Annotated in this window: 40 protein-coding genes (2 of these 40 running past the window's edge); 16 read left to right on the top strand and 24 right to left on the bottom strand. The window is 62.2% G+C overall.

Going from position 1 to position 57,671, the window contains the following annotated elements; all coding sequences use genetic code 11:
• Nucleotides 1-88, bottom strand: the beginning of a protein-coding gene (locus ACZ6YA_RS18405; protein WP_465898519.1) for a TraR/DksA family transcriptional regulator. It extends 317 nt beyond the left edge of the window; only the first 88 of its 405 coding nucleotides appear in the window; it begins with the start codon at nt 86-88; its stop codon lies beyond the left edge, outside the window.
• 541 nt (nt 89-629) lie between these two features.
• On the opposite strand from ACZ6YA_RS18405, the gene ACZ6YA_RS18400 reads away from it, so the two are divergent.
• Nucleotides 630-4,955, top strand: a complete 4,326-nt coding sequence (locus ACZ6YA_RS18400) for a hypothetical protein (RefSeq protein ID WP_465898518.1) — start codon at nt 630-632, stop codon at nt 4,953-4,955.
• Nucleotides 4,956-4,990: 35 nt separating this feature from the next.
• Here the strand turns inward: ACZ6YA_RS18400 and ACZ6YA_RS18395 are convergent, their stop codons facing one another.
• The 9 genes from ACZ6YA_RS18395 to ACZ6YA_RS18355 all read right to left on the bottom strand — a co-directional run bounded on the left by ACZ6YA_RS18395 (nt 4,991) and on the right by ACZ6YA_RS18355 (nt 21,625).
• Nucleotides 4,991-5,764: an enoyl-CoA hydratase gene (locus ACZ6YA_RS18395; RefSeq protein WP_465898517.1), complete on the bottom strand. Its 774-nt coding sequence runs from the start codon at nt 5,762-5,764 to the stop codon at nt 4,991-4,993.
• 13 nt (nt 5,765-5,777) lie between these two features.
• Complete coding sequence (locus ACZ6YA_RS18390; RefSeq protein WP_465898516.1) at nt 5,778-6,905, bottom strand: acyl-CoA dehydrogenase; 1,128 nt, start codon at nt 6,903-6,905, stop codon at nt 5,778-5,780.
• A gap of 8 nt (nt 6,906-6,913) precedes the next feature.
• Nucleotides 6,914-8,107, bottom strand: coding sequence for an acetyl-CoA C-acyltransferase (locus ACZ6YA_RS18385; protein ID WP_465898515.1), 1,194 nt, complete (start codon nt 8,105-8,107; stop codon nt 6,914-6,916).
• Between the two features lie 12 nt (nt 8,108-8,119).
• Nucleotides 8,120-8,887: an SDR family NAD(P)-dependent oxidoreductase gene (locus tag ACZ6YA_RS18380; RefSeq protein WP_465898514.1), complete on the bottom strand. Its 768-nt coding sequence runs from the start codon at nt 8,885-8,887 to the stop codon at nt 8,120-8,122.
• Between the two features lie 14 nt (nt 8,888-8,901).
• Complete coding sequence (locus ACZ6YA_RS18375; protein ID WP_465898513.1) at nt 8,902-10,548, bottom strand: AMP-binding protein; 1,647 nt, start codon at nt 10,546-10,548, stop codon at nt 8,902-8,904.
• 126 nt (nt 10,549-10,674) lie between these two features.
• On the bottom strand, nt 10,675-14,799 hold the full coding sequence (locus tag ACZ6YA_RS18370; protein ID WP_465898512.1) for a dermonecrotic toxin domain-containing protein: 4,125 nt from the start codon (nt 14,797-14,799) through the stop codon (nt 10,675-10,677).
• Nucleotides 14,800-15,061: 262 nt separating this feature from the next.
• Nucleotides 15,062-19,594: an NEL-type E3 ubiquitin ligase domain-containing protein gene (locus ACZ6YA_RS18365; RefSeq protein ID WP_465898511.1), complete on the bottom strand. Its 4,533-nt coding sequence runs from the start codon at nt 19,592-19,594 to the stop codon at nt 15,062-15,064.
• Nucleotides 19,595-19,659: 65 nt separating this feature from the next.
• Entirely contained in the window at nt 19,660-20,697 is a 1,038-nt protein-coding gene (locus ACZ6YA_RS18360) for an AraC family transcriptional regulator (protein WP_465898510.1), read from the bottom strand.
• A gap of 64 nt (nt 20,698-20,761) precedes the next feature.
• Nucleotides 20,762-21,625: a LysR substrate-binding domain-containing protein gene (locus ACZ6YA_RS18355; protein ID WP_465898509.1), complete on the bottom strand. Its 864-nt coding sequence runs from the start codon at nt 21,623-21,625 to the stop codon at nt 20,762-20,764.
• Nucleotides 21,626-21,737: 112 nt separating this feature from the next.
• On the opposite strand from ACZ6YA_RS18355, the gene ACZ6YA_RS18350 reads away from it, so the two are divergent.
• Together ACZ6YA_RS18350 and phnX are read left to right on the top strand one after the other, a co-directional pair.
• Complete coding sequence (locus ACZ6YA_RS18350; protein ID WP_465898508.1) at nt 21,738-22,844, top strand: 2-aminoethylphosphonate--pyruvate transaminase; 1,107 nt, start codon at nt 21,738-21,740, stop codon at nt 22,842-22,844.
• Between the two features lie 35 nt (nt 22,845-22,879).
• Nucleotides 22,880-23,707 (top strand): phosphonoacetaldehyde hydrolase, encoded by an 828-nt coding sequence (gene phnX, locus ACZ6YA_RS18345; RefSeq protein WP_465898507.1) that lies wholly within the window; start codon nt 22,880-22,882, stop codon nt 23,705-23,707.
• Nucleotides 23,708-23,754: 47 nt separating this feature from the next.
• On the opposite strand, the gene ACZ6YA_RS18340 is transcribed toward phnX, so the two are convergent.
• Entirely contained in the window at nt 23,755-24,315 is a 561-nt protein-coding gene (locus ACZ6YA_RS18340; RefSeq protein ID WP_465898506.1) for an NADPH-dependent FMN reductase, read from the bottom strand.
• Between the two features lie 157 nt (nt 24,316-24,472).
• On the opposite strand from ACZ6YA_RS18340, the gene ACZ6YA_RS18335 reads away from it, so the two are divergent.
• Nucleotides 24,473-24,691, top strand: a complete 219-nt coding sequence (locus tag ACZ6YA_RS18335; RefSeq protein WP_465898505.1) for a hypothetical protein — start codon at nt 24,473-24,475, stop codon at nt 24,689-24,691.
• On the opposite strand, the gene ACZ6YA_RS18330 is transcribed toward ACZ6YA_RS18335, so the two are convergent.
• Genes ACZ6YA_RS18330 through ACZ6YA_RS18315 form a run of 4 tightly spaced genes read right to left on the bottom strand, consistent with a single transcriptional unit; the run spans nt 24,675 to nt 29,027 of the window.
• Complete coding sequence (locus tag ACZ6YA_RS18330) at nt 24,675-26,924, bottom strand: Orn/Lys/Arg family decarboxylase (protein ID WP_465898504.1); 2,250 nt, start codon at nt 26,922-26,924, stop codon at nt 24,675-24,677. The genes ACZ6YA_RS18335 and ACZ6YA_RS18330 overlap by 17 nt on opposite strands.
• 59 nt (nt 26,925-26,983) lie before the next feature.
• Nucleotides 26,984-27,742 (bottom strand): DNA polymerase III subunit epsilon, encoded by a 759-nt coding sequence (dnaQ, locus tag ACZ6YA_RS18325; protein WP_465898503.1) that lies wholly within the window; start codon nt 27,740-27,742, stop codon nt 26,984-26,986.
• Nucleotides 27,743-27,793: 51 nt separating this feature from the next.
• The gene (gene rnhA, locus ACZ6YA_RS18320) at nt 27,794-28,240 is read right to left on the bottom strand and encodes a ribonuclease HI (protein WP_012315304.1); all 447 of its coding nucleotides are present in this window, start codon (nt 28,238-28,240) and stop codon (nt 27,794-27,796) included.
• A gap of 13 nt (nt 28,241-28,253) precedes the next feature.
• Nucleotides 28,254-29,027 (bottom strand): class I SAM-dependent methyltransferase, encoded by a 774-nt coding sequence (locus ACZ6YA_RS18315; RefSeq protein ID WP_465898502.1) that lies wholly within the window; start codon nt 29,025-29,027, stop codon nt 28,254-28,256.
• A gap of 85 nt (nt 29,028-29,112) precedes the next feature.
• Between ACZ6YA_RS18315 and gloB the strand changes: the two genes are divergently transcribed.
• From gloB to ACZ6YA_RS18270, 9 genes are all read left to right on the top strand, one after another.
• The gene (gloB, locus tag ACZ6YA_RS18310) at nt 29,113-29,892 is read left to right on the top strand and encodes a hydroxyacylglutathione hydrolase (protein WP_465898501.1); all 780 of its coding nucleotides are present in this window, start codon (nt 29,113-29,115) and stop codon (nt 29,890-29,892) included.
• A 100-nt stretch (nt 29,893-29,992) separates the two neighbouring features.
• Nucleotides 29,993-31,423 (top strand): lytic transglycosylase domain-containing protein, encoded by a 1,431-nt coding sequence (locus ACZ6YA_RS18305; RefSeq protein ID WP_465898500.1) that lies wholly within the window; start codon nt 29,993-29,995, stop codon nt 31,421-31,423.
• A 224-nt stretch (nt 31,424-31,647) separates the two neighbouring features.
• Nucleotides 31,648-33,477 (top strand): extracellular solute-binding protein, encoded by a 1,830-nt coding sequence (locus ACZ6YA_RS18300; protein ID WP_465898499.1) that lies wholly within the window; start codon nt 31,648-31,650, stop codon nt 33,475-33,477.
• Entirely contained in the window at nt 33,474-35,309 is a 1,836-nt protein-coding gene (locus tag ACZ6YA_RS18295) for an extracellular solute-binding protein (RefSeq protein ID WP_465898498.1), read from the top strand. Before ACZ6YA_RS18300 ends, ACZ6YA_RS18295 begins: the two co-directional genes overlap by 4 nt.
• A gap of 1 nt (nt 35,310) precedes the next feature.
• The gene (locus ACZ6YA_RS18290) at nt 35,311-36,384 is read left to right on the top strand and encodes a microcin C ABC transporter permease YejB (RefSeq protein ID WP_465898497.1); all 1,074 of its coding nucleotides are present in this window, start codon (nt 35,311-35,313) and stop codon (nt 36,382-36,384) included.
• A 1-nt stretch (nt 36,385) separates the two neighbouring features.
• Nucleotides 36,386-37,405: an ABC transporter permease gene (locus ACZ6YA_RS18285; protein ID WP_465898496.1), complete on the top strand. Its 1,020-nt coding sequence runs from the start codon at nt 36,386-36,388 to the stop codon at nt 37,403-37,405.
• Between the two features lies 1 nt (nt 37,406).
• The gene (locus ACZ6YA_RS18280) at nt 37,407-39,014 is read left to right on the top strand and encodes an ABC transporter ATP-binding protein (RefSeq protein ID WP_465898495.1); all 1,608 of its coding nucleotides are present in this window, start codon (nt 37,407-37,409) and stop codon (nt 39,012-39,014) included.
• Between the two features lie 363 nt (nt 39,015-39,377).
• A complete protein-coding gene (locus tag ACZ6YA_RS18275) occupies nt 39,378-39,620 on the top strand; it encodes a hypothetical protein (RefSeq protein WP_465898494.1) in 243 nt (80 codons plus the stop codon).
• Nucleotides 39,621-39,775: 155 nt separating this feature from the next.
• Nucleotides 39,776-40,042 (top strand): DUF3077 domain-containing protein, encoded by a 267-nt coding sequence (locus ACZ6YA_RS18270; RefSeq protein WP_465898493.1) that lies wholly within the window; start codon nt 39,776-39,778, stop codon nt 40,040-40,042.
• A gap of 39 nt (nt 40,043-40,081) precedes the next feature.
• Here the strand turns inward: ACZ6YA_RS18270 and ACZ6YA_RS18265 are convergent, their stop codons facing one another.
• From ACZ6YA_RS18265 to ACZ6YA_RS18255, 3 genes are all read right to left on the bottom strand, one after another.
• Complete coding sequence (locus ACZ6YA_RS18265) at nt 40,082-40,798, bottom strand: SDR family NAD(P)-dependent oxidoreductase (RefSeq protein WP_465898492.1); 717 nt, start codon at nt 40,796-40,798, stop codon at nt 40,082-40,084.
• A 69-nt stretch (nt 40,799-40,867) separates the two neighbouring features.
• A complete protein-coding gene (locus tag ACZ6YA_RS18260) occupies nt 40,868-43,081 on the bottom strand; it encodes a TonB-dependent receptor (protein ID WP_465898491.1) in 2,214 nt (737 codons plus the stop codon).
• A gap of 214 nt (nt 43,082-43,295) precedes the next feature.
• Entirely contained in the window at nt 43,296-44,648 is a 1,353-nt protein-coding gene (locus ACZ6YA_RS18255) for a spinster family MFS transporter (protein ID WP_465898490.1), read from the bottom strand.
• Nucleotides 44,649-45,015: 367 nt separating this feature from the next.
• Here ACZ6YA_RS18255 and ACZ6YA_RS18250 point away from each other — a divergent pair, with 367 nt between their 5' ends.
• The 3 genes from ACZ6YA_RS18250 to ACZ6YA_RS18240 are packed head-to-tail and all read left to right on the top strand — an operon-like array spanning nt 45,016 to nt 49,924.
• Nucleotides 45,016-45,975, top strand: a complete 960-nt coding sequence (locus ACZ6YA_RS18250) for a hypothetical protein (RefSeq protein WP_465898489.1) — start codon at nt 45,016-45,018, stop codon at nt 45,973-45,975.
• Nucleotides 45,972-49,160 carry a T6SS effector BTH_I2691 family protein gene (locus tag ACZ6YA_RS18245; RefSeq protein WP_465898488.1) on the top strand — a complete coding sequence of 1,063 codons (3,189 nt, stop codon included), beginning with the start codon at nt 45,972-45,974 and terminating at the stop codon, nt 49,158-49,160. The genes ACZ6YA_RS18250 and ACZ6YA_RS18245 overlap by 4 nt, the downstream gene beginning before the upstream one ends.
• Nucleotides 49,157-49,924 (top strand): DUF6708 domain-containing protein, encoded by a 768-nt coding sequence (locus ACZ6YA_RS18240; RefSeq protein ID WP_465898487.1) that lies wholly within the window; start codon nt 49,157-49,159, stop codon nt 49,922-49,924. The genes ACZ6YA_RS18245 and ACZ6YA_RS18240 overlap by 4 nt, the downstream gene beginning before the upstream one ends.
• A gap of 9 nt (nt 49,925-49,933) precedes the next feature.
• On the opposite strand, the gene ACZ6YA_RS18235 is transcribed toward ACZ6YA_RS18240, so the two are convergent.
• The 6 genes in view from ACZ6YA_RS18235 to kdpF are tightly spaced (at most 10 nt apart) and all read right to left on the bottom strand, a layout consistent with a single transcriptional unit that may run on beyond the window.
• Entirely contained in the window at nt 49,934-50,629 is a 696-nt protein-coding gene (locus ACZ6YA_RS18235) for a response regulator (RefSeq protein ID WP_465898486.1), read from the bottom strand.
• Nucleotides 50,626-53,280, bottom strand: coding sequence for a DUF4118 domain-containing protein (locus tag ACZ6YA_RS18230; RefSeq protein WP_465898485.1), 2,655 nt, complete (start codon nt 53,278-53,280; stop codon nt 50,626-50,628). Before ACZ6YA_RS18230 ends, ACZ6YA_RS18235 begins: the two co-directional genes overlap by 4 nt.
• Nucleotides 53,273-53,833, bottom strand: coding sequence for a potassium-transporting ATPase subunit KdpC (gene kdpC / locus ACZ6YA_RS18225; protein WP_465898484.1), 561 nt, complete (start codon nt 53,831-53,833; stop codon nt 53,273-53,275). Before kdpC ends, ACZ6YA_RS18230 begins: the two co-directional genes overlap by 8 nt.
• Nucleotides 53,834-53,843: 10 nt before the next feature.
• A complete protein-coding gene (kdpB, locus tag ACZ6YA_RS18220) occupies nt 53,844-55,898 on the bottom strand; it encodes a potassium-transporting ATPase subunit KdpB (RefSeq protein ID WP_465898483.1) in 2,055 nt (684 codons plus the stop codon).
• Nucleotides 55,899-55,907: 9 nt separating this feature from the next.
• Nucleotides 55,908-57,602, bottom strand: a complete 1,695-nt coding sequence (kdpA, locus tag ACZ6YA_RS18215) for a potassium-transporting ATPase subunit KdpA (RefSeq protein WP_465898482.1) — start codon at nt 57,600-57,602, stop codon at nt 55,908-55,910.
• Between the two features lie 9 nt (nt 57,603-57,611).
• Nucleotides 57,612-57,671, bottom strand: the 3' portion of a protein-coding gene (gene kdpF, locus ACZ6YA_RS18210; protein ID WP_033696222.1) for a K(+)-transporting ATPase subunit F. The gene runs 30 nt beyond the window's last position; the window shows 60 of its 90 coding nt (coding positions 31-90); its start codon lies beyond the right edge, outside the window; its stop codon occupies nt 57,612-57,614.

The raw sequence follows: 57,671 nt of genomic DNA, 5'->3' as shown, positions 1-57,671 counted from the left end.
TCGACTGCAACAGGCCTGTGAAGAAAGCCAGTTGATCAGCGTTCATGTAGTCATCGGCCGACATGGCCAGCAACTGTTCCTTGGTCATCGATTTCTCTATGAAAAAATGTGCATTTTGGGCGATTCGGGTGTCGCCGGCGCCTCGGCACCGGTAACGAAATTTTTCAAGCGCCAATTGGCACTCTTTTACAGGGGGCGGCAGTCTAAGGCGCCGCGCGGCAACGGGCAATACATATGAAGGAGGAATTGCCTGAAAGGATGAGTAATCCGCCCACTGGCGCACTCCATCAATAATTTCGCGCCGCGCGATGTGGCCAGGCATCGGCGCGGTAGCCCGCTAACGCCCATAAACCTGTCACCGGGGGTCTGATGGCCGCTTTCCCAGTGACAAGGTTCAGGTCATGTCTGAAAACGCACACCCTCGTTTTTCCCGCTCCACCACCCTGGAATGTAAGGTTGCGCGACGCTTTACCGATCGGCCCGCACTGCTTGACACAGCTGATGCGATGTTGCTTGAACGATGGCCCAAACACCTTCCGGAGGATGCGCACAACCCGCTCCTACTCTACCTGGCGAGCTACCAGGCCGGTTCCGGGTCGCTCTGGATTCGCCCGCTCTCACAAGTACTTGTGGAACGCTATTGCCAACGCAGTACACTCAATCTCTGCACGGGTGACGACTACCTCACCACCCATGTGGACGCCAATCCCGCCTGGCGGGTCGACATCGACCTGCACGCCGTCGAAACGTTGATCGACGAGGCCGCTCCTTTCCTGGTGGATAGTTACAAGCAGTCGCTCACAGACTACTGGAGCCGCTTCGATACCAGCGGGGCCACACCCTGGGCCTGGTACGGCGATTTTTTGCGCAATCAACTGAAAACGACGCTGGACATCCACCGTAACACTGGCAGCCTGAAGGGCTTCGCCATCGCGGTCGCGGGAGTGGTGCATACCCATCCTGACCTTCACACCCGCAGCGCCTGGAAGAACACGGAAGGGCTCAACGTCTCGCACCTTGCGGTGGATCTTTCGGCGGTAGGGATTCTCGACCCCGACCTGTCCAGCGCCCTGCTGATCGAACACGCAGACGCAGAACCTGCACGCAATATCACGCTTCTCTACACGCTCACAGGCAAGCTGCATTGCTTCGGCTCGCGCCACGAGTTGCTCGAGAGCATCGCTCGCTACTGGCCCAGAAGCGCCGATGTGGCACCCTATACGGTCACCATCACCGCGCTTTACGAAGACGCATTCGAGGCTCAGGCGCTGGGCCTGCTCGACCAGCAACTGCGTGTCATCGAGCACCTGGCCACTCTTTACCAGACCCGGTTGGGGGCACTCAACCTGAACCTGGAGCTGGACCGGCTGACGTCGATGCTCAACCTGTGCAGCGATGCCGAGGCGATTCAGCGGCACACCCTGTCGGAGCAGTTGCCTGACTGGTTGCGCAATGCCGACAGTCGCCCGCTCATGCGCTACGGCGACCTGTTGCTCGATGTCGCACAGGATTACCACGACGCCGAGGGCAAGTTCTGGTTGGATGGGATAGACAACGCCGAGACGTTCAGCAATCGCCAGTTGACCGCCCGCTTCGAAGCAGACCATCAGGGCACTACGCTCGAAGTTGAGCAGGTGCGGGTTATCAATCACCAGACCACCGCCAGCGCCGCCGCTGGCCAAGGCACGATCATCACCTCGGGCGAGGTGATGCCCGTCAGCTTTACCTTGGCCCAACTGGCCATCGGCAACCTCGGCCTGCTCAAGCCAGGCCGTGTGGAAATGCTGTCCACCACTGGCGAGCCGTTGCCGGCATGGCTGGATGAAACCTATCTGCGTAACGTCATCACCGAACTGGACATCGGTGCCGCCTACCCTGCGCTATTAAGACGCGAACTGTTGGCAGACTCGCCCCAACGCAGTACCCGCCAACGCCTGCTGTTCGAGCAACTGCGCAGCCAGCTGCCCGCACTGGCACAGGAGTTGTATCTGCGCGGCAAGCTGCCCGACGGGAACGCCGCCGCGCACATTGCCGAGGTGTTCCGCCCCTTTACCGATGATGATTCACAGCGTTGGGTCATGCGTCCCCTGGGGTTCATCAAGGCACCCGGCTCGACCATCGATCATCCTCGCAATACCTGGCTGATCGAGCCACAGGCGCCCATTGCCGATACTTGTCTGCTGTACCGTCCGTTACATACCGACACGTTGCTGCAGTTCAAGGACCGGATGGCACTGTTCGACGCCATCAGTACGCCTGGCGAACTCCAGGACGACCTACTACAACGCTTGCCTGAAGAAGATCGACGGTTCTATGCCCACGGTGGTTTCCTCGAGCCCCATCTGTTTACGGTCCTGACTGACACCAGCGCCGTCCCATTCAGCGCACCTGCGCCGGTTGAGCTGGCGCAGGTGGCACCTGCCCACGATCCGGGCGAAGCGCTCTATCTGGCCTGTGTCAAAGAATCGATCGGCAACTTCGAAGACAACGCGTCGACCAGCGCTCAAACCCGCTGGGAACGCTGGAAAGAATTGGGATTGCTGCTGTTCAACACGCTGCTACCGTTGGCGGGCGCTACCTTGGGCAAGGTGGCGTGGCTCGCTCAGATGGAGGTCGCGTTGAGCGAGTATGCCGACGCCGATGCCAGCAGCAATCCTACGGGACATCGCTTGGCACTGGTCAACCTGCTGGTCAATATCAGCCTGTTGCTGTTTTCCCATTCGATCTTCCGCCTTCGCGTCGAAGAGGGAGAGCCGCCCACCTTTCCCGGCCCAGTCGTTGCCAGCAAAACTCCACGACTGCCCGCCTCGATGCTTCCCGACGTGGAAACCGCCGCCGCCTGCCAAATCGATTTCAGCTGGTCACGCCCGGGTCGCCTGCTCTCAGCCACCCAGCGCACGGCACTGCAGGCGCTGCGATCGGGCACCTCGCCCACCGCACTGGGCAGCACGATCCCTGCGGGGCCATTGCGCGGGTTGTACTTGCACGGCGTCAAAATGTACGCACAGCTGGACGGCGAAGTGTATGAGGTAGTGGTCGATCTGTCGCGCAACCAGCCGCGCATCGTTGGCCCGGACCTGACGCCTGGGCCCTGGCTACTACGCGATGAGATCGGTCGCTGGCGCGTGGACCTGGGCCTACGGCTGAGGGGCGGTATGCACTTGTCTGAAGGAATCCGCAGGCTTCAGCTGGAAAAGCAAAACGCCCTGGGCGCCGTTAATGAGCTGATTCGGGCAGACAAGGAGGATTTCTCAAGCAAGCTAAAACAACAGGCAACCATCGAAAGCCTGGTGACCGCCGCGCGTGACGACGCCACCCTGAAGACGTGCCAGGAAAAGATCAAGGCCCTTTCCGCTTTCTGGACTACCCATATCGAGCACCTGCAAACCCGCAACAGCCTGCAACCGTTGAAGCACTTCAAAGTCGCCCATGCCCAAGCACTGTATCAGGACAGCTATTGTCAGCGTGTTCTGCGCAAGATCCTGCACATGCGCTACCAGCCTGAGCGCGACCAGCTGCTGCAACTTGCCCGTGAACAGGCATCGGGGCAGGAGCTCACTGACGGCGACGCACGGATCGCCGCCACCCGCCTGGACCGGCTTGCGCCACTGATCGAGGAGATGATTGAGAACAACACACGCCTGAGGCAGTGCCAGGATGGGTTGGCCAAGCTAGCGACCCTGCATCAACCCGAAATACTGAAGTGGCGCGACCTGGCCAATCACATCCCTGCCACACAGGAACGCGACCTGACCCTGCGGTGCCTGCGTATCGAAGGGTTGATCAATCGTCTGACCCTGGTCCACGGGCTATCTGCAGAAGCGGCGCACTGGCGGGACCGCTTCTGGGACACGTTCCAGCTGGCCATCGCGCAACGCACCAAACTGTTGACGCTGGGGGATATCGACCAGGAAGTCACGGCCAGGGTAATGCGCAATATTCTCGAGCAGTTCCAGGCAGCGGCACGTAACTTGAATCACATGATCGAGCAAATCGACGAAGCCGCCGCGCTACAGACCGCTCATACGCTGCAAGCACAGCTGGACTGGATGCTGCCGCGCATCCGTGAGGAGGTGGCCGAGTTGCCGGAGTACCCGCCAGTAAGCACCTTTCAGCAATTGCGCAAAAAAGTGCCTGGGCTGATTGAAACCACCGAGAGTGGGCTGCTGCTGGCCGAACCGCGCGGCGACGACGCCAATACCTTTGACGTTGCAGCCCCCGACAACAAGATGCCTGCCCGCACCTACCGCCTCGCAGAAGGTGAGTACGTCGAGAACAAGCCTGCCAGCGTCCAGCCTCGCCCCACCGCACGCAGCCTCAAACGCCTTCTCAAAGAGAGCGACCAGCTGATGAAGGACGCCCGTGACAAGGTCGGCAAACTACGCGTCGAGGTGGCTAGCTACTGGCCTGGTGACATTGAATACCTGGTGCTGGATCAGCGGACGCGGCTGCTCACCGAGGTCGAAGCTATCGAATCACGCTTGACCGCCGTTAACGAGACAGACGAGGCCGTGGTTGGCAATGATGCCGAGCTGGTGGCGCGCGCCTTGCGACTGCTGGCCAGCGAACTCCAGGGGCAAGCCACGCAGCTGCGTATCGCGGCGGCCATTGCGCAACCGCCACGCATGGGTGACGTCATATTTCTGCTGGAACAGAAGCAAATCCAGATCACCGCAGTGGGCACACGCACGCGGTTGGCCAAGCTCAAAGGCAGGCCTGCAGATTTTCTCGACGAGTACCTAATCACTCACCAGGGCCAAGCCCAGTGGTACGCCCACTTTCACTATCCGGCTATGAACTCGGCCAAGGCCGACTTCACCGCCGGCCACCTCAAGACCGCCGCACAGCGCTTCATGCAGGGTAAACACTACACGGACAGCAATGGACGCACGGTAGAGGTGTACCGCGCACCGATCACCGGGGCAAAAGCTGCCCAGTATTTTTTCTGTCACTGAAGCGAAGGGCGCGGCCCATGCCGCGCCCTTGCCCATCAACGATCCTTGAACTGAGCTTCGCGCTTGGCGATGAAAGCAGCCATGCCTTCTTTCTGGTCCTCGGTCGCAAATGCCGCGTGGAATACCCGGCGCTCGAACCGCACCCCTTCGCTCAATGTCACCTCGAAGGCGCGGTTGACGCACTCCTTCACCATCATGCTCACCGGGATCGATTTGCCGGCGATGGTGGCTGCCACCTTCAAGGCTTCTTCAAGCAATTCTGCCTGTGGTACTACGCGCGCCACCAGGCCAGCTCGCTCCGCCTCTTCGGCGCCCATCAGACGGCCAGTCAGGCACAACTCCATGGCCTTGGCCTTGCCCACCGCACGGGTCAGCCGTTGAGTGCCGCCCATACCCGGCAGTACGCCGAGGTTGATCTCCGGTTGGCCAAACTTGGCGTTGTCGGCGGCGAGGATGAAGTCGCACATCATCGCCAGCTCGCAGCCACCCCCCAAGGCGAAGCCGGAAACCGCTGCGATGATTGGCTTGCGGCGGTTGGCGACACGATCGGCATCGCTGAACAGATCGTCCACGTAAATCTGCGGGTACTGCAGCTCGGCCATCTCCTTGATGTCGGCGCCTGCGGCAAAGGCCTTGGCCGACCCGGTCAGCACCACGCAACCGATGTTCGGGTCACGCTCGAGCTGGTCCAGCGCCTGATTGATTTCGCTGACAATTTGCGCGTTCAACGCATTGAGTGCCTGCGGACGGTTGAGGGTAATCAGGCCGACCTTGCCGTGGATGTCCAACAAGATGGTTTCGAATGCCATGCAGTCTGCTCCTTCAAAGATTGCGCGCAATGACCATGCGCTGAATATCGCTGGTGCCTTCGTAGATCTGGCAAACCCGCACATCACGGTAGATCCGTTCCAGCGGGAAGTCGCTCAGATAGCCATAACCGCCCAGGGTCTGCAAGGCATCCGAACAGACCTTTTCGGCCATTTCCGAGGCAAACAGCTTGGCCATCGACGCCTCCACCAGCGCCGGGCGCCCGGCATCACGCAGCGCAGCTGCATGCAGCACCATCTGCCGGGCCACGGCAATTTTCGTTGCCATGTCTGCCAGGCGGAAGGCCACGGCCTGGTGTTCGATCAGCGCCTTACCGAAACTTTGCCGCTCGTTGGCGTAATCGCGGGCCACTTCAAAGGCAGCACGGGCCATGCCCACGGCCTGCGAGGCGATCCCGATACGGCCGCCTTCAAGATTGGCCAGGGCGATCTTGTAGCCCTCGCCCTCCTCGCCTAGACGGTTGGCCACAGGCACCCGCACGTCATCGAAAACGATCTGGCAAGTGTCGGAGGCATGTTGCCCGAGCTTGTCCTCCACCCGCGCCACCTGATAACCCGGCGAATCGGTCGGTACGATGAACGCGCTGATGCCGCGCTTGCCTGCTTCTGGATCGGTCACGGCAAACACGATAACCACCCCGGCGTTCTGGCCGGAAGTTATGAACTGCTTGCTGCCACTGAGCAGGTAATGGTCGCCATCACGACGCGCACGGGCCTTGAGGCTGCTAGCATCGGAACCGGCTTGGGGTTCGGTCAAGGCAAAAGCGCCGAGCATCTCCCCGCTGGCCAGGGGGGCCAGGAATTGCTGCTTCTGCACTTCGCTGCCGAATTTGAGGATCGGCACGCAGCCTACCGAGTTATGCACGCTCATGATGGTCGAGCAGGCGCCGTCACCCGCAGCGATCTCTTCGAGCGCCATGGCGTAGGCCACATAACCGGTGTCACTGCCGCCGTACTGTTCCGGCACCAGCATGCCGAACAGGCCGAGCTCGGCCATTTCTTCGATGGCCTCTTTAGGGAAGCGATGCGCCTTGTCCCATTGTTCGGCAAAGGGTTTGAGGCGCTCCTGGGCAAAGTTGCGCACCGCGTCGGCGATCTGTTGTTGCTCGTCAGTTACCAGCATGGTTCACCTCAGTACAGGCATTCGACAGCCATGGCCGTGGCTTCGCCACCGCCGATGCAAATGGCCGCCACGCCCCGGCGCAGGTTGTTCTGGCGCAGTGCCGACAGCAGGGTCACCAGGATACGTGCACCGGAAGCGCCGATCGGGTGGCCGAGGGCACAGGCGCCGCCGTGAATATTGACTTTGTCATGGGGCAGATCGAGCTGCTTCATGGCTGCCAGGGTGACCACGGCAAAGGCTTCGTTGATCTCGAACAAGTCGACCTCGGCGAGGTTCCAGCCAGTGCGTTTCATCAGTTTGTCGATCGCACCGATCGGCGCAGTGGGGAACAGTGCGGGGGTGTCAGCGAACGCTGCATGACCATGGATCACTGCCAACGGCTTGAGTCCCCGCTTGTCCGCCTCGGAGCGGCGCATCAGTACCAGTGCGGCGGCGCCGTCGGAAATCGAGCTGGAATTAGCCGCCGTGACCGTACCGCCTTCCCGGAAGGCCGGTTTGAGCTGCGGAATTTTGTCCAGGCGCGCCTTGGGCGGCTGCTCGTCGTCTTTGATGACTCGCGTTTCCTTACCCTCCTTGACCTCCACCGGCACGATCTCGGCGGCGAAGCGACCGCTCTTGATCGCCTCTTGGGCGCGGGTCAGCGAGGTGATAGCGAACTGGTCTTGGGCTTCGCGGCTGAAGGTATTGGCCTGTGCGCAGTCCTCGGCGAAAGTGCCCATCAGGCGGCCTTTGTCGTAGGCGTCTTCCAGGCCGTCCATGAACATATGGTCGATGATTCTGCCGTGGCCCATACGGTAGCCTCCACGGGCTTTGTCCAGGAGGTAAGGGGCGTTGGTCATGCTTTCCATGCCACCGGCCACCACCACCTCTGCACTGCCGGCCAACAGCAGGTCATGGGCCATGATCGCCGCCTGCATCCCCGAGCCGCACATCTTGTTCAGGGTGGTGCAGGTGGTGTGCGTGCCCAGCCCGGCGCCCAGCGCCGCCTGGCGCGCCGGGGCCTGGCCCTGGCCAGCCGGCAGCACGCAACCGAACAGCACCTGCTCGACGCTGGCGACATCAATGCCTGCTCGGTCTACTGCGCCGCGAATGGCCGCGCTACCCAGTTGCGGTGCGGTCAGGCTCTTGAGGTCGCCCTGCAGGCCGCCCATGGGCGTACGCACGGCGCTGACAATGACGATCGGGTCGTTGCTGAGGCTCATGGTTCGATCTCCTTACTTGGCAGCCATGCGCAGTGCGCCGTCGAGGCGGATCACCTCGCCGTTGAGCATGCTGTTCTCGATGATGTGGCGGGCCAGCGCAGCGTACTCCTGCGGGCGCCCCAGGCGCGGCGGGAACGGCACGCCAGCTGACAGCGAAGCACGGACCTCATCGCTCATACCGGCCATCATCGGCGTCTCGAAAATACCGGGGGCGATGGTCATCACACGGATGCCGAAGCGCGCCAACTCGCGAGCAGCCGGCAAGGTCAGGCTGGCGATGGCGCCTTTGGAGGCCGCATAGGCGGCTTGGCCGATCTGGCCGTCATAGGCAGCGATCGACGCGGTGTTGATGATCACGCCGCGCTCGCCACCTTCATCGGCGACACCTTCAGCCATGGCCGCTGCCGCCAGGCGCAGCAGGTTGAAACTGCCGATCAGGTTGACGTTGATGACCTTGGCGAAGCTTGCCAGGCCATGTGGGCCTTGCTTGCCCAGCACTTTCTCGGCACCGACGATCCCGGCGCAGTTGACCAGCCCGTGAAGGCTGCCGAAGGTGCTGACGGTCGCATCGACTGCGGCTTGGGCGGCCTGCTCATCACTGATGTCGGCCACCGCGAAACGGGCGTTGTCACCCAACTCAGCGGCCTTGGCCTCGACAGCCTGGGCATTGAGGTCGACCAGCATGACCTTGGCGCCGGCCTCGATCAGCATCTGCGCAGTGGCGGCGCCCAACCCGGAAGCGGCGCCGCTGACGATGAAGTGTTTGTTGGCTATCTGCATGAGCGGTTTTCCTTTCAGACGCTGGCAGGGGTGGCCTGCTGTGCGAGTTGTTTGGCGACTTCCTGGTTACGCAGGATGAAGCGTTGCAGCTTGCCGCTCGGGGTCTTGGGCAGCTCGCTGACGAATTCGATTTCTCGGGGGTAGGCATGCGCGTACAAGCGTTGGCGTACGTGCTGGCGTAAATCTTCCTCCAGCGTCTCGCTGCCTGGATATCCACTGGCCAACACGACGAAGGCCTTGATCAGTTCGGTGCGCTGCGGATCCGGCTTACCAATCACCGCCGCTTCCACAACGGCCGGATGCTCGATCAGCGCGCTTTCCACGTCGAACGGGCCGACCCGGTAACCGGAGGTCGTGATCACGTCGTCACTGCGGCCAACGAAGCTGATGCTGCCATCTGCGTTCAGCTCGACGGTATCGCCGCTCAGGTAGTACTTGCCGACGAACGCTTTCGTCGGCAAGCGTTGGTAGCCGCCGAACCAGCATAACGGCGACTGCTCGCGGTCGACGGCAAGGATGCCTGGCTGGCCAGCTGGCAGCTCGTGGCCTTGCTCGTCCAGCACAACGATGCGATGGCCGGGGATGGCAAAGCCGGCGGAGCCCAGGTGCACCGGGTGCTCCAGGCCATGGTGGTTGCACAGCACCATGCCCAGTTCAGTCTGGCCATAATGATCGTGAATCCTTACCCCCAGCTCATCGGCAAACCAGCGAATCACCTCTGGATTGAGAGGCTCGCCCGCACTGCTGACCACACGCAGGCGGCCCTTGACTGGGGCTGAGAACGCCTTGCCGGCGGCAATCAGCAAGCGATACGCAGTGGGTGAGCCGGCCAGGTTGGTGATGCCCAGCGTGTCGATGACGCGGGCGCAACTGTCGACGCTGAACGGGCCGTCGTAGAAGGTAGTGGCGTGACCCAGCGACAACGGGCCGGTCACGGCGTAGTACAAGCCATAGGCCCACCCGGGGTCAGCCAGGTTCCAGAAATTATCTTCAGGTCGCAGGTCAATGGCATCACGCATGTAGCCCTGGAAGGCAACGAGGGCGCGCAACGGGACTTCCAGTGGTTTGGCAGGCCCCGTGGTCCCTGAAGTGAACATCAGCAGGAACGGGTCGTCGCCCGTGCGCATCACCGGCTCGCAGGTATCTGCTGCGTGCTCGAGGCACTGCTGGAAGTCCAGCTCCCCGCTGCGAGCGTTGACCGTGATCAGGGTCGGGCAGCCAGGCATGTCGTCCAGCTTGGCGCGATTGTGGCTGTCGGTGACAACGACACGGGCTTGGGATTGTTCCAGACGATGCTCGATGGCCTTGGGCCCGAAGGCCGTGAACAAGGGCTGGTACACCGCCCCGAGGCGCCAGGTGGCGAGGATGGTGATCAACAGTTCGGGTGTGCGCGGCAGCAGACCCGCCACCCGGTCCCCAGCCTTCACGCCTTGGGCCCCAAGCACATTGGCGAAGCGGGCCACAAGCGGCTGCAGTTGATCGAAGCTGTATCGCGCGCTGTGCCCATCGCTATTCAGCTGGAGCAGTGCCAGCGTGCCTTCGCCGACGTGGCGGTCACAACATTCGACACAGGCATTGAGCGCTGCAAGGTCGCCATGCAGTGCCGCCGCAGCAGCCTTGCCATGATCGAACAGACGAACGGCCTCGGCGTAATCACGCATCGTCGGACTCCTGATTTGTTGTTTTTGGAGTTAACCATCGGTACGACGATGTTCGCGCTACCTCGCCCCTGCGACAATGGCCAAAGCTGTCAATCTGGATGACCGGTTTGGCCGCTGCTTGCTTGGCTAGCGACCTGTCCCACGCTCATGGCCTTGCATGTACTGCAGCGTCCGCTGCAGGCGCAGGGCCTGCATATTTCCTTGTTCTGCAGCAGCGAACGGGGCCGGGTCGTAATGCTCAAGGAAGCGCTGCCAAAATGTTCGCCGGCACAGGTCCTGGGCAATAAGGTGTTGATCAAAGGTGGCTTCGACAGATTCCTGGGCTGCGGCCAGTTGCGCGTCATTGAGGCTTGGTGCCGACTGCTCGTCCATGCGCAGTGGCTGAAACGACAGCCTCAACGCAATGCGCAGCTTGAACCGATAGCGCAGGCTCAGCAGGCTCTGTTGAGCGGCATCAAGTTGCCCATCCCGCTGGCGAATAACGGCCTGCACGTACGCCTGAAGCCGGTCCAGTCGATACAGGGCGCGGCCCAGTGATAACAAGACCGAACCTCCTAGGGGAGGTTCGGCGTTCAACGCCGTCGTTTCGGTGAGCAAACGCAACAACTGCGAGAACCTGTCGATGACCTCGTTAGCACTGTCAGAACCGCCGGCCAGCAGGCTACGCACAGCGTCTGCAAATGCTGAGTCGCTGTGAATCAACCTCAGCATGTCCCAGCCACGTCCGATCAAGTAGCGCTCCTGCCAGCTGGAACCTGCTAGTGATTCCAGGCGGTTCAGGAAGAGGAATACATCGACATTTTGCGCATCTGCTGCAAGGGCATCCCAGATGCCACCAAGATCGGCTGCAACCTCACCCGCCCTCACCCACCAGGCTCGCCCTGTCGCCTGCGCGACCTCATCCAGGGTCGGCTCGACGGCAGACAAATTAGAGAGGTCTGCCAAGCTCAAGCGATTGCCCGTCAACACAAAGGCCTCACGGAAACTCTTTGGCATACGCAACACATCGCGTGGCACACCCTTTAATGCATTGTCGCGCAGGTCCGCCAGACGCAAAAAATCACACAGCTCGATGTTCCTTGGCCATGCTTGGAGTCCGCAATTGTTCAGCCTGAGCTCAAGCAATTGCGGCAGGTGGAGGAAGTTGATCTCGAACGTGCCCAGGTTCGGGTTGTTGCTCAAATCCAGATGGGTCAACAATGGCAGGTTACCCAGCGCTTCCACCGACTGGGCGTTCAGGTGGATCTGGTTACGCGCCAGGCGCAAGTTGCTCAGCCTGCTCAGATACCCGAGCCCACCTGGGCACACCAGCAGTCGGTTGCTGCTCAGGTCCAGGCGTTGCAATTCGGTAAACGCTTGAAGAAAGCGCGCATGGACCTGCTCGACAGCCGTTTCCTGAATGGCCAAGGTGCTGACATGGTGGAAGCTGACTTGTGGGGGAAGATCGGGAAGCGTGGAGACCCGCAGTCGGCTGAACATCAATTTGAGACCAACTCTTGCGCCTTGCTCCGTCAATTCGTGCTGCTCCCCCAGGCCGCGCCAGGCCCGCAGCAAACGTTCCGCGACCAGTCGCCGAACATCGTGTTCGCTGGCATTGGAGGCCAAGCGCACCCACGCATCGAATTTAAGGCTAAGCTGGCCCAGGTCGTCCTCAAGTGACCTGAGCACAGCATCGACCGACAGCCCTCGCCGCCATCTGCCATCCAGTTCTTGCGCCAGTTGCGCATCATCGAGCCCGGGAAACATCTGACGCAGCCCATCACGCAAGCGCTCTTTGCGACTGAGGCGCGGTGGCCGCTGGCCGCCAAGCAGGTAACCTACGCGTCCATCCGGCAAACGCTGCCCAGGGTTCCACCAACGCGAAACAGCTGGCCAACCCACCATGCGCTCGATGGTTGACTGAGTTTCGGGCAAGTGCATCAGAAGCTTGTCGCGCAACTGCAGTGCGGCATCCGGGCCTCCGATCTGCAATTGGCCCAGCACACCACGTTCGCCCAGCAGCCCGACAAGTGCCTGATAGATATCATCGAACTGTTGGTGATCCGTCCTGGAGCCATCCTGGTCATAAAAACGGAACACGCCGTCCTCACGAATCAGCTGATGATGCGCGCCTTCATGCCCGTCCGAGACAACCGACGCCAGCGGCTCGTCGCGCCCTACATCACCTGTCAAGGACACGCTGAGCCCCTGCAGCTGCAGCGCGTCGAGCAAATGAAACAACAGCACCCCCGTATCGTCGTTATAGGCACTCGGCAAGTAGCAGCCAGCCATCATTCGGTTAAACCGAGCCAAGCGCGCCAGCGCCTTTGCCTGGGTTGCCAGCGCCGTGATCGGCAACGTGCCGTTGTCGGCAGCAAACCCATCGTCGCTCACGGGGGGGCGGTTCAGATGATCGAACAGAGGGCTGAGCAGGCGCGCCTTGGCCCGCAAGACATTGGCTGCGCCCTCGCCAACATCGAACTGCTGCTCGCACCAGGCAAGCAATGCGGTGTCGCTGAGGTCCGATGGCATTTGTCGTAGTTGCCGAAAGAACGTTTCGATTCGTGCATCGGCGTCAAAATACCCCAGGGTTACTCGCAAATTCACGGGGGCGCGCCGATTCTCGACCACCAGCCCACGCAACTCATTCTGATCCATGCCAGCCACGCGCAGTATCTGAGCGGCGGTGGACTCGTCGAAGCCTGGGTCGTGTGGCCACAACCTTTCAAACATGGCAGCCGAGTCGCTCAATGCCTGTGGACGGCCTTGGAGCAGTTGCCAGCCGCGCTCCCCATTGTGCAGCACCCAAGGCCCATAGGCGGCTGGCCGCCGTGGGTGGCGCAGTCGATAAAGCCCACCCGGTTCGGGCTGATGGAGCTCGAGAAAGCGGCCATCAAGCTTGATCCAGTGTCGCGTCCCGTCGCTGTAACGGCCATCGGCCTGAAGCAAAGCGTCATCAGCATCGGCTGCATAAGGTTCCAGATCGCTGTCCCACAGCCGACTGGTTTTGTCGTCCACGCTGACCATTTCCATCGCGTCGACGAAGGCGCTGCGAACGAACGTGAAGGTAGTTGCCGTAGCAACGGTGGCGGCCACGGTGGCCGCCACCCCCAGCATATGATTCAGCGCTTCATGCTGATGCCCTTGGCTCCAGTCCTGCACCCCTTCGAATACTTCGCCCAGGGTCTGCACGACCAGTCTTCCCAACAGCAGGGCGCCCACTGCGGGGATGAACAAACCGGCAAGGTTCAACAGATCGAACCCTGCGGACTTCCAGGCGCCACGCCTAGCCTGCGCAGCTGCCATATCCACGTTCGCGGTCGGTACAAGGACCAGCCGAGCATCGTCTTTACACCGTTGCACCTGGCGCCTGGCCAGCGCTTCGAAAAGAGAGCCTTGCTGGGTTGCCCCGTCCAGTTGCAGGTCAGGTACATCATCTGCCAGCCGGTTGCCGAGTGTACCGAGGAACTCGGCGCGCTGGCCGAGCGCGATCAGTTGACTGAAGTAGTTGCGGTAATCATCGTCCTGCAACTCATCGGCCAGCACACGGCTCAATTGTGCAACGGAGGTAAAGCGGCGCAGGCTCTGCTTCGGGTCACTGGGCAAATACAGCACGACGCTGACCAACGCACCCTCTAGGTTGCGCAATTGGATCAGAAGCCCATCGGCAACCGGGTATCCCAGGACTTCAAGCAGGCCGGGGTAGCCCCTGAGCGCTTCCTGCACTGGCGCCCTATCGGGGTCAGCCACTTCACGCAAGGCAAGCTGGTCGCGAGCGGTGATCTCACCCTTGAGCGCCGCGACCTCGACCATCAGGCTAAGCGCCGATTGCTTATCGCTGGCCAGCAACATCTGAGTGCTGGCGTCATACACCCGCTCCAGCTCGGCCTGGTATAGCGCGCCGACATCCAGCGTGCGGCATGCCTCCACCACATCACGGGGGGGTTTGGACAATAAGCCTGTGCTTTCCGGCGCCACAAGCCCCGTGCCGTCGTAGTAGTGAACGTCGGCGAAGTTATGCATCAAGCGCAGCAGGCCGTTCTCGCGGCTCAGCGCTGGCGCGTAGCCCCCCAGCGGTTTATCGGGCAGCCTGCTGAAGGACGGTCCTACCTGCAACCATTGCAACTGCTCGAAGCTAATGCCGACAGGCAATGGTTGTGCCAATAAAGGGGCAAACTGGCGCTGGGCGAATACCGGTAGAGGGTGCAGGCCCAGAGCACGGCCAAGCAAACGGGCCTGAGTCGCATGATGGGCGTTGAGCTTTTCGCGCAATGTGGCGATCTGGCTGCTGGAAGCCCGTTTCAGCCAATCAGGCAACCTGGCGCGGATGAAGTCATCGATGGCATCGTCGTCTTGCGATGGACCTGAGTGGGGGCTGTATACGTTAGGCTGGGGCATCCCGAGGTTCCTGTTTGGTATGGGAAGCCGCAATCCTCAGCAGGCGACACTTTGGGCGGAAGGGGGAAGTCTTGCGTGAGCACGTAAGCAGTGGACTAGCCATACGGCGGCACCTCCACTGCTTGCACAGCCAGACTCAGGCCTGGCTTTGCGCCTCGCTTTGCAATGCCTGTTCGGTCAATTGCAATGCCAGCGCATGCTCCTGGGCATCGCGTTCAATGAGTAACGCATCCCAGCGCTCCTGGTAGGTGCCACTTGTCATCGTGTCCGACGCCTCCTCCAGCTCGACACCACGACGGGTAAACGCTGTCTCGATGTCCAAGAATGCCTGAGAATGCTCTACGCGCAGGTAACTCAACCAGAACCCACGCTGGCTGATGTTCTGCGCCAATGCCTGGGTGGCCTCTGCCTCACGAACCCGTTGCGTTACCTCCCGTAATTGCTTACTGGTGACATTGGCCAATCTGCTGAACTGCATATAGCGTGGTTGCAACGGCAGGTCCAACTCCGCGGCCAGGTGCACCCGATAGTAAAGGTCGATCTCGACCTCATCGATACGGTCACGGGTGCCGCTATCGTGAGGAAGGCTCTCGAGCGTCGACTGGGCTCTTCGCTGGGCGATATCACCCCGGGCATAACTGCTCACTGTATCCAGGCGAAACAGCCGGCGCGCCAAACCAAGCATTTCGCTGACACGTCCTTGACCTGCCACCTGCTGGATCAACATCTGTACCTGCAATTCGCTGAACCGACTGGTAACGCTGTCCACGCAGGTGATCGCCCTTCCCGCATGGTCGAAAATCTGCAGACGCAATTCGCTATCAGCATCCATAGCCCGCAATAGTTTCCAGACTTGACCGGTCAGGTGCGCAGGCGACAGCTGATACTCTCGGGTCAGCTCAAGGTCGCTGAGCAAACTGAACAGGCGGGCGCTATTGGGTGACGCCAACAACCTGTCCCAAACCCGTGCACTTGCCTGGCGTGAATCCTGCTCGACAGTTTGCAGTAACCGCTCACGCAGCCCTCCATCCGCGGGTTCAGACACGGGTCGTACGGGCGGTGGCGAGATGGCTGGTGGGTGCTCATGCACGGCACCGGCATAGAGCCGATCCATCTGACCCACGCTTAGCGCATTATCGTCAACCCTGAAAGACTGGCGAAATTCCGCAGGCATTTGCAGGACGTGCTCGGGTATTTGGGCAATTCGGTTTTGTCGAATATCAGCACTGTCGAGAAACCCACAAACTTCCAGGCCATCCGGCCAGGTCAGCAAACCGCAACGCCGTAACGCGATCGACCGCAGTTGTGGCAATTGGTTGAAGCGCAAGGCAATCGCACCCAGAGGGTTGTAACTTAGGTCGAGATGACGCAATGCGGACAGACTCGCCAACGCTTGAACGCCGTCAAGGTCCATGCGAATGCGGTTCCCGAGCAAGCGCAGCTCGCTCAATTGGCCAAACCGGCTGATGCTTGCGGGAATACGCAGCAGCTGGTTGTGATTGAGGCTCAAGCGCCGCAATCCACCGAACGCACTCAAGAAGGTTTCTGGAACATCGCTTAGTTGCAAACCACCCAAATTCAACTCAGATACATTGCCAAAATCGACCTGCGCCGGCAGCATCGGTAGCGTTCGCAGCGGCAGGCCACTGAGGTCCAGGCGTGTACCGTCCACAGCGCCGTCCGCGCCCATGGCATTCTCGCCCTGTAGGCGCCAGGCTCGGCGTAGCAGCCCGGTTACGTACTGGCGCACACCGCGCCGCCTGTCGTTGAGTTCGGCACTGGCCCATCGGTTGAGTTCCAGGTTCATGCGGCGGTATTCCGCTTCCAAGTGGAGCATGGTCTCGAAGGGCGAACCAGGCTGCGCCAGCAGCCGGCTCAGCAAGGTATCGACTTGCGTATCGTTCAGCCCCCAGAACAGTTCTCGAATGCGATCGCGCAGGGTACTTCGCGCCCAGCGCTGCCCTTGGCCGCGGCCACTGAGCAGGTAACCGACGCGGTCATCCGACAGACGCTGCGGCGGATTCACCCTCAGCTCGGCTGAGCGCCAGCCCAGCAGGTTGACCAGCTCAGTCCGCGTGGCCGGCAGGCGTTGAACGAGAACAGCCCTCAAGGTCTCAGCGGGATTGTCGCCAGCCACATCAAGACGCTCCAGCTCGGTCGGTGTCAGGCACGCCACGACCGCTTCGAAGAACCCCCTTGGCGCGACGATGTCCTCCTCACGCTCAAGGCCCTGGCTATCGTAGAGGCGAAACTCACCCTCCCTGTGCACCATTACCGTGGTGTTCTGCCCGAGAGCTTGAGGATCGGTCACCGCCAGCCTACGGCCACTTTCAGTGCCCTCACGCAGCTCAAGATTGAGCCGGCGGGGCCAATGGGACAAGCGCGACAACAGGGTCAGTGCCAACTCGCCGGTCTGGTCGCTGTAACTGCTCTTCAAAAACAACCCTTCCAGGGCGCAACTCACGCGCACCTGATGCAGCATTGCCCATGCCTGAGACGTCAGGCGCGACGGCAGGCGCTGTTCGAGGACAGCTAATTCACGTTGCGCTTCGGCCACATCGCGTACCAGCGCTGCGGCATAGGCTGGTGGCAAGCCGGGGAAGTCGCGCCGCACGATATCGCGCAGGGGGTCAGGCGCCAGCTCCGGCTGGGTCAGATGAGCAAGCAGCTGCTCGCTGAACGCACCCTGACGCGCCAACACACGCTCGCGAAGGGTCGGCGCATCCAGCCCATTGAACCCGGGTTGGGCCAAACACCATCGTTGGATTTCCTGGTCGTCGCTTGCCGGTACGTCGCGGTGCATCTGCTCGAAAAAAGCCTCGATGCGGGCATCGGCCTCGAAACGGCGCAGGCTTTCACGCAGGTTGACTGGCAGCCGTCGGCCCGCCACCAACAATCCGCGCAATTCAGCGGTTTCGATGCCCGCCACGCGCAGCACATCGCTGGCCCGCGCGCTGCTCAGCGGCACCTGCTGAGGCCAGAGCATGTCGAGCATGCGCGCAGGGTCATGGCATTCCAATGGCCGTTCATGACGCAGGCGCCAGCCGCGCTCACCATTGAACTCGACTTCGGGCCCGAACGCACCTTCACGCTGTGGATGTCGCAGGCGCCAAGGGCCTTGCGGGTCGGGCCGGTGCACGGAGCAATAGCGGTCGCCAACCCGTATGCATTGGCTATCGCCCTCACCGAACAAACCATTCGCGCCTGGGGAAGTACTCATGGGCGTAACCTCATACGCCTGCAGGTCGCGCTGCCACAAGCGTTGCTCGCCGTCATCCAGTTCGACCGGTTCAAGGCCATCAACGAAGGCGCTGCGCTGAAAACCTCGCGCGACCAGCGTCGCCCCCGTCGCGACAACGGCTGCTACCGCCAGCGTCTCGGCGACCCCAAGCATATGCTCCAACGCTTCGTGTTGGTGGCCGTGATACCAATCCACCGCGCCCTCATAGACATCCGACAGTGTTTGCGCCACCAGTTGCCCCAGCAAAATGGCGCCGACGACCGGAATGAACAGCCCGGCAAGGTTCAGCAGCCCCAGCCCTGCGTCTTCCCATGCCCGCAATCTGTCCTTGGTCGCTTGCAGGTCGACCTCCGCAGTGGGCACCAACAGGATGCGGGCGTCATCCTTGGCTCTCTTCACCTGTTGCGCTACCAACCGAGCAAAGACCTCGCCCTGCCCGGTGGCCGCATCCACCTGAAGATCTGGAGCGCTGTCCTTCAAGCGTTTATCCAGCGTGTCGAGGAAGCGCATTCGCGACTCCAGTTCGACCAATTGGCTGAAATAGGCCCGGTAATCCTGCTGCCTCAACGCTTCAACCATCGCGACATTGAGAGAAGACCAGGACTCAAAGTGACGGAACGCATGCTTAGGGTCGCTCGGTAGATACAGCACCACCCCGCCGTCTTCCCCGCCCCCCCCACGCAGTTGGAAGGCCAGCGCATCGCTGACTGGGCAGCCAAGCACGGTCAACAGACCAGGATAAGCACTCAGCCCGTTTTCCGAGCCTGTCTGGACGACCGCGCGCAACGCTGCCTCCACTTCGCTGCCAAGCTCGCCCTTGAGTGCGGCAATATCGATCGCCAACATCAGCCCGGCACGTTTGTCGTCTGCCAGCAACCCGCAGGTGGTGGACGTGAAGACCTGCTCCAACAGCGCCTGGTATCGACCGCCCATATCCCAACGGCGGCAGTCCTGGGCCAATTGTTCGGGATTATCCGATAGCACTTGATCGGTATTGCTCACTACCAGCCCCGACCCTTTGAGCAGTTCGGCACCGTCATGAAAGTTTTGCATCAACCGCAACAACGCCGGTTGGCGATCATACACAGGGCCGTAAGTTGGCCAATGAAGACTTGGCAAGCGGGGAAGGTTCCGCCGAACCTGTAGCCACTGCAACGTGTGTAACTTCGTCCCCTTTGGCAAGTGTTTCGCCAGCAACTGTTCAAATTGCTCTTCTGCAAAACGCTGCAGAGGGATCAACGCCGCGGTGGCGGTACGCAGCAAGGCCTGCTTGGACTGATGGCGTTGAAAACTGTCACGCAGCTGATTGATTTGCGCCGGAGTGGCCTTCTGCAGCCAATCGGGAAGAACGAAGCCAATGAACGTGTCGGTCGCGGTGTCGAGCTTGGCGCCGGCCGGGTCTGCAGCGCCTGGGGTGTCGATGGACATTTGGGTACCTGGGGAGTCGGAAAACCCAAGCCTGCGTGACAGCCCGCCTGTCCAGCAGCAGGAAATCAGCCACCCTCAGCGCCAACCTGGCCCTCTCGCGCCAAGACCAGTTGCCGGTAGTGCCCCGGGTTGCAGCCGAACCACTTGCGAAACGCCTTGTAGAACGAACTGCCATCGGCAAAACCCAGGCCGGCAGCGATATCCTGCATGCTCAAGCTGTCGTCGGTCAGCCAGGCGATCGCCAATTCACGGCGTACGCTGTCTTTGAGGCCCTGATAGGTCTGGCCTTCTTCCGCCAGGCGGCGGCGCAAGGTCGAGGCCGACAGGCACAACTGCCGGGCCAGGCTGTCGGCATCAGGCCAACGGATGGGCTCAAGTGCCAGCAGGTCGTGGCGAATTCGCCGGGCCAGGCTGCCGGGGTCGCGATACCTTACCAGGATATTGCCCGGCGCCTCGGCAAGAAAGCGCTGCAGGTCCAACCCGGTACGCTTGATCGGCATGTCCAAGCTATCGGCGGCGATGATCATGCGCGTGCGCGGGCGCTGGAACTGCAGATTCTCGGAAAACATAACCCGGTAGTCGTCGCAAAACGGTGGCTCGTCACAACGCAATTCGATGGCAAGGATAGGAATGCGTCGGCCGGCAAGCCAGCACGCCACGCCGTGCACGATCATCCAGAAGGTAAAATAGGTGAAGGCTCTGCGGGGTGCCTCACGTGGCTCGTTGATGACAATTTCGGCCAGGCCCGGCTGCCGCACCAGGCTGGGGTGAAGGTCTTCGAGCATCAGGCTGAGGAACTCCAGCGCGGTCTCCAGGCCCAGGGCCAAGGTTGGCTGGGCCATGGCCGCGCGGCACAGGAAGGCCAGGCTGCCCCCGCGCAGACCGCGCGGATCCATGGCAAAGAATTCGTCATTGCAACGGCGCGCCAGCAGGCGCCACAACCGTGCGTAGGCCTCGGCACTGACGCGAGCCTCGGGACGCTCTACCTGGCTGACATCGATGCCCGCGCGCCCGAGCAGGAGCGCATCGGCCACGCCATTCGGGCAAGTTTGCAGCAACGCCTCACGCACCAGTTGCATGGAAATGGTGTCTTTATCGCTCATTGGCCACCCAGGTTGCGCTGTGCCGGCCATCTTAGGCCGCCCTGCGGAAAATGCCAGCCCAGGCTTACGTGCTGACGGCCAGGCCGAGAAACGCCTGGATCAGGCGCAACTCACGGCGCCGCTCCAGGCAGCCGACCACGTGCTGGTTGACCAGCCCTGCGCCCGACAGCGGGCGGGCCACCACGCGCGGGTCATTGGCGACTTCGGTCGAGGAAACCACGCCGATCCCCAGCTGCGACGCTACCGCCTCGGTCACCGCTTCGCGGCTATCGAGTTCCAGCAACACGCGCGGTTGAACGCCAGCGGCACTGCAGGCCTTGTCGAAGGTACGCCGGGTGGTCGAGCTGGGCTCGCGCAATACCATGATCTGCTGGTTCAGCTCGGCCAAAGGCAGATCGCTTTGCCCCTGCGCCCACGCGTGGCCTGCCGGTAGCAAGGCGCACAGGCGCGATTCGCAGAGGCTCTGCAGGTGCAGGCCCTTGCGCGCCTCGATCTCGGTCAGCACCGCCACGTCGGCGTGCTCGGAAAGCAAGGCTGCCAGGGTTTCCTGGGCGTTACCCAGGCGCAAATTGACGGTGATACCCGGATAGCGCTCGCGCAACTGCGCCAGCATTGGCATGACCCGATGCGGGCCGTCGGCCGCCACTTCCAGGCGCCCGGTCAGCAACTGGCGGTTGGCTTCGAGCATGGCTTGAGCTTCCTCTGCCAGGCCAAACATGGCCCGAGTGATCGCCGCCAACCGAGTGCCTTCTTCAGTCAGCTCGACTCGCCGTGCGGTACGCCGCAGCAAGGTGATCTGGTAGTGCTCTTCCAACGCCTTCACATGCCCGGTGACTGCCGGCTGGCTGATGAACAGGCGCGCAGCGGCGCGGGTGAAACTGCCTTCGCGAGCGACAGCATCAAAGGCGCGCAGTTGGAACAGATTCATATATATCGGCCTGACTTATAGCTGGGATAACAACAAACAATTTGATTGATGACAGCGCGAATTGCAACCTAGGCCCCGTAGTTTCAGCCCACCGCTTGCGAGGAATAACGGAATGAGCAACGCCCCGATTCTGCTGACCCCTGGTCCCCTGACCACATCAATCCGCACCCGCCAAGCCATGATGGTGGACTGGGGTTCCTGGGACCGCGACTTCAACCAACTGACCGCCAGCGTCTGCGAACAGCTGCTGGCGATCATCGACGGCAACGCCAGCCACCATTGCGTGCCCCTGCAAGGCAGCGGCACCTTTGCGGTGGAAGCCGCCATCGGCACACTGGTGCCGCGTGACGGCAAGGTTCTGGTATTGATCAATGGTGCCTATGGCCAGCGCCTGGCGAAGATTTGCAAGGTACTGGGCCGCGCCTACAGCACCTTCGAAACCGCCGAAGACCAACCGACCACCGCCGCCGATGTCGACCGCCTGCTGGCCGCCGACCCTGCCATCAGCCACGTTGCGCTGATCCACTGTGAAACCAGCACCGGCATCCTCAACCCGCTGCCGGACATCGCCCAGGTGATCAAGCGCCACGGCAAACGCCTGATCATCGATGCCATGAGTTCATTCGGCGCACTGCCGATCGATGCCCGCGAAGTGACTTTCGAGGCGCTGATCGCCGCCTCTGGCAAGTGCCTGGAAGGTGTGCCTGGCATGGGCTTCGTCTTCGCCGACAAATCCGCCCTGGCAGCCGCCGAAGGCAATGCCCACTCGTTGGCCATGGACCTGTACGACCAGCACACCTACATGGCCAAGACCGGCCAGTGGCGTTTCACCCCGCCAACCCACGTGGTCGCCGCCCTGCATGAAGCCCTCCAGCAATACGGCGAGGAAGGCGGCCTGCCGGCCCGCCATCAGCGTTACGCCGATAACTGCAAGACCCTACTCGACGGCATGGCCGCCATAGGCCTGCGCAGTTTCCTGCCTGCCGAGATCCAGGCACCGATCATCGTCACCTTCCACGCACCAGACGATGCCCGTTACCAGTTCAAGGAGTTCTACGAGCGGGTCAAGGCCAAGGGGTTCATCCTCTATCCGGGCAAGTTGACCCAGGTCGAAACCTTCCGCGTCGGCTGCATCGGCGTGGTCGGCTCGGACGGCATGCAGGCCGCCGTGAATGCCGTGGCCGACGTGCTGCGGGAAATGGAAGTGCTGGACATCTGACCCCTTTGCCCACCCGAATTCAGGAAATAGCGCACATGAACTACAGCAACCCTACCCAGCTGCAAGCCGCCATCCTCGACTGGGCCGGCACCGTGGTCGACTTCGGCTCGTTCGCCCCAACCCAGATTTTCGTCGAGGCCTTCGCCGAATTCGACGTCCAGGTGTCCATCGAGGAAGCCCGTGGCCCGATGGGCATGGGCAAGTGGGACCACATCCGCACCCTGTGCGACGTGCCGGACATCGCCGAGCGCTACCGCAAGGTGTTCGGCCGTACCCCGACCGACGATGACGTCACCGCCATCTACAACCGCTTCATGCCGCTGCAGATCGAAAAAATCGCCGTGCATTCGGCGTTGATCCCTGGTGCCCTGGACACCCTCACCGGCCTGCGCCAAGACGGTTTGAAAATCGGTTCGTGTTCAGGTTACCCGAAAGTGGTGATGGACAAGGTCGTGGAGCTGGCCGCACAGAACGGCTACGTGGCCGACCATGTGGTGGCTACCGACGAAACGCCGAACGGCCGCCCCTGGCCAGCCCAGGCACTGGCCAACGTGATCGCACTGGGCATCGACGATGTGGCCGCCTGCGTCAAGGTCGACGACACGGTGCCAGGCATCCTCGAAGGCCGCCGTGCGGGCATGTGGACCGTGGCCCTGGTGTGTTCTGGCAATGCCCTGGGCCTGACCTGGGAAGGCTACCGCGCGCTTAGCGCGGAGAAACTTGAAGCCGAGCGCAAGCGTATTCACGCGCTGTTCGCCAGCTCGCGCCCGCACTACCTGATCGACACCATCAACGAATTACCGGAGGTGATTGCCGATATCAACCGCCGCCTGGCCAAGGGTGAAATGCCGCAGACCTTCTGACAGGTGGGTACAGGTGCCATCGCCAGCGAGCCAGCGATGGCACCGACTTACACGGCCCGGTTCAGCTTCACCCAGGACGCGAACTTGTCGATAAAGCCCTGCAGGAACGGCCGGGTCTTGTCACTGAGCTTGCCACCCTCGTCGAACAGGTTGGCCGCCCCGCCGAGGTACGCCTCCGGCATCTGCATGCATGGCATATCCAGGAACACCAGTGACTGGCGCACCGCATGGTTGGCACCAAACCCGCCAATGGCCCCTGGCGATACGCTTACCACGGCGGTCGGCTTGCCGCCCCAGGCGCTCTGCCCATATGGACGCGAGCCTACGTCAATGGCGTTCTTCAGGCAGCCTGGGACCGAGCGGTTGTATTCCGGGGTGACGAACAGCACCGCATCACTGCGGCGGATTTCGTCACGAAAACGCTGCCAGGGTGCGGGCACTCCAGCGGCCTCCACATCTTCGTTGTAAAGCGGCAGGTCGCCGATTTCGACGATTTTCAGGGCAAGGCTGGACGGCGCCAGCTCTGCAAGGACGCGGGCCACCTTGCGGTTATAGGAGTCCTTGCGCAAGCTGCCGACGACGACCGCTACCGAATACACCTGGCTCATGGCGATTTCCATCCTGTGCTGGGAAAGAGACTGAATAGTTATAGATGACCGTTCCTCGGCGCCGTGGTTTTTTTTCCCGCGGGCGGAAAACTTCCCGGTACATTTGGCGGTCTATTCACTCAGACATTTCCTACGCAATTCAGAGGTTTTCACCTAAATGGCAGCAGTAATGGTCGGCCAATTCCACGCCCGTGACGCCGAAGGCCGTATCTACCCCGTTCACGAATTCCAGGAATCCACCCTGCAGACCGACGGCAGCACCCTGGGCTCACCCATCACCACCTATCGCCTGGCCATTGGTGACCGAGTCAACCATTTGGGTGAAGACCGTTTCGAACTGGTGCAGAGCGGCGTCGAGATCATTCGCATTCCTTGACGCAGTCCACTGTGTAGGTGCCGGTCTCGTTCTGCAGGCCGTGCACATCCGCTACGAAGCCCGGGAAGCCGCTGTTGAAGGCACGGGCAAAGGCCAGGTAGTCGATAATCGAGCGGGTCGCCTCGGTGAACCGCTCGCCCGGCATGATCAACGGAATGCCGGGTGGGTATGGCACCAGCATCACCGCCGCGATACGGCCGAGCAGTGCCTCGATCGGCACGGCCTGCACCTCCCCCCGCACCATCTGGTCATAGGCTCGCGCCGGGCTCAACGCCGCTTCCGGCAAGCGGCTAAACAACCGTTTGAGCTGTTTGGCTGTGGCATTCACGCGATAGCAGTCATGCAACTGATCACACAAGTCGCGCAAGCCAAGGCCTTCATAACGTGCCGCATCGACGGCAACGATGCTGGGCAGGCATTGGGGCAACGCGGTATTGCCGTCGTAATGGCGCTTGAACTCCAACAGTTCGGTCAGCAGTGTGCTCCATTTGCCTTTGGTGATGCCCATGGAGAACAGCACCAGGAAGCTATATAGCCCGGTTTTTTCCACCACCAGCCCACGTTCCCAGAGAAATTTGCTGACCACCGCCGCCGGAATACCCTGTGCACCCAGCACACCGTCAGCGCTCAACCCTGGCATCACCAGCGTGACCTTGAGCGGGTCGAGCAGCACATAATCGTCTACTACCTCGCCAAAGCCATGCCACTGAGCTCCCGGTTGCAACAACCAATCTTGCGCAGCCAACCTGTGTATACCTTCGGCCGCAGGCGGCTGCCAGATGCTGAACCACCAATCGTCCGCGGCGATGTGTTCGCGCAGGTTGGCCAGGGCGCGACGAAAACTCAGCGCCTCGTCGAACATTTCCTGCAGCAACGAGCGCCCGGCCGGGCCTTCCATCATGGTCGACGCCACATCCAATGACGCGAGGATGCTGTATTGCGGCGAGGTAGAAATATGCATCATGAAAGCTTCGTTGAAACGGTCACGATCCAGCTGCCGCTGGGCGCCGTCCTGCACATGGATCATCGACGCCTGGCTGAAGGCCGCCAGCAACTTGTGCGTGGAGTGGGTGCTGAACACCAGCGGACTGTCCTCGGTGCACGCCGTGCCCATTGCGTAGCGGCCAGTGAAGAACTCATGAAACGCCGCGTAGGCAAACCAGGCCTCGTCGAAATGCAGCACCTCGGCGCTGCAGCCAAGGGCCTGCTTGATCAGCCCGGCGTGATAACACAGGCCGTCGTAAGTAGAGTTGGTTACCACCGCCAGCTTGATGCGCGGCTCGTGCCCCTTGGCCAAAGGGTTACCCTGAATTTTCGCCTGGATCGACTCGGGGGTGAATTCGCTGAGTGGAATCGGCCCGATGATGCCCAGCTCGTTGCGCTCCGGGCACAGGTAGATGGGGATGGCACCCGTCATGATGATCGCGTGCACCACTGACTTGTGGCAGTTGCGGTCCACCAGCACCAGGTCGTCGCGACCGACCATCGCATGCCAGACGATCTTGTTGGCGGTGGAAGTGCCGTTGATGACGAAGAACGTATGGTCGGCGCCGAAGTTGCGCGCAGCGCGAGCTTCAGCCTCGGCCAAAGGCCCGGTGTGGTCGAGCAGCGAGCCCAGCTCCGGCACCGAGACCGACAGGTCCGAGCGCAGCGTGTTCTCGCCAAAGAACTGATGGAAGGCCTGGCCCACCGGGCTTTTGCGGTAGGCCACACCACCGCCATGACCCGGCGTGTGCCAGGAATAGTTGGACTGCGCCGTATGCTGCACCAAGGCCTTGAAGAACGGTGGCAGCAAGCCGTCGAGGTAGTTGTGCGCGGCACGCGCCACCTGACGGGCCAGGAACGGAACCGTGTCCTCGAACAGGTAGAGAATACCGCGCAGTTGATTGAGCTCGCTCATGGCCTCGGCCGGGGCGTTCTCCAGGGTAACCTGCTCGCCCAGGGCAAAAATCGGCAGGTTCGGCGCACGCTGGCGGGCCAGGCGAATCAGCTCGGCCATGTTCTGCAGCAGGTGGGTGTTGTCACCGATGCCTTCGGCGGCGATCAGCATACAGGCCAGGCCGTGGTGGGTGGCGGCGACCAGGCGTGCCTCGTCATTGTCCGCGGCGGCGAGGATGGCGAAGCCGTCCTGGCGCAACTCCTCGGCAATCCCGCGCACGCGTTCGCCGGCGACGCTGTCGGCCTTGATGGCGCGGTGGACGATGAGGATGGGGAACTTGAGGTCCTTGTACATCAGGCGGCTACCTCGGAAGGAAAGATCGTCCCTCTCAGGGTAGCCTGATGTTGCAAGAATTAACCGGCAGGCGTCTCGGTCAAGGCCTGCCACATCGAAGGCCCGCCTGCCGACTTGGCAACCGCCGCCAACCGCTCGGCATGCGCTTCCAGCTCCTCAGCACTGGCCATGATTACCCGCCCGGGTGTGCGACCGGCAATCCGCCGAATTTCACTGCCACCCGTGCCCTGCCCGTCACCGTCACTGTCCTGCCCATGCCCAGCCAGCGACAGGGTAGTCTGGCCACCCGTCATCGCCAGGTAGACGTCGGCCAACAGTTCCGAGTCGAGCAAGGCGCCGTGCAGGTCACGGCCTGAGTTGTCGATGTCGTAGCGTTTGCACAACGCATCGAGGCTGTTGCGTTGCCCCGGGTGACGGGCACGGGCCAGCAGCAAGGTATCGAGAATGGTGCAGTGCTGCGAAAGGTCGGCGCGGTCACGCTGGCCCAGCAGGGCAAATTCATTGTTGATGAAACCAACGTCGAACGCTGCGTTGTGGATGACCAGCGTAGCGCCCTGGATGAATTCGAAGAATTCTTCGGCCACATCGCCGAAGCGCGGCTTGCCGACCAGGAACGCGTCGGTGATGCCGTGGACGTTGATCGCGCCCTCATCACTCTCGCGGTCAGGCTGCAGATAAACGTGGTAGTGCCGCCCGGTCAGACGCCGGCCAATGACCTCGACGCAGCCGATCTCGATGATCCGGTGGCCTTCGCTGACCGGCATGCCCGTGGTTTCGGTATCGAGAATGACAAAACGCTTATCTTGCTGCTGCTCCACGCGGGGCGCTCCAACTTGCATCAGTTACAAAGGCGGCGATTGTACCCCAGCTCAGCGTTTGGCGCGCACCTCGTCGACGCCACGGTTGGCCAGCTGGTCGGCGCGTTCGTTGCCAGGATGGCCGATGTGCCCGCGCACCCACTTCCAGGTGACCTTGTGCCGGTTGACCTGCTCGTCCAGCTGCTGCCACAGGTCGGCGTTCTTCACCGGCTCTTTCGCGGCAGTCTTCCAGCCGCGCTTCTTCCAGTTGACCATCCACTCGTTGATGCCCTTCATCACGTACTGCGAGTCGGTGGTCAGCACCACTTCGCATTCGCGCTTGAGCGCCATCAAGCCCTGGATCGCAGCCATCAGTTCCATGCGGTTGTTGGTGGTTTCGCGCTCGCCGCCCCACAGTTCCTTTTCGACGCCCTTGTAGATCAGCAGGACGCCCCAGCCGCCAGGGCCGGGATTGCCCTTGCAGGCACCATCGGTATACAGCTCGACGCTATCGCTCATGTACCACTCATGTTCAGTGCTTGTCGGTATCCGGGCTGGCTGCGGTGCGGTTGACCTTGGCCAGTGGCAGCGGCAGCAGTTTGCCCATCGGCTCGCGGCGCTCCAGGCGCAGCGGCCTCAGGCCGACCACCATCTTGCGCGCCACCAGCAGGTAGACGCCGCCACCGGAGCTCTGCCAACCGCCGGCCACCCGTTCCCAACCAGCCAGGCGTTGTTGCCAGGCCGGCGAGGCAAGCGGCGGACGATAGCACCCGAAGCGGCGTTTCTCCAGCGCGAAGCCCAGCAGGTTGAGCCAGTCGCCGACCCGTGACGGCGAGATGCAGCGGGCCTTGCGCAGTGCCCCGTGGCTGAAGAAGTGGCGCATGCCCCAGCTGCTCCAGGGGTTGATGCCGACGATCAGCAGGTGCCCACCCGGGCGCACGGCGCTGGCTGCCTCACGCAACAGGCCATGGGGCGACAGGCTGAAATCCAGGCCGTGCTGCAGTACCACCACGTCGGCGGCGTGCTCGCTCAAGGGCCAGGCCTGCTCTTCGCAGACGATCTCCACCCCCGGCAGCGGCGCGCCCAGGCGCACGTTGCGTTGCACCTGCGGCGCGCTGGGCGGCGCCTCGGCGCAGGGGCCGTAATGCACAAGATAACCGCCAAAGAAGCGCCCCAGCTCTTCTTCCAGCAGCTTTTCCTCTTCCTTCAGCATCATCTGGCCGAGTGGGCCGTGGAACCACTCACGGGCCAGGCTGATCAGCTCGACCCAGTCCGGGTCGGCCTGGGCAAAGGCTTGGTCGGTCATTGCGCTCTCCCTCGAAGGTTCTCGCACCGCGCCATCGCGGCTAAGATGCCTTCATGTGCCACGCTTGGCGATACGGATCCACACCATGATACAGATCGATGCTCTCCCCGCTTTCTCCGACAACTACATCTGGTTGTTACAGGATACTGCCAAACGCCGTTGCGCGGTGGTCGACCCCGGTGATGCCCGCCCGGTGGAAGCCTGGCTGGCGGCCAACCCCGGCTGGGTGCTGGAGGCTATCCTGGTGACGCACCACCACAATGACCACGTTGGCGGGGTCGAGCGCCTCAAGCAATTGACCGGTGCCCGCGTCTGCGGCCCGGCCAACGAGCATATTCCCTGCCGTGACCTGGCCCTGGACGAAGGCGATCAGATCAACGTACTGGGCGTGGACTTCCGAGTGTTTGCCGTGCCTGGCCACACCCTGGGCCATATCGCCTACTTCAGCGATCAGCCAACAACACCCGTGCTATTCAGTGGTGACACCTTGTTCGCTGCCGGTTGCGGTCGCATGTTCGAGGGCCAGCCGGAGCAGATGCAGCCCGCCCTCGACCGCCTGGCAGCGCTTCCTGAACAGACCGAAATCTACTGCGCTCATGAATATACCCTGAGCAATCTGCGCTTCGCCAAGGCCGTGGAGCCCAGCAACCCACACGTTCTGCAGCGGTTCGAGGACGTTACCCGGTTGCGTGCCGAAAATCGCATCACATTGCCATCAACGATCGGCCTCGAACGCTTGACCAACCCTTTCCTGCGTACCTCTGAAACATTAGTTAAACAAAAAGCAGACGAATGGAAGGGACATTCAAACGACACGCAGGTCACTGTTTTTGCTGCTTTGAGGTCTTGGAAGGATACCTTCTGATAACCTCAAGATATATCGCAGGCGGTTGTCAACGGTTGACCCGGGCGGGTGCGGTTTCTAGAATCGCCGAAATTTTTTGCCCGGATACCCGTCCCCGCCGATGTCTTCCCGTAGCCGTAGAACCGCTCATTCAGTCGCCCTGACGCGCCTGGCTCAAATCAGTGCGCTGGCGCTGGCCGCCACCCTGGTGGGCTGCCAGAGCACCCGTCAGGTCGACGAATCCGACAGCGTTCGCGCGCACAACTATCAGGCGCGGATCAAGCACAAACCGGCCCCACTCGCGATCAAGCCCGCCGAGCAAGCGCCACGTGATGTGTGGGAACGCATGCGCCAGGGGTTCGCCCTGCAAGACAGCATCGACGTAAACCCGCGTATCGAACAACAGCGCCTGTGGTTCGCCAGCAATCCGACGTTCATCGAAAGCGCGGGCGAACGCGGCAGCCTTTATCTGCACTACATCGTCGAGCGCCTCGAAGAACGCGACATGCCACTGGAGCTGGCGCTGTTGCCCGCGATCGAAAGTGCCTACAACCCAATGGCATACTCGCGCGCCAGTGCCGCAGGCATGTGGCAGTTCATGCCGGCGACCGGCCGCCACTTCAACCTGCGCCAGACCAACTTCTACGACGGCCGCCGCGATGTCACCGCGTCGACCAATGCCGCCCTGGATTACCTCACCCGCCTGCACGACATGTTCAACGGCGACTGGCTACTGGCCCTGGCGGCCTACAATGCCGGTGAAGGCACCGTCAGCCGGGCCATCGAGCGCAACGAGAAGCTCGGCCTGCCGACTGACTACTGGAACCTGCCGCTGCCGCAGGAAACCCGTGACTACGTGCCCAAACTGCTGGCCCTGTCGCAGGTGGTCTCCACCCCCGAAGCCTACGGTGTAAACCTCAGCCCGATCGCAAATGAACCCTACTTTGAAGCGGTCGCCATCAATGACCGCCTCGACCTGTCGCGGGTCGCCGCCTTCGCCAACATCGACGAAGACGAGCTGATTCAGCTCAACCCGGCATTCAAGAAGCGCATGACCGTGGACGGCCCCAAGCAATTGCTGGTGCCAACTGCCAAGGCGCAGCTGCTGTCTGCCAGCCTGTCCAACCTCAAGCCCGAGCAACTGGTCAGCCTGCAGCCGAACAAGGCGGTGTTTGCACGCGCCGTGGCCGAGGGCAAGGCGCCGGCAGCCGCGCGCAGCTACCGCGTCAAGCGTGGCGACAACCTCAGCACCATCGCCAAGGCCAATCGGGTCTCGGTCAAGGACATTCAGCGCTGGAACAAGCTGCCGGGTAACCGCGTCAAGGCCGGCCAGGTGCTGGCGCTGCGCGGCGGCAAGGCGCCGAGTGCGGCGGGAAATCGAGTCGCTGCCTCGGGCAAACGCTCCACTCAGTACAAGGTGCGTAAAGGCGACTCGCTCTACTTGGTTGCCAAACGTTTCAACGTCGAGATGCAGCACCTCAAACGCTGGAACCCGCGCAGCGGGCATGCCCTCAAGCCTGGTCAGACCTTGACTGTCTACCTGTCGCATTGATGTGACCTCTGGGGCCGCTTCGCGCCCCATTTGCGGGGCAAGCCCGCTCCCACAGATTGCTCGCCAAGCTCAAGAAGTGCGGGGGATCTGTGGGAGCGGGCTTGCCCCGCGAATGGGCTGCAAAGCAGCCCCATACGATCCCGCCTGACACACCCTTTTTCCAACCCCGCCAAGCTGTTACTGTACCCCGACCAAAGCCCAACGCCTCTGGATCGGATGCCGACTTGATACGTCCCCTCCTGCTGTCACTCAGCCTGGCCTTGAGCTTCCCCGCAGCCGCGATGGTGAGCGAAAGCCACGGATACGCGCAGTTCGGCACGCTCAAGTACCCAGCCACATTCACCCATTTCGACTGGGTCAACCCGCAGGCGCCCAAGGGCGGTACCTTGCGGGCCATGGCATTTGGCACGTTCGACACGCTCAACCCCTATACCTTCAAGGGCACCAGCCCGGTCACCACACCAAATTTCCTGCAGTACGGCGTCAGTGAGCTGAACGAGACGCTGATGGTCGGCACCGGCCAGTACGACCCCTCGGGCGACGAACCGACGTCCAGTTACGGCCTGATCGCGCGCTCGGTGGAGTACAGCGAAGACCGCAGTTGGGTCGTGTTCAACCTGCGCCCGGAAGCGCGCTGGCATGATGGCCAGCCGATCACCTCGGCAGATGTGGCCTTCTCCTACCGCACCTTGCTCAAGGAAGGCCACCCGATCTATCGCACCAACCTGCAGGAAGTGCAGCGCGTCGACATCCTCGGCCCGCTGCGCATCCGCTTCGTCTTCAAACGCGCCGGCAACCCGCTGTTGATCCTGCGCCTGGGCGAAATGCCGGTGCTGCCCAAGCACTATTGGCAAGGCCGCGATTTCCAGGCCACCACCTTCGAGCCGCCACTGGGCAGCGGCCCCTACCGCATCAGCCAGGTACAGCCAGGCCGACGTCTGATCTTCGAGCGGGTGAAGCATTACTGGGGCAAGGACCTGGCGGTCAACCGAGGCAAGTACAATTTCAAGCGCGTCGAGTTCGAGTTCTACCGTGACGCCACGGTGGCGTTCGAAGCCTTCAAGGCCGGCGAGTTCGACATCTACATCGAGCACCAGGCGAAGAACTGGGCCAACGGTTACACCTTCCCGGCGGTGCGCCGTGGCGAGGTGATCAAGGCGCAGATCCCCCACCGCATCCCGACCCAGACCCAGGGCCTGTTCATGAACAGCCGCCGGGCTTCCTTCAGCGATGCCCGGGTGCGCCAGGCTTTGGGCCTGATGCTCGATTTCGAGTGGACCAACCGCGCGCTGTTCAGCGACGCCTACCGCCGCTCGACCAGCTACTACCCCAACAGCGAGTTCGCAGCAAGCGGCCTTCCCACCGGCAAGGAGTGGTTGCTGCTGGCGCCGTTCCGCGGCCAGCTTCCAGAAAAGCTGTTCACCCAGCCCTACCAGGTCAGCCACACCGACGGCCGCGGCATCAGCCGCCAGACCCTGCGCCAGGCACTGGCCTTGCTTGGCCAGGCCGGCTGGAAGCTTGACGGCCAGCGTCTGGTGGACAAGAAAGGCCAGCAACTGCGTATGGAACTGCTGCTGGTGAACCCCAACCTCGAACGCATCCTGCAACCTTATGTCGAAAATCTGGCGAGCATCGGTATCGATGCCCACTTGCGCACCGTCGACCGCGCCCAGTACAAACAACGCCTGGACCAGTTCGATTTCGACATGATCCTGATGACCTTGAACCAGACCCTGAGCCCCGGCCTCGAACAGTGGCTGTACTTCCATTCCAGCCAAGCCGCGACCAAGGGCAGCAAGAACTATGCTGGGGTCAAGGACCCGGTGGTCGACCACCTGCTCGACACCTTGCTCGCCGCGCGCACCCGCGATGACCAGATCGCTGCCGCCCGCGCCCTGGACCGTGTGCTTTCCTGGCAGTACTACATGATCCCCAACTGGTATCTCGACAATCACCGCCTGGCCTACCGCAACCGGTTCGGCTTCGTCACCACGCCGCCCTACACCCTGGGGCTGAACAGCTGGTGGCTCAAGACTTCGGAGAAAGCCCAATGATGCCCAGCAACCGCCTGCGCCAGCTGGCAGGCAGCCTGTTGCTCGCCTGCCTGAGCCTGCCGGCCCTGGCCGCGCCGCAACACGCGCTGACCCTCTACGACGAGCCGCCGAAGTACCCGGCCAACTTCAAGCACTTCGACTTCGTCAACCCCGACGCGCCCAAGGGCGGCACCTTCCGCCAGTCCAGCTTCGGCAGCTTCGACAGCCTCAACCCGTTCATCAACAAGGGCGTGTCGGCTGACAACCTCAGCATCATCTACGACACCTTGATGCGCCAGAGTCTGGATGAACCGTTCACCGAGTATGGCCTGGTCGCTGGCAAGATCGAAAAGGCCCCCGACAACAGCTGGGTGCGCTTCTACCTGCGCCCCGAAGCGCGTTTCCACGACGGCCACCCGATGCGCGCCGAGGACGTGGTGTTCACCTTCAATGCCCTGATCAAGGACGGCGCGCCGTTGTACCGCCAGTACTACAGCGACGTGGCCGAAGTCGTGGCCGAAGATCCGCTCAAGGTGCTGTTCAAGTTCAAGCACACCAACAACCGCGAGCTGCCATTGATTCTCGGCCAGCTGCCGGTGCTGCCCAAGCACTGGTACGAGACCCGCGAATTCACCCGTGGCAACCTTGAGCTGCCGCTTGGCAGCGGCCCGTACAAAGTCGCCGAGGTCAAGGCCGGGCGCTCGATCCGCTATGAGCGGGTCAAGGACTACTGGGCCAAGGACCTGCCGATCAACCGCGGCTTCTACAACTTCGACGCCATGACCTATGACGTCTACCGCGACAACAACGTGGCGCTGGAGGCCCTGAAAGCCGGTGCCTTCGATTACGAACTGGAGATGAGCGCAAAAAACTGGGCTACCGCTTACAACACGCCCGCAGTGCGCGATGGCCGCCTGATCAAGGAAGAAATCCCCAACGGCAACCCGGTGGGGATGCAAGGGTTCATCTTCAACCTGCGCAAGCCCGTGTTCCAGGACGTACGGGTGCGCAAGGCGCTGAGCCTGCTGTTCGACTTCGAATGGACCAACAAGCAGCTGTTCAACGGGGCCTACATTCGCACCGACAGCTACTTCGAGAACTCCGAAATGGCCGCCAGCGGCTTGCCCTCACCAGAGGAGCTGAAGATCCTCGAACCATTGCGTGGCAAGGTTCCCGAGCAAGTATTCAGCGAGGCATTCGCCAACCCAGTCAGCGATGGCAGCGGCATGATCCGCGAACAACAGCGCCAGGCCTACAAGCTGCTGCAGGAAGCCGGCTGGAAGATCGTCGACGACAAGATGGTCGACAAGGATGGCAAGCCCGTCAGCATCGAGTTCCTGTTGGCCCAGACCCAATTCGAACGCGTACTGCTGCCGTTCAAGCGCAACCTCGCCGACTTGGGCATAGGCTTCGAGATCCGCCGCGTGGACGTCTCGCAATACATCAACCGCCTGCGCTCGCGTGACTTCGACATGATCGTCGGCGGCTATCCGCAATCCAATTCGCCCGGCAACGAACAGCGCGAGTTCTGGTCCAGTGCCGCCGCCGACAACCCCGGTAGCCGTAACTTCATCGGCCTGCGCGACCCGGCCATCGACCAACTGGTGGAAGCGCTGATCAACGCCGACTCGCGCCAGAGCCTGGTAGAGCACTGCCGCGCCCTCGACCGTGTACTGCAATGGGGCTACTACGTGGTGCCGAACTGGCACATCAAGACCAACCGCGTGGCTTACTGGAACCACATCGGCCACCCCAAGGTGTCGCCCAAGTACGATGTCGGCATCGACACCTGGTGGATCAAGCCCGACGTCACGCCTGCCGTGACCGACGCCCCCGTGCAAGAGGCCAACTGACATGCTGGCCTACATCCTGCGCCGCCTGCTGCTGATCATCCCGACCCTGTTCGGCATTCTGGTGATCAACTTCCTCATCGTCCAGGCCGCCCCCGGCGGCCCGGTCGAGCAGATGATCGCCAAGCTCGAAGGCTTCGAAGGCGCCACCAGCCGCATTGCCGGTGGCGGCGCCGAAGTGTCCGTGGCCGGCTCCAACTACCGGGGCGCACAAGGCCTGGACCCGGCGCTGATCGCCGAAATCGAGCGCATGTACGGCTTCGACAAATCGCCGCCGGAGCGCCTGTGGATCATGGTCAAGAACTACGCCCAGCTGGACTTCGGCGACAGCTTCTTCCGTGACGCCAAGGTCATCGACCTGATCGCCGAAAAGATGCCGGTGTCGATCTCGCTGGGGCTGTGGAGCACGCTGATCATGTACCTGGTGTCGATCCCGCTGGGGATCGCCAAAGCTGTGCGCCACGGCAGCCATTTCGATGTCTGGACCAGCTCGGCGATCATCGTCGGCTACGCCATCCCCGCGTTCCTGTTCGCCATCCTGCTGATCGTGCTATTCGCAGGCGGCAGCTATTTCGACTGGTTCCCGCTGCGCGGCCTGACCTCGAACAACTTCGACGAGTTGTCCACCACCGGCAAGGTACTGGACTACTTCTGGCACCTGGTGCTGCCGATTACCGCACTAGTGATCGGCAACTTCGCCACCATGACCTTGCTGACCAAGAACAGCTTCCTCGACGAGATCAACAAGCAGTACGTGGTCACCGCCAAAGCCAAAGGCCTGAGCCGCCCGCGCGTGCTGTACGGCCACGTGTTCCGCAACGCCATGCTGCTGGTGATCGCCGGCTTCCCGTCGGCGTTCATCGGCATCTTCTTCACCGGCTCCCTGCTGATCGAGGTGATCTTTTCCCTCGACGGCCTGGGCCTGATGAGCTTCGAAGCGGCGATCAACCGCGACTACCCGGTGGTGTTCGGCACCCTGTTCATCTTCACCCTGCTGGGGTTGGTGGTGAAACTGATCGGCGACCTCACCTACACCTTGGTCGATCCGCGCATCGACTTCGCCAGCCGGGAGCACTGACATGGCCTTGTCCCCTCTCAACCGCCGGCGCTTCGAGCGTTTCAAGGCCAACCGGCGTGGCTGGTGGTCGCTGTGGCTGTTCCTCATTCTGTTCGGCCTGAGCCTGGGTGCCGAGCTTATCGCCAACGACAAACCGATCGCCGTGCGCTACGACGGCGAGTGGTATTTCCCAGCGTTCAAGCGCTACCCGGAAACCACGTTCGGCGGCGAGTTCCCGCTGGAAGCCAACTACAAAAGCCCGTACATCCGCGAACTGCTGGCCAACAAAGACAGCTTCGTGCTGTGGGCACCGATCCCATTCAGCTATCAGAGCATCAACTACGACTTGCGCGTGCCCGCCCCGGCACCGCCCTCGGCGGACAACCTGCTGGGCACCGACGACCAGGGCCGCGATGTGCTGGCACGGGTGATCTATGGCTTCCGCATTTCCGTGCTGTTCGCCCTGACCCTGACCATTCTCAGCTCCATCATCGGCGTCATCGCCGGCGCCCTGCAGGGCTTCTACGGTGGCTGGGTCGACCTGGCCGGCCAGCGCTTCCTGGAGATCTGGTCGGGCTTGCCGGTGTTGTACCTGCTGATCATCCTCGCCAGCTTCGTGCAGCCCAATTTCTGGTGGCTGCTGGGCATCATGCTGCTGTTCTCTTGGATGAGCCTGGTGGACGTGGTACGCGCCGAGTTCCTGCGTGGGCGCAACCTGGAATACGTGCGCGCCGCCCGCGCGCTGGGCATGCGCAATGGGGCGATCATGTACCGGCACATCCTGCCCAACGCCATGATCTCGACCATGACCTTCATGCCGTTCATCCTCACCGGCGCCATCGGCACCCTAACCGCCCTCGATTTCCTCGGTTTCGGCCTGCCCCCTGGCGCGCCGTCGCTGGGCGAACTGGTCGCCCAGGGCAAGTCCAACCTGCAGGCGCCTTGGCTGGGCATCAGCGCCTTCGCCGTGCTGGCGATCATGCTGAGCCTGCTGGTGTTCATCGGCGAATCCGCCCGCGATGCCTTCGACCCGAGGAAGTGAAATGAGTGAACAGAACCTGATCGAAGTGCGCGACCTGGCGGTGGAATTCGTTACCGGCGACCAGGTCAACCGCGTGGTTGATGGCATCAGCTTCGACATCCGCAAAGGCGAAACCCTCGCCTTGGTCGGCGAAAGCGGCTCGGGCAAATCCGTCACCGCCCACTCGATCCTGCGCCTGCTGCCCTACCCGCTAGCGCGCCATCCCAGCGGCAGCATCGGCTATGAAGGCAAGGACCTGCTGCAGCAAGGCGAGAAGACCATGCAGCGGATTCGCGGCAACCGCATCGCAATGATCTTCCAGGAGCCGATGACCTCGTTGAACCCGTTGCACTGCATCGAAAAGCAGATCAACGAGATCCTGCTGATTCACAAAGGCCTCACCGGCAAGCAAGCCACGGCGCGCACGCTGGAGTTGCTGGAGCTGGTTGGTATTCCCGAGCCACGCAAACGCTTGAAGGCCCTGCCCCATGAGCTGTCCGGCGGGCAGCGGCAGCGGGTGATGATTGCCATGGCGCTGGCCAACGAGCCAGAACTGTTGATTGCCGATGAACCGACCACGGCGCTCGACGTGACCGTGCAGTTGAAGATTCTCGACCTGCTCAAGGAGCTGCAATCGCGCTTGGGCATGGCACTGCTGTTGATCAGCCATGACCTGAACCTGGTGCGGAGGATTGCGCACAGGGTGTGCGTGATGCAACGCGGCAAGATCGTCGAGGAGGCGGATTGCGCCACCTTGTTCAGCGCGCCTCAACATCACTACACGCAAATGCTGATCAATGCCGAGCCTAGTGGCGGGCCTGCACATAATCCTGTCGGCGCGCCGCTGCTGGAAGTGAACGACCTGAAGGTGTGGTTCCCGATCAAGAAGGGCTTGCTGCGGCGCACAGTTGACCATGTGAAGGCAGTGGACGGGATCAACTTCAGCCTGCCGCAGGGCCAAACGCTGGGGATCGTGGGTGAGTCCGGGTCGGGCAAATCCACACTCGGCCTGGCAATCTTGCGCTTGATCTCAAGCCAGGGTGGCATCCGCTTCCACGGGCAATCACTCGAAGGCCTGAACCAGAAAGAAGTACGGCCGTTGCGCCGGGAAATGCAAGTGGTATTCCAGGACCCGTTCGGCAGCCTGAGCCCACGGATGTGCGTGGCCGATATCGTTGGCGAGGGGCTGCGGATTCACAAGATCGGCACGCCCGCCGAGCAGGAAGCGGCGATTGTTGCGGCGTTGGAGGAAGTCGGGTTGGACCCGCGCACTCGGCACCGGTACCCGCACGAGTTTTCCGGTGGGCAGCGGCAGCGTATCGCCATTGCTCGGGCCTTGGTGTTGAAGCCGGCTTTGATCTTGCTGGATGAACCGACCTCAGCGCTGGACCGCACGGTGCAACGGCAGGTGGTGGAGTTGCTGCGAAATTTGCAGCAGAAGTACAACCTCACCTACCTGTTCATCAGCCATGACCTAGCGGTGGTCAAGGCGCTGAGCCACCAGCTGATGGTGATCAAGCATGGGCATGTGGTCGAGCAAGGGGATGCGCAGGCGATCTTCCATGAGCCGCAGCATCCCTACACCCGCCAACTGCTCGAAGCCGCGTTTCTGAAAGTCGAGGCGGTCTAGCAATCAACTCATTTCCTGTGGGAGCGGGCTTGCCCGCGAGCACGGGCGAAGCCCGTGCCATCCCCTGAAATATCAGACTTCCCCCCTTCCTTGTAGTCCATTTCCCAAAGATACTCTTGCCGCCTATTTTCCATTGCGGCTGCACAAGTAGCCCACTAGTCTCGGCAAGTCGCTTAACACAGCGATCGGCTTTGACAGGCCGCGACGGTACATAGTTATCAGCTCGTCTTTATGGCAGCTGTGCGTGGGGCACGCTTGCGTGCGCCGGAACTTACTATGTCCGCCGGTCTGTCAACCCACGTACAGCTGCCACCCTTCTGTTTGACAGCAGGCAGGTGACCGCACCTCTAAAAGGACGTAGTCATGCTGAAAGTTGTTGCCGATCCACCCCACAACCGCCACTCCCTCGAAGATACCCTCATCCAGGCCACGGAATACGCCCTGTGCGCACAAACCGTGACGCAACAGGCTATAGCGCTGCAGCCCCGAGCACCGGCCTCGGTCCTGATGTTGGCCTCCATGCATGAGCTCGAAGCATTACGCGTGCTGCTTGAGTCGGCGTTGATCCAGATGCAGATGCCAGCGGAGCCGCGCATGCGGCACTAGGTCTGGCCGTGTGGTGCCTGTTCGGGCCTCTTCGCGGGACAAGCCCGCTCCCACAGGAATTGCGCAGTTCCCAGGCATTGTGGGGTATCTGTGGGAGCGTGCTTGTCCCGCGAAGAGGCCCATACAGGCGACAAAAATTTCAGGGAGATCAAGCAATGCCCACAGACACCCCAACCATCAAAACTACCGCCGGCAAAACCAAGTTCTACCAAGGCGAGAACAAACAACCACTGTTCTGCATCGAACCCGGCATCCCCTGCCAGGAAGCCCGCGAGCAAGCCTCGGAGCTGATGGGCTGCGTGCGCGACCTGACCATCGCCGGCCTGATGGATGACAACCCACAACTGGTCTGGTCCACCTACTACCTGAGTGCTTTAGCCAAGGCGCTGATGGATGACGCAGAGTTGGGGATGAAGCATTGAGGCAAATGCTTGCACCCTGTTATCTCCGTAGCTTCATCATCAAAACCGAGCATCAGCAATCGCCGGCATGACCAATTCGCGCACGAACGATGCATCCGACAGATGCAACAGCGCATCGACCATGGTCACCACATCGTGCACGGGCACCCACTGCCCGCCCCCACGCTGCGCAGCGTCCTGCAGCGGCGTGGACAGCGAATCATCCGTATTCAGGTAGCCAAGGTGCAGCACGGTCACGGCCAGCTTCTGGTGCCGGAACCCTTCTCTTAGCGCATCGGCCATGCCGTTGAGGGCAAACTTGGAGGCGCCGAATGCCACCTCTGGCCGTCCGCTCTGTCGCAGGGCCGAGGTGGAACCGGTCAAGATGAGCTGTGGCCTGGATGAGGTGAGCAGTTTGGGAATTAGGCGCTTGAGCAGCAAGAGGGTAGCCGTGATATTGACATCGACCAGCTTTCGGATCGATGCATCGCTATCGTCGAGAAAGCTGTACTGCTCGCTGAATGCCTGTTCTTCCCAGATGCCAACGTTGTAGATCAGCACATCCAGGTCGTCAGGCGTCAGTGCCGCGATCTGTTTAACGGCGGCAACAGGCTCGCCAAGGTCTGCCTCGATCCAGCTGAGATTTATCCCTGGGACAAGCGCCAGGCCCTTCGGCTGCGACCGCGACACGCCGATCAGGCTATCCCCTGGCTTGCCAAGCCCCTCGATCAGCGCCCGGCCCAACCCTCTGCTGCCACCGACTACCATCGTCTTCATGTCGTCGCCTTCCTTGTGAGATGAGACGACAGCCTAGGACCTCAGGTTAACTTGAGGTCAATGCCTGGATCAGAAATCGATGGTGCCCGAGAACTTAACCAGGCGTGGATCGCCTTGGGTCATGTAGCCGCCGTTGGCCGAGGCCCAGTAGTTCTTGTCGGTGAGGTTTTCCACGTTCACACGCAACGTCAGGTCTTTATCCGAGACCTTCAGCTTGTAGCGCGCACCCGCGTCGAAGCGGTTCCAGGTCGGCAGGCTGAGGTTGTTGGCGGCATCGACGTACTGGCCACCGGTACGCAGCATGCGGGCGTTGAGCGCCAGGCCTGGCACGCCGGGTACATCCCAATCGACGCTGGCATTGAGCTGGAAGGTCGGGACGCCGATGGCGTGGTTGCCGTCGTTAGTGCCGTTCTGGGTCTTCTTCTGCTCAGAGGTCATGCGGGTGCCACCTGCCATTAGGCGCAGGCCTTCGATCGGCTCGCCGAAGACACTTAGTTCAATGCCTTTGTTGACCTGCTCACCGTCACGGATGAAGGTTTGGCCTTCTGTGTATCCATCAGATGGTTTTTCAATTCGGAAGACCGCAAGATTCGCCCCGTAGGTCTGCTTGTCGAACTTGATGCCAGCCTCGAGCTGCTTGGTTCGTCCAGGTGGGAACATTTGGCCTGCGTTGTCAGCAGTGCTTGGCGCGGTTGGGCCTTGAGCCAGCCCTTCGATGCGGTTGGCATAGAGCGAGACGCTTTCGGAAGGTTTAAATACGATGCCATAGACCGGGGTCGTAATACCTTCATCATAAGGTTCAGCGCTGCGACTACCATCACGATATGGGCGAGTTTCGGTAACCGGCCAAGTACCATCGTAATAGTAGTTTTCCACCCTTAATTGCTGACGACGCAGACCGTAGGTCAACAGTAGGCGGTCATCAAACATACCGAGGGTGTCGGAAATTGCAATGCTTCTGTTACGCACCTTCCCCGTCACGCCAGGGTCACCCATTTCCCCCCCCCAACTCGTGACTGTGGTGGGCTTGGGTCGCTGAACGGTGTTGTAAATATTAGTACTAATCGGTGAGAAGAACGTGTAGGCGTTCTCCGCCTGGGTCCACATCGTATTAGCCCCCACGGCGATTTGATGGCTGATCGGGCCGGTCTGCAAGCGACCGTTCAGCCCAGCGCTGAAGCTAGTATTATCCTCGGCGTGAACGATGTCAGATGCCGTGAGGTTCGCTGCCCCGCTGTTACCAACCAATACCGGTGTGCCGTAAGTACCGTGCTCGCGAGTATGGCGGGCACCGCCGGCCAGGTAGGCGGTCCAGCTTTCATTCAAGTCCCATTCGCCACGAATCATACCGAAGGTATCTTCCGATTCGCTGTAGCTCCAATCTTGGCCGTAATTGTGGCTGGCATCAGGGGCCGTCGGTACCTTGGTCGTGGCATTTCCGGGATTGGCAACAGTGGCGACGCCCGGACGCACGGAGTTGCGCAAGTGGTTGATGCGCTGCTTCTGGTAACCGAAGTCAGTGGAGACGCGGAAGTCATCGCCACGGTAATCCAGGCCCGCAACGAACAACTTGGTGCGCTGATCCTGATCGTCGACCGCAGTTTCACCCTCGCGCTGGCTGAGGTTCAGGCGCGCGCCGAAGCGGTTGTCTTCACCGAAGCGCTGGCCGATATCCAGGTGCTCGCCGATGCGCCCGTCAGAGCTGATGTCCTGGGTATAGCGACGCGTCGGCACATCACCGGCACGCTTGGGTTGCAGGTTGACGTTACCGCCCAAGCCAGTACCGGTCGGGCTCACGCCGTTGAGGAAGGCATTCGGCCCCTTGAACACTTCGACACGCTCCACCCCGTCGGTGGACATGATCTGACGCGGCAGAATCCCGTACAGACCATTGAACGCGATATCGTCCCCGGCCAGGGGCAGGCCACGGATCACGAAGACCTTGGACTGGTTACCGAAACCATACGACTCGCGCACTGACGGGTCATTGGCCAGTACATCGCCGATGTCCTCGGCCTGCTGGTCCTCGATCACCTTGGAGGTGTAGCTGGTCATGGTGAACGGGACATCCATGTTGTCCTGGTTGCCCAACACTCCCATCTGCCCGCCACGGGCCACCTGGCCACCGGCAAATGCCTCAGGCAGCGCGTTGCGTTGAGGTCTGACGGCGTCAGCGTTTACGTCGGTCGCCTCCAGCTGGATCGGTTCGGCTGCATGTGCCATCAAGGTTACGGAACAGCAGAGCGCCAGCAAGGCTGGGCGTGACGGGAAGCGGGACGCCATAATACGGATCCTGGACAAGGAATGGAGATAAGCGCGAGGGTGCAAATGGTAATGCTTCCCATATCCAAACATCAACTTGCAATGAGGCTAATTGCCATCTGGCGGACAAGCGGCGTGTTTGAGCCTTCGCAGGGCCAGCACGCTAGAAATTTCGGGGCAATGGGTCTTGTAGCAATGTGCTCAGTTGGGGGAAGTTGTTCCCCTAACGCTATCTTCAAGCTCCCGCGACTTGGCCCCCCGTCACTTCGCTATCAGCCACCATCCCCTCACGCATCCGTTGCGCATCGCGGCTGAAGCAGCGCGACGCCGCCAACAGAAACACCATCGTCAGCATCAGCGCCACGGGTATCAGGTACATCGCGTCGTGCAGCCCTTCAGCCTTGAACGCCTCGCTCATCACCACCTCCCCCGCCGCGTTCATCGCCGCCACGGCAAAATGGTCTGACAGCCCGCCGACCACCACCGGCCCCAATCCACCACCGAGCAGGTACAGCCCGGCGAAGTACAGCGCCATGGCCGTGGCCCGCAGGCGAGGCTGTACCACGTCCTGGATGGCGGTGTAGACACAGGTGTAGAAATTGTACGAGAACAGCCAGCCCACGCCGAAAACGGCGACGAACAGGCCCAACTCGATGCGCCCCGCGTGCAACGCCCAAGCAGTTGCCAGCGTCGCGACCAGCATACTGATCACGGCGAACATCAACCGGCCATTGGCGAAGCGCTGATGTACCTTGTCAGCCATCCAGCCACCGACAGTCAGGCCCACCAGGCCGGTGAGGCCGACGATCATCCCGGTGGCCACCGCTGCCTGCTGCAGTTGCAACTCGAAGTAGCGCTGCAGCATCGGCACCATGAATGAGTTGCAAGCGTACGAGGCGAAGTTGAAGGTCAGCCCGGCCAGCACCAGCCAGGCGAACGTGGGCACGCTTAGTACCCGGCGCAATGGGCGGTCCACTGGAGCCTGGGAGATCGCCACGGTTTCCGCCGCGCCGCGTGCAGGCTCGCGGATCAGGAACAGGAACAGCGCCAACAGCACACCCGGCACGGCAGCGATGAAGAACGGCGCACGCCAGCTGCCGAACGCCTGCACCATCGCGCCGATGGTAAAGAAGGCCAGCAACAGCCCCAACGGCAAGCCGAGCATGAAGATGCCCATCGCCCTCGCCCGCCGCTCGGCCGGGAACAGGTCGCCGATCAGCGAGTTGGCGGCGGGTGCGTAGCTGGCCTCGCCGATGCCCACGCCCATGCGCACCAGCAGGAAGCTCCAGAAACTGCCGACCATGCCGTTGACCGCCGTCAGCCCGCTCCAGGCCATCAAGCCCCAGCCCATCAAGCGGCTACGCGAACCCGTGTCGGCCATGCGCGCCAATGGCAGGCCGGCAATGGCATAGACCAGGGTGAAGGCAGTGCCGATCAGGCCGATCTGGAAGTCGCTCAGGTGCCACTCCAAACGGATCGGTTCGATGATGATGGCGGGGATGGTGCGGTCGAAGAAGTTGAACAGATTAGCCAGGAACAGCAGAAACAGGATGCGCCAGGCATTGTTCGCTTGGGTGGCGGTCGGCATAGTCGGGTCCCTCGTTATTGTTGTTCGGGGCTTCCAGCACGCCAGACCAAATCTAGAGGGTGATCGTGGATACGTCTGCCAACATAAACCGCGCTGATGGTCGTTAATGGGTCGACTCTGCGAGGTCATTTATAAGAGCCCCACCCCCCCCAGTGGGAGCGGCTTCAGCCGCGAACACCGGCGAAGCCGGTGCCATCCTCAACGCCACGCACAAGTCATGACGAAACTTCCTACAACGCTTTAGGAAAGCATCAACTCCCCCGCGAATCGCTTCCTCGTTAGTGTTCAAGTCCTCGCTCGCCTGGTCGCCATCCACCTTGTTCTGACTGACCGGCGCCGCCATTCATTGGAAGACAGGGGACTTCTCATGCCAAACCCGTCCGATCCGGATCATTACTCCCCGCCGCTTGCCCCTAGCGCGAGTGGACTGCCTGGCCCCGCAGAAAACCTGTACCTGTTCATCAACCCCATGGGTGACTGCAAAGAGGACCATCCGCTGAGTATGGCATCGCTGACCGAAGCGCTCGGTAGCGAAGCCATCGTAAGCGTTGCTCGCGACGATCTCGCTTTTCCGCATTTCTGGCCAGCCCTCGTCCAGTTCCACGCTGACGACGCCACGTCGGCAGATCTACTTGGGCTTTCCCAAGCCTACGCATCTCGTGAGATGGCTGCCAGAACGCACTATGTCTGCGGCTGGCTGAGCAGTGAACAGCCCATCGCGATCATCGGCCAGCACATCACCCTGCTGTGCCAGGCATTACGCCCTGCGGATAAAGCGACCGCGGTGCCCTGGTTCGAACCCTTGCGCCTGGCGCTGCTGCGCGCGGCGATGAAAGACGCAGGCAAGCTCCTTGGGCCAATACGGTCCTGGTTTTATCCCGAAGTCGACGGCGGGATCGCGAAGTTCGATGGCAGTCCATCAATGGGTGAGCTTGGCGTGCCGGAAGTCGCCAGGCAAGTTCAGCAGTTGGCCCCGCACGCCTCCCACTTTCTAACCGCATGGCGTGAGTTGAACCTGTCGGTAAAAACCTATGCCCCCTGGCGCTGGTCAGGGCCTACCGGGCTGCCCAACGAGGCGCCAACCCACGCATGGAACTTAATTCGCGATGCTCATCGGCAAGGGCTGCGCGATTACGCGGACATCCACTGCTTGAACCTGCACAGGGTGATGATCCACCCACTGCTCATGCGGCATCCGGGGATTCAGCAGGATGTCGCCCAAGTGGTGGCGGGCGGTCAGACGCTCAAGTCACGGTTCGCTGCGTATGACGACCATGACTGGTGCCGAATCGTCGCCGCACTGCCACAGGCAAGGAGCTATTCATGAGCATCAGTAGCGCCATCGATCTCGCCATGCGCCAGGCCATTACCAATCCAGCGCTGACCTGCAACACCTGCCGACGCTCCGGCCTGCCCATCCTGCTGTTGCGCACCGCCTACGCGCCGCACCCGCGCAAAACCCAGCCCTACCGCCTGGCCGCCGACAGCGAAATCACTCACCTGCCCATGCGCACCGACCAGTTGCGCACCCTGCGACAGGGCTATGTCTACGTTCTGCTCGACCAGCGGGTCTGGCACGCTTACCAGGTCACGCCGGAGGGCGCACTGCGCCAGTTCTCGCCGCTGCAACCGCCGCTGGCACCGGGCAAATCGCTGCCCGAGCACTGCGCCACGCAGTGCCACGACGTGATCGCCGCCTTCATCAACATCAACACCCTGCTCTACAGCAAGGCCTGGATCGCGTTCGCCAACGACCCTTGGCCGCGTGAGGTGCTGGACTTCTACCGCGACGGGATTGCCAGCAATGCGCCAGATTGCGTCGGTCGTTTCGTTGAACTGGACCTAAACGTTGCCCGCAACGATCCCGCCAGCGTCGGCATTGCCATGACCGAAACCGATCTTGGCCTCGACAACGTCCTCGAATATGCCAGTGCTTACGCCGGCAAGTATTCCAGCGTGCACGGCTTCTACCCGCGCATCAGCCGCCTGTTTGTCACCCACACGCATGTGCGCGCCATCATCGCCCAGGAGCAGTTGCCCAACGGCGTACTCGCCCTGACCCTGCCGGACCCGGTCGGTATGGCCATGGAGTGCAACGCACAACGCATCGCCTGGTTCCAGGCCCTGCAGGAATGGCGCGCCGAACCCCAGCGCCACTTCGACTATTTCACCTCCCAGGCGCTGCTAGGCATCCGCGAACTGCACGACGCCCAGGCCCAAGCCCAGGCGACCGAAGAAACCGAGCAGCACGCCAGGCAGGTCGAGCAGTGGAACGACAGCCCCATCGCCGCCAAGGCCTACTTGCCGGCGGTGGACATCGAAGCCCAGGCAAGGCGTACGACTAAACACAAGCAAGAGGAAGCACGTGAGCGCCTGGAGGAACGCTACGACGAAAACGCCCGCGCCGCGTTCCAGGCCGCCTATGACCGGGAGGTCCAGCACTTTCAGGCGAAGATCGATGAGGTCGCCGAGCTCTACGCCGACCAATACGCCAGCCGGGCGTTCCAGCGGGTCGCCTACTTCGACTACAGCGCCACCAACCCGGCTTCCGTGGAAGACTTCATCATCATGATGGCCGCCTGCCTGGCGGGCGGGCCAACCGAGGTGCTGTCGTCCCCCGACACAGCTCTCGGAGCAACGCAATCCATCTGGTACCAGCTGCTCGAAGACCGCCAGAGCCTGCTCTATCAGGCCCTGCTGGCGAAAAATCAGGGCCTGCTGCAGCAACTGGCCAAGGCCCTGTCCGGCGATGACTTGGGCAAGGTCTACGACGCCGTCAAGGCCATCAGCGGCAGTGAGGAAGGCAAGCTGCTGATGATCAAGCCGGTGCAGGATGCCATCGGCCAACTGCTCGCCGCGACCGCCAGCGCCAGCAATGCCCTCGGCCAGCACGCGTCCGCGCAGACCCGCACACTGGTCGGCCATGTGCACAGCGCCGCGTTTCTGCTGTATGCCGGGCAGCCCATGACGCAGGTCAGGCTGTCGCTCACCGTGGGTGAATACCTCAGCCTGCTCAACGAAGCCATGCAGGCGCGCACCGACGCGTTTCTCGGCCAACTCGACAAACAATTCCGCAAACCGGCCGGACGCAAAGTGCGGGCGATGGTGCTCAGCGGGGCGATTCACATGGCGGCGGCGGGTAATCGCAGTCAGCTGGTCGAGGTGATGGTGTGGACGCTGGAGAGTGCCGAGAGCCTGCAGGCGCGGTTGCTGACGATGCGCGACGGGGCGGCTGGGGGCGTGGGTGAGCTGGTGCGCAGTGTCGCGGTGGGAGGGCAAACCTTGCAGCGCGGGGCCGCGCAGGCGGTTGAAGGATTAAAGGTGAGTGCGTCAGCGGCGCGGAGTGTGGCGAGCGATGCGTTTCGTGGAATGCGCGAGGCCGCAGGCAGTCCCAGCAGCCCCGGACTTCTGCTGGCATTGGGGAGTATGTGGTTTCATCAGGATAGCTTGGGCAGGAACTTCGGGGCGCTGCAAAAGACCTCCCCCAATGACCCTGAGGCGCTGGCCGCGATTTGGTCTTCGACTCTAGGGTTGTTAGGAGCAGGTATGGAGGCATCGGGGCTTGCAGTACAGCTGATTAGACCCGAGAAAATCCTGCCTGGAAGACCCCCCGCCATTTCGATGGGAGGCGCCCTTGCCAAGTTCGGCGGAGCGATCGCCGCGTTATCGGGAGCGATGGATACGTTTCAGTATGCGCATGCGGCGACCAGGGTAGGTGACAACGGAGATTTAGACTCCGCTCGGATATATCATGCTGCCACCGTGTCAGCTGGACTTTCAACATTACTTGGAAGTTACGCCGCTGTATTCACAAGCTCGCTGCTTGGCCCATTAGGAATTGCTATTGTTTTAGGATTGGCTGCCTATGCTCTCGCTACACTGGCAAAGCGCGCCGAATCGACTGCAACGGAACTCTGGGCACGCCATTGTAGGTGGGGATTGCCGGAGGATTACAGGCAGTGGTGCGAGCCCAGCGAACTGGATGCTGCGATCGGCGCACTCAATGCAGCAGTTCTCGGCATGAACGCCAGCGCCTCAATAGACATAAAACTCGAACATTCATACCACACCGCAACGTCGGACGCTGCAGGAATAATAATCAGTGACGGCACTTCGATCCCCGCACGCTTCGTACTTAATTACCACCTATACCTGCCCAGTTTTAGCAGCGAAAATTCTCATTACCAGTGGAGCCTCAGCCTTTTCGAACCAGGCTCAAGTGGTAAGCAAATAGTGCTTTCTGGCGATAGCGTTCACACCGCGAACCTTATCACTTCAGGCGAGTTTTCCTCCGTATTCACGGAGCCCAACCTAAAAAGCCCTGGAGTAAGACACGACACCGAAAATGGCGCACTCACAATCTATAACTCGCACCCTTTGAAGGACGATCACTACATAAAGGCCTTTGTATTAACAGTCACCTATTGGCCCGACAAACATGACTCCTCGGCCATCGCAAAACTTGTGGTAATTGAGGACAAAATAGATGCCCTCCAGAGAGATATTGCATGACACGCCCACTGTTAAACCCTCCTTGCACTGGCTGGAAGCAAGACCTTCCCACTCCTTATGATTCTCCAACCATCGAAGCGGCTTTAGGATACAAGTCACCCAATCATCAAGACGATGTTTATCTTGAGATATCGCGACCAATCACATCAGCAAGAGGGCTTATGTCATTTCTCTCATTACCCATGATCTTATTGACCTTACCAATACCAGGAATGATTCTAGACAGCTTTAACGAGAACGATATCACTTATCTGTTCATCGGGCCGATTATATTAATCCTTTGCATATGGGGTATTGTTTTCGCTATCCGCGTCGACATATCGCCACCCAGAGACGAACCCATCCGCTTCAACCGAGCCCGCCAAAAAATCTACGCCTACAACTTCAAACATCGATGGTGGAACCCCTTCGGAAAATGGAAAGTGGTACCTGTAAGCTATGACTGGTCCCAAGTACGCGCCGAACGCTGGTCACAAGTCGGCGCACTCAATGGCGGAGTAATATTTAAATGGGGGGTCATGCTCTCCATCATTGAGCCAGGCACTAACAACGTCATCGACCGCTTCCGCCTCAGCACAATGTGCGCAGACGAATACCTCTGGGCCTACGTATGCACCTACATGCAGAAAGGCCCATCCGCACTTCCCCCGCCAGGGCCGCCGAAGGACCACAACGACGTCCTTTGGTGCGAGATCGCATTGCGTCTGGCCCCTGAAGTCGCCTGGCCTGCGGACATGGACCAGGAATCAAGAACAGCGCCATAGGCAGCGGCCTCAGTGAGAAGGCCCGACCAGCCTATACCCCACCCCCGCCTCGGTAATGATGAACCGAGGCGCCGTCGGATCATCCCCCAGCTTCTGCCGCAAATGCCCCACCACGATCCTAAGATAGTGGGTGTCCTCCACATGCGACGGCCCCCAGATATCCTTGAGCAACTGCTGCTGGGTAATCACCCGCCCCGGATGACCGGCCAACTGCGCCAGCAGCGCGTATTCCTTGCGGGTCAGCGCCACTTCTTCGCCATTCAGCGTCACCTTGCGAAAGGCAAAGTCCACGTTCAACGGCCCGAATCTGGCCACCACCTCGCCGCCGCCCGCCTGGGGCACCTGGCGCAGCAGCGCGCGCACGCGGGCGAGGAATTCCTGGATGCCGAACGGCTTGGTCACGTAATCGTTGGCCCCGCCATCCAGCGCATCGACCTTCTGCACTTCACTGGCGCGCACCGACAGCACCATGACCGGTACCGCGCTCCATTCGCGCAATTCGCGCAGCACCTGCTGGCCGTCCATGTCGGGCAGGCCGAGGTCGAGCACCACCAGGTCGGGCTTGGTCAAGGCCGCCTGGGCCAGGCCTTCGCCGCCGGTGGCGGCTTCGATCACCTTGTAGCCCTGAGAGGTCAGGCTGATGCGCAGGAACTTGCGGATCTGCGGTTCGTCATCGATGACCAGGAGGGTCGCGGACTGGCTCATGGGGCTTCGCTTTCGGCTTCGGGTTGAGTGGGCAGCGGCAAGCATAGTGTGATGCAGGTGCCGTGGCCATCGATGCCTTCGCCGACCAGGATCTGCCCGCCATGGGCGCCGATCATGCCCAGGCAGATGGCAAGCCCCAGGCCGGTGCCCTGCCCGCCCCGATCGCCGCGGGCGGCGGTGTAGAACATATCGAAGATCTTCTCGCGCTCGGCCACGGGGATGCCGGGGCCCTGGTCGCTGACAGCGAAGCGCAATTGCTCATCGACCACGGACACCTGCAGATCCAGTCGGCCTTGGGCGGGGGAAAAGCGCGCGGCATTTTCCAGGACGTTGATCAGTGCCTGCTCGATCAGCGCCGCATGCACGAACAGCAGCGGTAATTCGGCGGGCACGTCGGTGTGCACGCGCAGCGGCGCCAGCACCACGCGCAGGCGGTTGAGGGCGCTTCCGACGATATCGGCGGGGGCGACCCAGTCGCGGGCGAGCTTGAGGCCGCCGTGGCCCAGACGGGTCATGTCCAGCAGGTTCTGGATGTAGCGGTCGAGGCGTTCGGCTTCGTTGCGGGTGCCTTCCAACAGTTCGCGGCGGTCTTCGACGGGGATGGCTTGGCCCAGCGCCAGAAGGCTGTCGATGCTGCCGCGCATGGCGGTCAGCGGGGTACGCAGGTCGTGGGAAACCGAGGCCAGCAAGGCGCTGCGCAACTGTTCGGTTTCGCCGTGCAGGCGGGCGGCTTCCAATTGCTCGGCCAACCGCGCACGGGCCAGCGCCTGGGCCAAGGGTTGGCCGAGAGCCATGAGCAGGCGGCGGCGTTGGGCGCTGAGTGGTTCGCCGGAGCATGGGCGCACGCCGAGCAGCGCCAGCGGGTGATCATCAACGTTAAGCGGCCACCACCACCAACGTCCGTTGGGCAGGGTGTCGCTGCCATGACCCGCAGCCTGGCCGTGTTGCCAGGCCCATTCGGCGGCGGCGCGTTCGTTGTCGCTCAGGGCATGGGCTTCGCCGCTGGCCACCTGCAACAGGCCTTCGGCGTTGCGTTCGAGCAAGCAGACTTGCACGTCTTGCCAACCGTCGAGGTGCTGGCCAGCGGCGTTGAACACGGCCTGGCGATCAGCTGCCACAGTAAGGCGCCGCGACAGGTCGAGCAGCTGGTTGGTCTGCGCCTGCGTTTCGCGCAGCGCCTGCAATTGGCGGCGTTGGCGAGCAGCGAGGTTGCCGGTGAGCGCGGCCATCAACAGGAAGAACACCAGGGTCAGCACGTCCTCTTCGCGCTGGATGCTGAAGGAAAAATTCGGCGGGATGAACAGAAAGTCGTAGGCCAGGAACGACAGCGCAGCGCACGCCAGGGCCGGTCCCAGGCTGCTGCGCACCGCAACCAGCAACACGGCAGCGAGGAACACCAGCGAGATATTGGGCAGCGCCAGCACACTGGAGACGGCCCAGGACAAGCCTGCCGCCAGTGCGGTCGCGACCAGTGCCAGCAGGTAGTGACGCCACACCCACACACGTTGCACGGCGGCACTCGCTGGGGCCGGCTGGGCATCGCGGTCGAGCACGTTGATTTCCAGCCCGTGACGCTCACGCAGCAGCCGCGCCGCGACACCTGCACCGAACAGGCGGCGGCGCAGGCGATCACGCGACTGCCCGACCAGGACCAGGCTGGCCCGTCGTTCGCCGGCATGCTGGATCAGCGTGCGCGCCACTTCACCGGCGCGTAGCAGCACCACTTCCCCGCCCAGGCGCTCGGCCAGTTGTTGCGCGGCCTGTAGACGCTGCCGGGCGGTTTCGTCACGCAGCCGACCGTTGTCGACGTGCACCAGGCTCCAGGGCAGGTGCCGCCGCTGGGCGACCCGACAGGCATGGCGCACCAGGCGTTCGGCCTGGTCATCACCATCGACACCGACCAGCAAGCGCCCACGCAGGGGCGGCGCCTCTTGACCACGCTGACGGTAGCCATGGGCCAGGTCGGCATCGACCTGGGCGGCGGCGGTCTGCATGGCCAGCTCGCGCAGCGCGGTGAGGTTGGTCTGGGAGAAGTAGGCATCGATCGCCGCCCTTGCCTGCTCGGGCACGTATACCTTGCCCTCGCGCAGGCGTTCGAGCAGTTCGCGCGGCGGCAGGTCGATCAGTACCAGCTCGAAGGCTTCCTGCAGCACCCAGTCCGGCAGCGTTTCGCGCACCTGCACCCCGGTGATGTCGCGGACCTTGTCGTTGAGGCTTTCCAGGTGCTGGACATTGACCGTGGTGTACACGTCGATGCCAGCGGCGAGCAGCTCCTGGACGTCCTGCCAGCGCTTGGCGTGGCGGCTGCCGGGGGCGTTGGTGTGGGCCAGTTCGTCGACCAGGGCCAGGGAAGGTGCGGCCTTGAGCAGGCCGTCGAGGTCCATCTCCTCCAGGATGACACCGCGGTATTCGCTGCGCAGCAACGGTTGCTGAAGCAGGCCGCCAAGCAGTGATTCGGTTTCGGCGCGGCCGTGGGTTTCGACCACGCCTGCCACCACCTGAACGCCCTGGCGTTGCTGAGCGTGGGCGGCCTGGAGCATGGCGAAGGTTTTGCCAACGCCGGGGGCGGCGCCGAGGAATACCTTGAGCCTGCCGCGCCCCTCACGCGGCAGGTTGGCCAACAGCGCGTCTGCGCGGGTTGCGTCACTCATGCTTCATCCTTAAACGCTCCAATGCCTGGTTCAGCGCCAGAACATTCACCACGGGCGGGCCGATCAATGGGTGGAGGGTGGCCTCTTCCAGCAAGGCTTGCAAGCGCTCGACCGGTACCTTGCGCGCCGCCGCCACACGTGGGATTTGGTAAGCAACCGCTTCAGGTGGCAAATGCGGGTCCAAGCCGCTGCCGGATGTCGTCAGCAACGCTTGTGGCACCGGTCCCTGCTCAACCTGGTACAGCTTCGCGGCATCACTTTCCACCCGTTCAGACAATGCCGGGTTGCTTGGCGAAAGGTTGCTGGCACTGCTGGCCACGGTGGCATACGCCCCCGCCGACGGCCGCGAATGGAACCAGCCATCGCCCTGGAAATCCTGGGCAATCAGCGCCGAGCCACGGACCTGACCCTGCTCGTCGCGCACCAGGCTGCCATTGGCCTGTTCAGGGAATGCCACCTGGGCGATACCGGTCACTGCCAGCGGATACAGCGCACCGGTAACCGCCGTCATCAGCAGGATCAGGCTCAGCGCCGGACGTAGATAAGTGTTCATGGTGGCCTCCTCAGACCAGGTGCAGGGCGTTGAGCAGCAGGTCGATCACTTTGATCCCGGCGAACGGCACGATGATGCCGCCCAGGCCATAGATCAGCAGGTTGCGTCGCAGCAGGTGGGCAGCACTGGCCGCCTGCACCCGCACGCCGCGCAGCGCCAGCGGGATCAGCACGGTGATGATCAGCGCGTTGAACACGATCGCCGAGAGGATCGCGCTCTGCGGGCTGGCCAGGTGCATCAGGTTGAGCACGCCCAGTTGCGGGTAGATGGCGGCGAACAGCGCCGGCAGGATGGCGAAGTACTTGGCCACGTCGTTGGCGATGGAAAAGGTGGTGAGCGCGCCTCGGGTCACCAGCAGCTCCTTGCCGACCTGCACCACGTCCAGCAGCTTGGTCGGGTCGCTGTCCAGGTCCACCATGTTGGCCGCCTCGCGGGCTGCCTGGGTGCCGTCATTCATGGCCATGCCCACGTCGGCCTGGGCCAGCGCCGGGGCGTCGTTGGCACCGTCGCCGCACATGGCCACCAGGCGGCCGTCGTTCTGCTCCTGGCGGATGCGCGCCAGCTTCTTCTCCGGTGTGGCTTCGGCCAGCACGTCATCCACACCGGCCTCGGCGGCGATGGCGGCAGCGGTCAGCGGGTTGTCGCCGGTGACCATCACGGTGCGGATGCCCAGCTTGCGCAGCTCGGCGAAGCGCTCACGGATGCCGGGCTTGACCACGTCCTTGAGGTGGATCACCCCGAGCAGGCGCTTGTCCACGCACACCAGCAGCGGCGTGCCACCGCCCTGGGCAATGCGCTCGACTTCGCGGGACAGTGCCGCCGGCATCTCCAGGCGTTGCATGCCGACGAACGCCAGTACCGCATCGACGGCGCCTTTGCGGTAGCGATGGTGTTGCAGGTCTATTCCCGACAGGCGCGTCTCGGCGCTGAAGGCAATGGCTTCGAACTCCCCGGCTGCAGGTTCGATGAAGTCGTGCAACTGGCGCAAGTACTCGACAATCGACTTGCCTTCGGCGGTGTCATCGGCCAGCGAAGCGAGCAAGGCGCCCTCCCCGAGCTCCTTGGCAGTGACCCCGGTGGCCGCGTGCAGGGCGCTGCAACGGCGATTGCCAAAGGTGATGGTGCCGGTCTTGTCGAGCATCAGCGTGTGCACGTCACCGGCGGCCTCTACCGCGCGGCCCGAGCGGGCGATCACGTTCAGGCGCACCAGGCGGTCCATGCCAGCGATGCCGATGGCCGAGAGCAGGCCACCGATAGTCGTCGGGATCAGCGTCACCAGCAACGCCGCGAGGAAGATCAGCGGCAGGCTGCCACCGGCGAAGTGGGCGAAGGGCTGCAGGGTGACCACCACGATCAGGAAGATCAGGGTCAGGCCGATCAGCAGGATGTCCAGCGCGATTTCGTTGGGGGTCTTCTGCCGCTTGGCGCCTTCGACCAGGGCGATCATGCGGTCCAGGGTCGATTCACCGGGGTTGCTGGTGATACGGATCAGCAACCAGTCGGAGACCAGCCGCGTATTGCCGGTGACGGCCGAGCGGTCACCACCGGACTCGCGGATCACCGGTGCGGACTCACCGGTAATGGCCGCTTCGTTGACGGCGGCGATGCCTTCGAGCACTTCGCCGTCACCGGGGATCATCTCGCCAGCTACCACCCGGACCACGTCGTCCTTGCGCAGCTGGGTGGCGGTAACGGTTTCGAAGCTGCCATCGCGTTTGCGGCGTTGGGCCGTCAGGCCCTGGCTACCGGCCTTGAGGCTGTCGGCACGGGCCTTGCCGCGGCCTTCGGCCAGCGCTTCGGCAAAGTTGGCGAAGAGCACGGTGAACCACAGCCACAGGGCGATCTGCACGGCAACGCCAGTGCTCACGCCACTGCCGGGGGCCAAGCACAGGACCGTGGTCAACAGGGCAGTCAGGGCGACCACCAGCATCACCGGCGAGCGCTTGAGCTGACGCGGGTCGAGCTTGACGAACGCTTGCACCAGCGCCGGGCGCCACAGCGCGGCGAAGCGGGTCTGGTCCTTGGCGCTGCGCGAGGCGTTCACTTCAGGAATGGGCATGTTCATGGTCGATCCTCAGAAACCCAGGCTCAGGTGTTCGGCGATTGGCCCAAGGGCCAGGGTCGGCAGGAAGGTCAGGCCGCCCACCAGCAAGATGGTCACCAGCAACAGGCCGGTGAACAGCGGGCCGTGGGTGGGGAAGCTGTTCAGCCCCTGCGGCGCGCTTTTCTTCGCCGCCAGGCTGCCGGCCAGGGCCAGGACCGGCAGGATGTAGCCGAAGCGCCCGATCAGCATGGCCAGGCCGATCATCACGTTGTGGTACACCGTGTTGGCACCGAACCCGGCGAAGGCCGATCCGTTGTTGGCGGTGCCGGAGGTGTAGGCGTACAGCAGCTGGCTGAAACCGTGCGCGCCAGGGTTGCTGACCGCACCGGCAGGGCCTGGCAGGCTGGCGGCAATGGCGCCCAACACCAGCACGCCAACCGGCATCACCAGCAGGGTGGCCACCAGCAGCTGCACTTCCCGCGCCTGCAGTTTCTTGCCGAGGTATTCCGGCGTGCGGCCGATCATCAAGCCCGCCAGGAACACGGCGATGAGCACGAACAGCAGCATGCCGTAGAGCCCCGCACCGACGCCGCCGAAGATCACCTCGCCGACCATCATGTTGACCATGGCGACCATGCCGGTTAGCGGGTTGAGGCTGTCGTGCATGGCGTTGACCGAGCCGTTGGAGGCGGCGGTGGTGGTCACCGTCCACAGTACCGAGCCGGTGGTGCCGAAGCGGCTTTCCTTGCCCTCCATCGGCGCGCTCTGCTGCACCTGCGCACTGTCGAGTGCCGGGTTGGGCTGGTGCTCCGACCACAGCGCGGTGGCCCCGCCGATCAGGAACAGGCCGAGCATGCAAGCCAGGATTGCGCGGCTCTGGCGCAGGTCCTTGACGTAGTGGCCGAAGGTGAACACCAGGGCCACCGGGATGAGGATGATCGAGGCGACCTCGAACAGGTTGCTCCAGGCCGTGGGGTTCTCGAACGGGTGCGCGGAGTTGACGCCGAAGAAGCCACCGCCGTTGGTGCCCAACTGCTTGATGGCGATCTGGCTGGCGGCTGGCCCTAGCGGAATAGTCTGGTCAGCGCCTTGCAGAGTCACGGCGTGGGCGTAGTCGGCAAAGGTCTGCGGCACGCCCTGCCACACCAGCAGCAGCGCCAGCAGCAGGCACAGCGGCAGCAGGCCGTAGAGGGTGGCGCGGGTCATGTCGACCCAGAAGTTGCCAAGGCTGGTGGTCGAGCGCCGGGCAACGCCGCGGCACAGCGCGACCAGCACGGCCAGGCCGGTGGCGGCGCTGACGAAGTTCTGCACGGTCAGCCCGAGCATCTGGCTCAGGTAGCTGACCGACGCCTCACCGCTGTAGGCCTGCCAATTGGTGTTGGTGACGAAGCTGACCGCCGTATTGAACGCCAGCGACCATTCCTGGCCGGGCAGGTGCTGCGGGTTGAGCGGCAGGTAGCCTTGCAACAGGAGCACGGTGAACAGCAGCAGGAAGCCGGCCAGGTTGAAGGCCAGCAGGGCCAGGGTGTACTGCTTCCAGTTCTGTTGCTGTTCGGCGCGTACACCGGCCAGCCGGTAGCAGCCCTGCTCCACCGGGCCGAGCACAGGCGTCAGCCAGGTACGCTGGCCTTCCATGACCTTGTAGTAGAACCGCCCGAGCCAGGGTGCCGGCAGCAGCACGATGGCAAAGAAGGCCAACAGCAATAGGTAATCGTAACTGTGCATGGCCGCTCCCTAGCTGCGATCGGCGCGCAGCAGCGCGACCAGCAGGTAAACCGCCAAGGCCACTGCCAG

The sequence above is a fragment of the Pseudomonas sp. NPDC090752 genome (genome assembly GCF_055584805.1).
The sequence above is the reverse complement of the archived record's forward strand: the minus strand, read 5'-3'. Positions and strand labels throughout refer to the sequence as shown.

Excerpts from the sequence above, each read along its gene's own strand:
- ACZ6YA_RS18395 (WP_465898517.1), bottom strand. The coding sequence starts at position 5,764 with ATGGCATTCGAAACCATCTTGTTGGACATCCACGGCAAGGTCGGCCTG.
- ACZ6YA_RS18390 (WP_465898516.1), bottom strand. The coding sequence starts at position 6,905 with ATGCTGGTAACTGACGAGCAACAACAGATCGCCGACGCGGTGCGCAAC.
- ACZ6YA_RS18385 (WP_465898515.1), bottom strand. The coding sequence starts at position 8,107 with ATGAGCCTCAGCAACGACCCGATCGTCATTGTCAGCGCCGTGCGTACG.
- ACZ6YA_RS18380 (WP_465898514.1), bottom strand. The coding sequence starts at position 8,887 with ATGCAGATAGCCAACAAACACTTCATCGTCAGCGGCGCCGCTTCCGGG.
- ACZ6YA_RS18375 (WP_465898513.1), bottom strand. The coding sequence starts at position 10,548 with ATGCGTGATTACGCCGAGGCCGTTCGTCTGTTCGATCATGGCAAGGCT.
- ACZ6YA_RS18365 (WP_465898511.1), bottom strand. The coding sequence starts at position 19,594 with ATGTCCATCGACACCCCAGGCGCTGCAGACCCGGCCGGCGCCAAGCTC.
- ACZ6YA_RS18360 (WP_465898510.1), bottom strand. The coding sequence starts at position 20,697 with ATGAGCGATAAAGACACCATTTCCATGCAACTGGTGCGTGAGGCGTTG.
- ACZ6YA_RS18355 (WP_465898509.1), bottom strand. The coding sequence starts at position 21,625 with ATGAATCTGTTCCAACTGCGCGCCTTTGATGCTGTCGCTCGCGAAGGC.
- ACZ6YA_RS18350 (WP_465898508.1), top strand. The coding sequence starts at position 21,738 with ATGAGCAACGCCCCGATTCTGCTGACCCCTGGTCCCCTGACCACATCA.
- phnX (WP_465898507.1), top strand. The coding sequence starts at position 22,880 with ATGAACTACAGCAACCCTACCCAGCTGCAAGCCGCCATCCTCGACTGG.
- ACZ6YA_RS18340 (WP_465898506.1), bottom strand. The coding sequence starts at position 24,315 with ATGAGCCAGGTGTATTCGGTAGCGGTCGTCGTCGGCAGCTTGCGCAAG.
- ACZ6YA_RS18335 (WP_465898505.1), top strand. The coding sequence starts at position 24,473 with ATGGCAGCAGTAATGGTCGGCCAATTCCACGCCCGTGACGCCGAAGGC.
- ACZ6YA_RS18330 (WP_465898504.1), bottom strand. The coding sequence starts at position 26,924 with ATGTACAAGGACCTCAAGTTCCCCATCCTCATCGTCCACCGCGCCATC.
- rnhA (WP_012315304.1), bottom strand. The coding sequence starts at position 28,240 with ATGAGCGATAGCGTCGAGCTGTATACCGATGGTGCCTGCAAGGGCAAT.
- ACZ6YA_RS18315 (WP_465898502.1), bottom strand. The coding sequence starts at position 29,027 with ATGACCGACCAAGCCTTTGCCCAGGCCGACCCGGACTGGGTCGAGCTG.
- gloB (WP_465898501.1), top strand. The coding sequence starts at position 29,113 with ATGATACAGATCGATGCTCTCCCCGCTTTCTCCGACAACTACATCTGG.
- ACZ6YA_RS18305 (WP_465898500.1), top strand. The coding sequence starts at position 29,993 with ATGTCTTCCCGTAGCCGTAGAACCGCTCATTCAGTCGCCCTGACGCGC.
- ACZ6YA_RS18295 (WP_465898498.1), top strand. The coding sequence starts at position 33,474 with ATGATGCCCAGCAACCGCCTGCGCCAGCTGGCAGGCAGCCTGTTGCTC.
- ACZ6YA_RS18290 (WP_465898497.1), top strand. The coding sequence starts at position 35,311 with ATGCTGGCCTACATCCTGCGCCGCCTGCTGCTGATCATCCCGACCCTG.
- ACZ6YA_RS18285 (WP_465898496.1), top strand. The coding sequence starts at position 36,386 with ATGGCCTTGTCCCCTCTCAACCGCCGGCGCTTCGAGCGTTTCAAGGCC.
- ACZ6YA_RS18280 (WP_465898495.1), top strand. The coding sequence starts at position 37,407 with ATGAGTGAACAGAACCTGATCGAAGTGCGCGACCTGGCGGTGGAATTC.
- ACZ6YA_RS18275 (WP_465898494.1), top strand. The coding sequence starts at position 39,378 with ATGCTGAAAGTTGTTGCCGATCCACCCCACAACCGCCACTCCCTCGAA.
- ACZ6YA_RS18270 (WP_465898493.1), top strand. The coding sequence starts at position 39,776 with ATGCCCACAGACACCCCAACCATCAAAACTACCGCCGGCAAAACCAAG.
- ACZ6YA_RS18265 (WP_465898492.1), bottom strand. The coding sequence starts at position 40,798 with ATGAAGACGATGGTAGTCGGTGGCAGCAGAGGGTTGGGCCGGGCGCTG.
- ACZ6YA_RS18260 (WP_465898491.1), bottom strand. The coding sequence starts at position 43,081 with ATGGCGTCCCGCTTCCCGTCACGCCCAGCCTTGCTGGCGCTCTGCTGT.
- ACZ6YA_RS18255 (WP_465898490.1), bottom strand. The coding sequence starts at position 44,648 with ATGCCGACCGCCACCCAAGCGAACAATGCCTGGCGCATCCTGTTTCTG.
- ACZ6YA_RS18250 (WP_465898489.1), top strand. The coding sequence starts at position 45,016 with ATGCCAAACCCGTCCGATCCGGATCATTACTCCCCGCCGCTTGCCCCT.
- ACZ6YA_RS18245 (WP_465898488.1), top strand. The coding sequence starts at position 45,972 with ATGAGCATCAGTAGCGCCATCGATCTCGCCATGCGCCAGGCCATTACC.
- ACZ6YA_RS18240 (WP_465898487.1), top strand. The coding sequence starts at position 49,157 with ATGACACGCCCACTGTTAAACCCTCCTTGCACTGGCTGGAAGCAAGAC.
- ACZ6YA_RS18235 (WP_465898486.1), bottom strand. The coding sequence starts at position 50,629 with ATGAGCCAGTCCGCGACCCTCCTGGTCATCGATGACGAACCGCAGATC.
- ACZ6YA_RS18230 (WP_465898485.1), bottom strand. The coding sequence starts at position 53,280 with ATGAGTGACGCAACCCGCGCAGACGCGCTGTTGGCCAACCTGCCGCGT.
- kdpC (WP_465898484.1), bottom strand. The coding sequence starts at position 53,833 with ATGAACACTTATCTACGTCCGGCGCTGAGCCTGATCCTGCTGATGACG.
- kdpB (WP_465898483.1), bottom strand. The coding sequence starts at position 55,898 with ATGAACATGCCCATTCCTGAAGTGAACGCCTCGCGCAGCGCCAAGGAC.
- kdpA (WP_465898482.1), bottom strand. The coding sequence starts at position 57,602 with ATGCACAGTTACGATTACCTATTGCTGTTGGCCTTCTTTGCCATCGTG.